Annotated in this window: 45 protein-coding genes and 2 pseudogenes; 23 read left to right on the forward strand and 24 right to left on the reverse strand. The window is 58.1% G+C overall.

The window, feature by feature from the left end; genetic code table 11:
• Positions 1-735 precede the first annotated feature (735 nt).
• Positions 736-4863, forward strand: a complete 4128-nt coding sequence (locus NHU87_RS08515; protein ID WP_253547398.1) for a T1SS-143 repeat domain-containing protein — start codon at positions 736-738, stop codon at positions 4861-4863.
• A 349-nt stretch (positions 4864-5212) separates the two neighbouring features.
• Entirely contained in the window at positions 5213-7924 is a 2712-nt protein-coding gene (locus NHU87_RS08520) for a beta strand repeat-containing protein (RefSeq protein ID WP_253547400.1), read from the forward strand.
• Between the two features lie 124 nt (positions 7925-8048).
• Here the strand turns inward: NHU87_RS08520 and NHU87_RS08525 are convergent, their stop codons facing one another.
• The 5 genes from NHU87_RS08525 to NHU87_RS08545 form a co-directional block, all read right to left on the reverse strand.
• Positions 8049-8792 (reverse strand): response regulator transcription factor, encoded by a 744-nt coding sequence (locus NHU87_RS08525; RefSeq protein ID WP_253547401.1) that lies wholly within the window; start codon positions 8790-8792, stop codon positions 8049-8051.
• The gene (locus NHU87_RS08530; protein WP_253547403.1) at positions 8792-9046 is read right to left on the reverse strand and encodes a hypothetical protein; all 255 of its coding nucleotides are present in this window, start codon (positions 9044-9046) and stop codon (positions 8792-8794) included. Before NHU87_RS08530 ends, NHU87_RS08525 begins: the two co-directional genes overlap by 1 nt.
• A 355-nt stretch (positions 9047-9401) precedes the next feature.
• Positions 9402-10781: a TolC family outer membrane protein gene (locus NHU87_RS08535; RefSeq protein ID WP_253547405.1), complete on the reverse strand. Its 1380-nt coding sequence runs from the start codon at positions 10779-10781 to the stop codon at positions 9402-9404.
• 2 nt (positions 10782-10783) lie between these two features.
• The gene (locus NHU87_RS08540; protein WP_253547407.1) at positions 10784-12097 is read right to left on the reverse strand and encodes an HlyD family type I secretion periplasmic adaptor subunit; all 1314 of its coding nucleotides are present in this window, start codon (positions 12095-12097) and stop codon (positions 10784-10786) included.
• Positions 12078-13862 carry a type I secretion system permease/ATPase gene (locus tag NHU87_RS08545; RefSeq protein ID WP_253547409.1) on the reverse strand — a complete coding sequence of 595 codons (1785 nt, stop codon included), beginning with the start codon at positions 13860-13862 and terminating at the stop codon, positions 12078-12080. The genes NHU87_RS08540 and NHU87_RS08545 overlap by 20 nt, the downstream gene beginning before the upstream one ends.
• Here NHU87_RS08545 and NHU87_RS08550 point away from each other — a divergent pair.
• Positions 13762-13980, forward strand: coding sequence for a hypothetical protein (locus NHU87_RS08550; protein WP_253548076.1), 219 nt, complete (start codon positions 13762-13764; stop codon positions 13978-13980). The genes NHU87_RS08545 and NHU87_RS08550 overlap by 101 nt on opposite strands.
• Positions 13981-14081: 101 nt before the next feature.
• On the opposite strand, the gene NHU87_RS08555 is transcribed toward NHU87_RS08550, so the two are convergent.
• Complete coding sequence (locus NHU87_RS08555) at positions 14082-15098, reverse strand: AraC family transcriptional regulator (protein WP_253547411.1); 1017 nt, start codon at positions 15096-15098, stop codon at positions 14082-14084.
• A 130-nt stretch (positions 15099-15228) separates the two neighbouring features.
• On the opposite strand from NHU87_RS08555, the gene NHU87_RS08560 reads away from it, so the two are divergent.
• From NHU87_RS08560 to NHU87_RS08570, 3 genes are read left to right on the forward strand one after another with little or no spacing between them, the layout of a single operon-like run.
• Positions 15229-16413: an acetyl-CoA C-acyltransferase family protein gene (locus NHU87_RS08560; protein WP_253547413.1), complete on the forward strand. Its 1185-nt coding sequence runs from the start codon at positions 15229-15231 to the stop codon at positions 16411-16413.
• A 13-nt stretch (positions 16414-16426) separates the two neighbouring features.
• The gene (locus NHU87_RS08565) at positions 16427-17278 is read left to right on the forward strand and encodes a 3-hydroxybutyryl-CoA dehydrogenase (RefSeq protein WP_253547415.1); all 852 of its coding nucleotides are present in this window, start codon (positions 16427-16429) and stop codon (positions 17276-17278) included.
• Positions 17265-17894: a TetR/AcrR family transcriptional regulator gene (locus NHU87_RS08570; RefSeq protein WP_253547417.1), complete on the forward strand. Its 630-nt coding sequence runs from the start codon at positions 17265-17267 to the stop codon at positions 17892-17894. Before NHU87_RS08565 ends, NHU87_RS08570 begins: the two co-directional genes overlap by 14 nt.
• Positions 17895-17954: 60 nt before the next feature.
• On the opposite strand, the gene gabP is transcribed toward NHU87_RS08570, so the two are convergent.
• Positions 17955-19361, reverse strand: a complete 1407-nt coding sequence (gene gabP / locus NHU87_RS08575) for a GABA permease (RefSeq protein WP_253547419.1) — start codon at positions 19359-19361, stop codon at positions 17955-17957.
• 376 nt (positions 19362-19737) lie between these two features.
• On the opposite strand from gabP, the gene NHU87_RS08580 reads away from it, so the two are divergent.
• The gene (locus NHU87_RS08580) at positions 19738-20418 is read left to right on the forward strand and encodes a class I SAM-dependent methyltransferase (protein ID WP_253547421.1); all 681 of its coding nucleotides are present in this window, start codon (positions 19738-19740) and stop codon (positions 20416-20418) included.
• A 384-nt stretch (positions 20419-20802) separates the two neighbouring features.
• Here NHU87_RS08580 and NHU87_RS08585 read toward each other — a convergent pair whose 3' ends face one another.
• Together NHU87_RS08585 and nspC are read right to left on the reverse strand one after the other, a co-directional pair.
• Positions 20803-22038, reverse strand: coding sequence for a saccharopine dehydrogenase family protein (locus NHU87_RS08585; protein ID WP_253547423.1), 1236 nt, complete (start codon positions 22036-22038; stop codon positions 20803-20805).
• 27 nt (positions 22039-22065) lie between these two features.
• A complete protein-coding gene (nspC, locus tag NHU87_RS08590; RefSeq protein WP_253547425.1) occupies positions 22066-23163 on the reverse strand; it encodes a carboxynorspermidine decarboxylase in 1098 nt (365 codons plus the stop codon).
• A 252-nt stretch (positions 23164-23415) separates the two neighbouring features.
• Between nspC and NHU87_RS08595 the strand changes: the two genes are divergently transcribed.
• The gene (locus tag NHU87_RS08595; protein WP_253547427.1) at positions 23416-24462 is read left to right on the forward strand and encodes an aromatic ring-hydroxylating oxygenase subunit alpha; all 1047 of its coding nucleotides are present in this window, start codon (positions 23416-23418) and stop codon (positions 24460-24462) included.
• Entirely contained in the window at positions 24459-25409 is a 951-nt protein-coding gene (locus tag NHU87_RS08600; RefSeq protein WP_253547429.1) for a PDR/VanB family oxidoreductase, read from the forward strand. Before NHU87_RS08595 ends, NHU87_RS08600 begins: the two co-directional genes overlap by 4 nt.
• 6 nt (positions 25410-25415) lie before the next feature.
• On the opposite strand, the gene NHU87_RS08605 is transcribed toward NHU87_RS08600, so the two are convergent.
• From NHU87_RS08605 to NHU87_RS08620, 4 genes are all read right to left on the reverse strand, one after another.
• Complete coding sequence (locus NHU87_RS08605) at positions 25416-26129, reverse strand: GntR family transcriptional regulator (protein WP_038983134.1); 714 nt, start codon at positions 26127-26129, stop codon at positions 25416-25418.
• A gap of 214 nt (positions 26130-26343) precedes the next feature.
• Positions 26344-28221: a feruloyl-CoA synthase gene (locus NHU87_RS08610; protein WP_253547431.1), complete on the reverse strand. Its 1878-nt coding sequence runs from the start codon at positions 28219-28221 to the stop codon at positions 26344-26346.
• 143 nt (positions 28222-28364) lie between these two features.
• A complete protein-coding gene (locus tag NHU87_RS08615) occupies positions 28365-29813 on the reverse strand; it encodes an aldehyde dehydrogenase (protein WP_253547433.1) in 1449 nt (482 codons plus the stop codon).
• A 127-nt stretch (positions 29814-29940) separates the two neighbouring features.
• Positions 29941-30771, reverse strand: a complete 831-nt coding sequence (locus NHU87_RS08620) for a p-hydroxycinnamoyl CoA hydratase/lyase (RefSeq protein WP_017847933.1) — start codon at positions 30769-30771, stop codon at positions 29941-29943.
• 425 nt (positions 30772-31196) lie between these two features.
• Between NHU87_RS08620 and NHU87_RS08625 the strand changes: the two genes are divergently transcribed.
• Positions 31197-31685, forward strand: coding sequence for a MarR family winged helix-turn-helix transcriptional regulator (locus tag NHU87_RS08625; RefSeq protein ID WP_253547435.1), 489 nt, complete (start codon positions 31197-31199; stop codon positions 31683-31685).
• Positions 31686-31864: 179 nt separating this feature from the next.
• Here NHU87_RS08625 and NHU87_RS08630 read toward each other — a convergent pair whose 3' ends face one another.
• Positions 31865-33157 (reverse strand): OprD family porin, encoded by a 1293-nt coding sequence (locus NHU87_RS08630; protein WP_253547437.1) that lies wholly within the window; start codon positions 33155-33157, stop codon positions 31865-31867.
• Positions 33158-33492: 335 nt separating this feature from the next.
• Between NHU87_RS08630 and mhpT the strand changes: the two genes are divergently transcribed.
• Positions 33493-34710, forward strand: a complete 1218-nt coding sequence (mhpT, locus tag NHU87_RS08635; protein WP_253547439.1) for a 3-(3-hydroxy-phenyl)propionate transporter MhpT — start codon at positions 33493-33495, stop codon at positions 34708-34710.
• 109 nt (positions 34711-34819) lie between these two features.
• On the opposite strand, the gene NHU87_RS08640 is transcribed toward mhpT, so the two are convergent.
• The 9 genes from NHU87_RS08640 to NHU87_RS08680 all read right to left on the reverse strand — a co-directional run bounded on the left by NHU87_RS08640 (position 34820) and on the right by NHU87_RS08680 (position 46813).
• The gene (locus tag NHU87_RS08640) at positions 34820-36721 is read right to left on the reverse strand and encodes a potassium transporter Kup (protein ID WP_437180828.1); all 1902 of its coding nucleotides are present in this window, start codon (positions 36719-36721) and stop codon (positions 34820-34822) included.
• 795 nt (positions 36722-37516) lie between these two features.
• A complete protein-coding gene (locus NHU87_RS08645; protein ID WP_253547441.1) occupies positions 37517-38755 on the reverse strand; it encodes a patatin-like phospholipase family protein in 1239 nt (412 codons plus the stop codon).
• Between the two features lie 209 nt (positions 38756-38964).
• Positions 38965-40356 (reverse strand): DHA2 family efflux MFS transporter permease subunit, encoded by a 1392-nt coding sequence (locus NHU87_RS08650; protein WP_253547443.1) that lies wholly within the window; start codon positions 40354-40356, stop codon positions 38965-38967.
• A 78-nt stretch (positions 40357-40434) separates the two neighbouring features.
• Positions 40435-41319: a shikimate dehydrogenase gene (locus NHU87_RS08655; protein ID WP_253547445.1), complete on the reverse strand. Its 885-nt coding sequence runs from the start codon at positions 41317-41319 to the stop codon at positions 40435-40437.
• 136 nt (positions 41320-41455) lie between these two features.
• On the reverse strand, positions 41456-42154 hold the full coding sequence (locus tag NHU87_RS08660) for a GntR family transcriptional regulator (protein WP_253547447.1): 699 nt from the start codon (positions 42152-42154) through the stop codon (positions 41456-41458).
• A gap of 199 nt (positions 42155-42353) precedes the next feature.
• The gene (locus NHU87_RS08665) at positions 42354-43661 is read right to left on the reverse strand and encodes an OprD family porin (protein WP_253547449.1); all 1308 of its coding nucleotides are present in this window, start codon (positions 43659-43661) and stop codon (positions 42354-42356) included.
• A 161-nt stretch (positions 43662-43822) separates the two neighbouring features.
• Positions 43823-45220 (reverse strand): MFS transporter, encoded by a 1398-nt coding sequence (locus NHU87_RS08670; protein WP_253547452.1) that lies wholly within the window; start codon positions 45218-45220, stop codon positions 43823-43825.
• A gap of 83 nt (positions 45221-45303) precedes the next feature.
• Complete coding sequence (gene aroQ, locus NHU87_RS08675; RefSeq protein WP_253547454.1) at positions 45304-45747, reverse strand: type II 3-dehydroquinate dehydratase; 444 nt, start codon at positions 45745-45747, stop codon at positions 45304-45306.
• A 13-nt stretch (positions 45748-45760) separates the two neighbouring features.
• Positions 45761-46813: a Gfo/Idh/MocA family protein gene (locus NHU87_RS08680; RefSeq protein ID WP_253547456.1), complete on the reverse strand. Its 1053-nt coding sequence runs from the start codon at positions 46811-46813 to the stop codon at positions 45761-45763.
• A 361-nt stretch (positions 46814-47174) separates the two neighbouring features.
• On the opposite strand from NHU87_RS08680, the gene NHU87_RS08685 reads away from it, so the two are divergent.
• The 12 genes and pseudogenes from NHU87_RS08685 to NHU87_RS08740 all read left to right on the forward strand — a co-directional run.
• Positions 47175-47627 carry a carboxymuconolactone decarboxylase family protein gene (locus NHU87_RS08685; RefSeq protein ID WP_253547458.1) on the forward strand — a complete coding sequence of 151 codons (453 nt, stop codon included), beginning with the start codon at positions 47175-47177 and terminating at the stop codon, positions 47625-47627.
• Positions 47628-47638: 11 nt separating this feature from the next.
• Positions 47639-48442, forward strand: a complete 804-nt coding sequence (locus NHU87_RS08690) for a 2-keto-4-pentenoate hydratase (protein WP_253547460.1) — start codon at positions 47639-47641, stop codon at positions 48440-48442.
• Positions 48439-49206 (forward strand): 2-keto-4-pentenoate hydratase, encoded by a 768-nt coding sequence (locus NHU87_RS08695; protein WP_253547462.1) that lies wholly within the window; start codon positions 48439-48441, stop codon positions 49204-49206. Before NHU87_RS08690 ends, NHU87_RS08695 begins: the two co-directional genes overlap by 4 nt.
• A gap of 3 nt (positions 49207-49209) precedes the next feature.
• Complete coding sequence (locus tag NHU87_RS08700) at positions 49210-49413, forward strand: 2-hydroxymuconate tautomerase family protein (protein ID WP_201189155.1); 204 nt, start codon at positions 49210-49212, stop codon at positions 49411-49413.
• Between the two features lie 45 nt (positions 49414-49458).
• Positions 49459-50400, forward strand: coding sequence for an acetaldehyde dehydrogenase (acetylating) (locus NHU87_RS08705; protein ID WP_253547464.1), 942 nt, complete (start codon positions 49459-49461; stop codon positions 50398-50400).
• Between the two features lie 3 nt (positions 50401-50403).
• A complete protein-coding gene (dmpG, locus tag NHU87_RS08710; RefSeq protein ID WP_253547466.1) occupies positions 50404-51417 on the forward strand; it encodes a 4-hydroxy-2-oxovalerate aldolase in 1014 nt (337 codons plus the stop codon).
• A gap of 30 nt (positions 51418-51447) precedes the next feature.
• Positions 51448-52476 carry a catechol 2,3-dioxygenase gene (locus NHU87_RS08715; RefSeq protein ID WP_253547468.1) on the forward strand — a complete coding sequence of 343 codons (1029 nt, stop codon included), beginning with the start codon at positions 51448-51450 and terminating at the stop codon, positions 52474-52476.
• A 128-nt stretch (positions 52477-52604) separates the two neighbouring features.
• Entirely contained in the window at positions 52605-53315 is a 711-nt protein-coding gene (locus tag NHU87_RS08720; RefSeq protein ID WP_253547470.1) for a GntR family transcriptional regulator, read from the forward strand.
• A 79-nt stretch (positions 53316-53394) separates the two neighbouring features.
• Positions 53395-54903 carry a sugar phosphate isomerase/epimerase and 4-hydroxyphenylpyruvate domain-containing protein gene (locus NHU87_RS08725; protein ID WP_253547472.1) on the forward strand — a complete coding sequence of 503 codons (1509 nt, stop codon included), beginning with the start codon at positions 53395-53397 and terminating at the stop codon, positions 54901-54903.
• Positions 54904-54990: 87 nt separating this feature from the next.
• Positions 54991-55272 (forward strand): Tar ligand binding domain-containing protein, encoded by a 282-nt coding sequence (locus tag NHU87_RS08730; RefSeq protein WP_301271394.1) that lies wholly within the window; start codon positions 54991-54993, stop codon positions 55270-55272.
• A 160-nt stretch (positions 55273-55432) separates the two neighbouring features.
• A complete protein-coding gene (locus tag NHU87_RS08735) occupies positions 55433-55696 on the forward strand; it encodes a hypothetical protein (RefSeq protein WP_253547476.1) in 264 nt (87 codons plus the stop codon).
• Between the two features lie 436 nt (positions 55697-56132).
• Positions 56133-56930 (forward strand): annotated as a pseudogene (locus tag NHU87_RS08740) (membrane-bound PQQ-dependent dehydrogenase, glucose/quinate/shikimate family); the annotation flags it as partial.
• Positions 56931-56986: 56 nt separating this feature from the next.
• Here the strand turns inward: NHU87_RS08740 and NHU87_RS08745 are convergent.
• Positions 56987-57449, reverse strand: a pseudogene (locus tag NHU87_RS08745) (LysR family transcriptional regulator); the annotation flags it as partial.
• Positions 57450-57671: the final 222 nt, after the last annotated feature.

A 57671-nucleotide genomic window follows, 5' to 3' on the forward strand; every position in this document is an offset into this window, starting at 1 on the left:
GCAAGCCAGCTCCCACAGTTGGAGTGGGTACATCCGGGGAAGATGGGTCGGCTGACAGGCCGCTTTCGCAGGCAAGCCAGCTCCCACAGTTGGAGTGGGTACATCCGGGGAAGATGGGTCGGCTGACAGGCCGCTTTCGCAGGCAAGCAAGCTCCCACAATTGAAGCGGGTACATCCGGGGAGGATGGGTCGGCTGACAGACCGCCATCGCAGCGATGCGGCGACCCGACAAGCCCACAAAAAATCAGCGCACATCCGCTCCGCTTTTCACCACTCAACAGGCCGAGCGTTAGCTCGCCTGCAGCTGTTGATTTTGATGCACCGCCCCCTCGAGAGGCCGAGCGGAGGTTCTGCGAAGTGGGCAACCCGGCATGGATGCCGGGTTAGCCGCGCACGGCCAGGGATGGCCGATCGCGGCGGGCCCACGGAGCAGGACCGGAGCGAGGGCATGCCGAGCCTAAGCGAGGCACCGAACGAAAGGGGCAGAAGCCTTTTGGTTACTTTGGGGCTTTTCCAAAGTGACTCGCTGTAAAAGCGAAACCAATAGAAGCCGTGACCGCAGAAACGGATATGTACACCATCAAAATCGGATAACCCATGCCCCCCACCAAGTAGTCTGAAACTCCCACCCCGCTTGGGAGTATCAGCCGATGCGCAATCACTGGCGCTTAGCCATAGTGGCGACCAAAGGTCAACGGTCAGACCTCGATGACCGCATCTGCCCAGGAAAAAGTCATGACCATTGACGAACAAAACTCATTGCTGACAACGTCGATTACCGCCGCCGCCCTGAGCGTCACGGCGACCGGCGAGGACGTTTCGCTGGACGAAACGACCGGGTTGCAGAACGCCACCGCCACGCCAACCCCTGCGAGTGACGCTGACGACAACGACATTCTGGTAACGGCTCTGCCCTCGGCCTTCGCTACCCGTTTGACCGCTCTTGGAGCAGGTACCGCAACGGGTGCGGCCTTGAGTGGCTATACCGGTGCCGCGGGCAACACGGGCAGCAATGCGTTCACCCTCACCGACGCCACAAGCGGTACCGATGTCAGCTTCGTCGGCAGCGATGGCGCACCACTCAATGGCCTGGACAGCGGACTGGATACCCTCGATGGCACCAACATCCTTCTCTATACGGATACGGTGAACAACAACATCGTCGTGGGCCGAGCCGGGAGCGCAACCGGCGCGATCGTGTTCGCAGCCTATATCGAAGAAACCGGATCGCCGGTCACGGGCGGCAAGATCTGGACCGTGGAATACCAACCGCTCAAGCATCCAGGAACGACGAACGCCGATGACTCGGTCGATCTGACGGGTAAGGTCTTCATCGGAGCCAGTCAGAACCTGGAATTCAGTCTGGCCGGTGCGCCCTCCGGTCAGAACCTCTTCCTGATGTTCACGAAAGCGGACCCGGCCACTGAAACGGTCAATGGTGTTGTGCGGATCACCGATCCTGCCGTCATTGCCACCGGCAAGGATCCGGCGAATCAGTCAACTGGCGTCAATATAACCACTGGCGACACGATCAATACCAGCCAGGCAGGTGGGCCGACCACCTTCGGCACCAACAACCAGATGATTACGGAACAGGAAGGCATCCGTTTTTCGTTCGTCACGGGTGCCAGGCAGAATGTGACCATTCCCAACCTGGATCAGAACGAAGCCGATGTTGAAGCCAACATCGACTACACCGGCGTGGTCAATGTGAAGACAGTCAGTTTCGACGTCGTGCAGTTGCAAAGCGGCAAGAGCGCTGTCGTAAAAATCAGCGCATTCAGCACCGCTGTTGAATCTGGCACGCAATTCATCGACGGATATACGAATGATACGAAGGTTGACATCGTCAGCGTTCGCGTCCTCAACAGCGCCGGGACGGTGCTCGAGAATTCAGCCGGACCGGAGAATGATCTGACCATTGGCATCACCTTTACTAATGGGGTTGCAACAATCACCGGTATTAAAGCCGGCTACCTGATCGAATACACCACAACGTTGGATCACAACCGCGTGCTCATCGAGAATGGGGCGGCCCTCAATGCCAAGGGCAATGAGCACGCCGATTTTGATATCGATGGCCTCCACCTGCACCAAGCCTCTATTACGAGCACCGAAATCGGCTCCAAGATGATCTTCGACGACGATGGACCGGCGGCGACCGGGACCGCCGTGACGGGAACCGTTGACGAGGATGGCCTGGCCAATGGCATTGCCGGCGGTACAGACGATGTGGCTGGCGAGGCGACCACGGCCAGCGGCAGCGTGACCGGCATCTTCCAGTCCGGTGTCGACACGCCGCTGAGCTTTGCCTTGTCGAGTGATACCAGCGGCTTGCCGGCGCTGAGCTCGGGCGGAGTGGCGCTGGTGTACAGCGTCGCGGGCAACACGCTCACCGCCAAGGCCGGCGCAACCGACGTATTCACCTTCAGCCTCACCGCAGCGGGGGCCTACACCTTCACCCTGCTCAAGCCGCTGGATCACCCGGCAGGCAACAACGAGAACGACATCACCCTCAACCTGGGCTCGCTGCTCCAGGCCACCGACAAGGACGGTGACACGGTGACGGCCGCTGCCGAAAAACTGGTCATCACCGTCGACGACGACACGCCGACGGCGACCGGCACCGCCGTGACGGGAACCGTCGACGAGGACGGCCTGGCCAATGGCATTGCCGGTGGTACGGGCGACGTGGCTGGCGAGGCGACCACGGCCGGCGGCAGCGTGACCGGCATCTTCCAGTCCGGCGCCGACACGCCGCTGAGCTATGCCTTGTCGAGCGACACCAGCGGCTTGCCGGCGCTGAGCTCGGGCGGGGTGGCGCTGGTGTACAGCGTCACGGGCGACACACTCACCGCCAAGGCCGGCGCTACCGACGTGTTCACCTTCAGCCTTACCGCAGCGGGTGTGTACAGCTTCACGCTGCTCAAGCCGCTGGATCACGCGGCAGGCAACGACGAGAACGACATCACCCTCAACCTGGGCACGCTGCTGCAAGCCACCGACAAGGACGGCGACACGGTGACGGCTGCGGCCGAAAAACTGGTCATCACCGTCGACGACGACACGCCGACGGCGACCGGGACCGCCGTGACGGGAACCGTCGACGAGGACGGCCTGGACAATGGCATTGCCGGTGGTGTGGGCGACGTGACTGGTGAGGCGACCACCGCTGGCGGCAGCGTGACCGGCATCTTCCAGTCCGGCGCTGACACGCCGCTGAGCTATGCCTTGTCGAGTAACACCAGCGGTTTGCCAGCGCTGAGCTCGGCCGGGGTGGCGCTGGTGTACAGCGTCGCAGGCAACACGCTCACCGCCAAGGCCGGCGCTACCGACGTGTTCACCTTCAGCCTCACCGCAGCGGGTGTGTACAGCTTCACGCTGCTCAAGCCGCTGGATCACGCGGCAGGCGACAACGAGAACGACATCACCCTCAACCTGGGCACGCTGCTGCAGGCCACCGACAAGGACGGCGACACGGTGACGGCCGCGGCCGATAAACTGGTCATCACCGTCGACGACGATACACCCGTTATAGGGACAGCCCCTGTGCAGGATGTCGATCCTACTTTGGGTGCGACGTTATGGACCTTCTCGGGTGACTTCGCCTACTCGATAGGTGCGGACAAGCGCGGGCCGACCTACTCTTCGGCAGCGGACAGTGATTTTGCCGAACTCGCCCTCTCTGGTTCGGCGAACGATGTTGCGATCGTTGATCCAACGGTCACCTGGGGTTCAGAGAATCTCGACGCTGCCACGTTTAACGTGTCGTTCAAATACGATCACGATCGGAGTGCTGCCACCACGCCTGAACTGGTGGAAGGCACGCTGGTGTTTGACAAAGTCAATGACACCTATACCTTCGAGATGGACGCGCTGCAAACGACGCAAGACGTCACGCTGGGCGAAGGCACTGGATACGAAACGTATGACGTGGGTGGTACGAGCCCTTCCAGTGGCCCATCACCTGTGGCCACTGGGAGGCTTGGGGAAGGTTTCTTCATCCAGATCACGGGCTTCGAGGCACCACTTAGTGCCGGCGGCAATACAGTTGTGATGGCGGGTGAGCTTGTGAGCGGCACGCAGGCTTCTGTAACCTTGTCCAGCACTGCTCTGGGCGTCTCCGGAAATACGATCCAGGCAGGTGAAGCGGCCAACATCAATTTCTTCCAGACTGATCCGAAAGGAAATCTGGGCGCGAACAATTTTAGTTACGCGACCGATTTCTTTATCAAGTTCGATGGATACGAGACTGAAAGCGATGATCTTTTGCTTATAGTCAGTCTTGCTGATGCAAATGATTCTTCCATCACTACAACACGTGCCATCTACGTCGACCAAGGCGATGTGTACGAGAACGATACGGTCAACACCGATCTTGTTGGAACCAAGTACGAGGCCCTTATCCTCAACGACCCAGCCGATCCGAACGACCCGTTCCTGGACAATAATGATGCTCTATTGATTGTTGAAAGCAATGATTTCAACATTCAGACCGGTGATAACTGGCTCATCAAGGGTATTCAGATTCTTTCGAATGATGCTGGCCTTACGGGCAGCGCGATAAATCTGAATCGCGATGTCGGTGCCGATGGCGCAAGCAGCACTTCCGCACAGCCGGTCAGTGGTCTCGTCGGGCCTGGAAACACGATTGCGGAGGATACGAGTACGAATCCGCTGAAGATCATCGATGCTGGTTTCTCCACCACCACGACTACACCAGCTACCCTTGATCTAGAGCTGGATTTCAAAGTCGTCGATAGAGATAGCGATTTCACCGATGTCCAGACGATTGATATCGAAAATCCTGTCGTGGTCGAACTGGTGGGATTAACTAACTTGGCACCGGTAGACCTCGTCTGATCCCTTGATGTGCATGACCTCTTCAGGAGGTTCTTATTGGAAAACCCCGCTGCCCACAAGGCAGCGGGGTTTTTCCATTTACGGTCTCCTTCCGGGTATTCAATGTCGGTGGCCAAACGGAATCGAGTCCTCAATACCCTCTGACCAGGGCTTATGGTTTATCCATGCCCATCCACCACTCATCGCGCCATGCCTTCGCGCCCTCATCCCCTTTCCCCTCCCAAGTAGGCTGAAACTCCCACCCCGCTTGGGAGTATCGGCCGATGCGCAATCCCCGGCGCTTATCCATAGTGACGGCCGAAGGTCAACGGTCAGGCCTCGATGACCGCAACTGTTCGGGAGAAAAATCATGGCTATTGAAATCACCGGCGAGGACGCTGTGCTGGACGAGACACCCGGCTTGCAGAACGCCACCGCCACGCCCACCCCTGCGGGAGACGCTGACGACAACGACATTCTGGTAGCATCCCTGCCCGCTTCCTTCGCTACCCGTTTGATCGCACTAGGGGCGGGTACCGCAACGGGTGCGGCGTTGAGTGGCTATACCGGTGCCGCGGGCAACACGGGCAGCAATGCGTTCACCCTCACCGACACGACCGGCATTACCGATATCAGCTTCGTCGACAGCGCTGGCGCACCGCTCAATGGCGTGGACAGCGGACTGGATACCCTCGATGGCACCAGCATCCTTCTGTATACAGACACGAACAACAACATCCTTGTGGGCCGAGCCGGGAGCGCTACCGGCGCGATCGTGTTCGCTGCCTATATCGAAGAAACCGGATCACCGGTCACGGGTGGCAAGATCTGGACCGTGGAGTACCAACCGCTCAAGCATCCAGATGCTACGAACGCCGATGATTCGCTCAATCTGCTGGATAAAGTATTCGTCGGAACCAGTCAGGACCTGGAGTTCAGTCTGGCCAATGCGCCCTCCGGTCAAAACCTCTTCCTGATGTTCACGACGGTGAACCCGGCCACTGAAACGGTCGATGGTGTCGTGCGGATCACGGATCCCGCCATCATCGCCACCGGCAAGAACCCCGCAGACCAGTCAACTGGCGTCAATATCAACACCGGCGACACGATCAATACCAGCCAGGCGGGTGGACCGACCACTTTTGGCACCAACAGCCAGATGATTACGGAACAGGAAGGCATTCGTTATTCGTTCGTCACCGGTGCCAGGCAGGATGTGACCATTCCCAACCTGGATCAGACCGAAGCAGATGTTGAGTCCAACATCGACTTTACCGGCGTCGTCAATGCGAAGACGGCCAATTTCGACGTCGTGCAGTTGCAAAGCGGCAAGAGCGCTGTGGTAAAAATCAGCGCATTCAGCACCACTGCTGAACCTGGCGTGAATTTCATCAACGGTTATACGAACGATACGCCGGTGGCCATCACCAATGTGCTCGTTACCAACATCAGCACCGGGCAGGTGATTGAGAACTCAAACGGATCGGTGAATGATCCGGCCATTACCATCACCATTACTGACGGGGTTGCAACCATCACCGGCGTTTTGGCTGGCTACCAGGTTCAATACACCACAACGGCGGATCACAACCGCGTACTCATTGAGAATGGAGCGGCCCTCGACGCCAGGGGCAATACTCACGCCGATTTTGACATCGGTGGTTTCACACTGCTCCAAACGGCTGTTACGACCGCCGAAATCGGTTCCAAGATCATCTTCGAAGATGACGGCCCGGCACTCGCCTTTGGCAACCTGATCGGGACCGGTAGTGTCCTGCCGCAAACGGGGTTCTGGACTCAGTCGGCCGGCGCCGACGGGTTGAATGCGGCCGGTCTGGATATCTCGGTGAATAGCCAGTTCACCCTCGTCAGGCCAAACAACACGACCACGACCGGGACCGCCACGCTCACCGAGCTGGCGCTCTCGCCAGACGGTAATGGCGCGTACCAATTCGTAGGGACCTTGACCGGCGATTTCGACAACAACGCCGACACGGCGGATACCACCGTCGACTACACGCTGACCGCCTTTGACGATGGCAGCTATGCACTAGATCTGGTGCAAGGCTTCAGTTCGACAGTCGTACTCAGCACTGCCGATGGTTCGCTCAATGCCGGCGGCCCGGACCCCGTGCGCACATTGTTGATTCCGAAGCAGGATCCGCCGACTATTCCTTCGCCATCCGAGGAGGTTGTGTTCTTTTCCGCGAAAACAACTGCGTCGACTTCGGACATCCTGGCCGGTATCGGGCTCGGGGCACCCGACCCCACCGAAGCCGAGCTACAGACCAACCCCCTGCCCTCGTACATCGACCCGAGGGCCATGAACGTCAGCACGTCCGGCATCGGCGTCGCCAATAACCTGCTTCAGGGAGACAACCTGGCGGCAATCGGCGCCACCGATGAGAGTTTCGTCGTCAACCCGGAGACCCTGCTGACGGCCATGAGGGTCTTCATCGACAACTCTGTAGCGGGTTACAACACAGCGACCGAGGACCTGTACTACAGGATCTACTACGAGGACGGCACGACTTCGAACCTGATCGAGGTGAATACCCTGACTCCAGAGCCCCGTGGACAGGTGTCCTTTCTCATTGAGCAGGAGGGCACGACACTGATCGACGCTGTTCAGCTCACGATGGGCCGAGGCGAGATCAAAATCCCGGTGATCCAGTTCATTCAGGAGACCGAAAGCCTGGCCAGCGACATCCAGTTGACGTTCAACGCGACGGTGACGGACAGAGATGGGGATTCGGCGACGAGTACGTTCGACGCCAACTTGTTCGCCAACGACTTGGCCGGCGACTTCGACTACACGCTGGTGGGCACGGGCGGTGAACGTGATGCCTTCAACGTCGATTTGTCATTCACCGAGAACCTGTACCAGGTCACCGGCTTCGATGCGGACGCAAATCTGCGAGACACCTTGGTACTCAACGGCGACCAGAGCGCTACTGTCCAGATCGACAACAGCGGCACAGACAGCATCGTGTCGGTTACCGAAACGGGCGGAGACGTGACGACTATCACCTTGGTCGGGGTCGATCTTCTGACCAGCGACATTGTTCTTGGCAGCGTCTGAGGAACGCGCATAAAAGGATGCGAGGGTGGTGTAAACCACCCTCGCATTGTTTGGTCAGTTCCAATATTAGATCCGCACGATCACATCAACCCCCGGCACCCAGCGGCAGACGCGCCAAAGGCTGTCAGAGCGTCTTGTTCCGACGTGAAACCAAATCCAGTTCCACCCACGTCGACTCGGGTGGTTTTTCGTTGTTGGTGAGCCCGTGCTTCAGCGCATACATCAGCAAGTCGATGCGGTTGATGAGATTAAGCTTTTGATAGATGTTGCTGAGATGGTTGTGCACGGTGTGCTCGCTGATCCCCAGGCGCCCGGCGATACTCATGTATTTGGCGGACGGGTCCCCCACAATGGCGCGAATCAGTTCCCTCTCGCGCAGCGTCAGCCGAGCCTGTTTTGCCTGCTCCAGATTGCATTTCAAATGTATATTCCCGGTCGCGGCATAGCCGGAAAGTCCGCCGGCCCAGGCTCTATCCAATCCGGTGTCACGGTGATGGACCGTGATGATGGCCTGGATGATCGATTCCGTCGGGTCTTCCGCCAGCACAATGCCGCGTGCGCCCGCCTCTATTGCCTGGGCAACGGGGACGGCTTCGTACAATCCCTTGAGCACCAGCACTTTCATCTCGGCGCTGCGAGTGAGTCCGGCAACGACCTCCAGCGGGTTCAACGCATCCGGAAAGAAACTGAAAAAAATCACATTGGGTCGCAACTGATCGGCTAGATCCAGCGCATTGGTATAAGTGGTGGCCTGGCCGCTCACTTCCATCTGAGGCTTTTTGGCATTGATCAAATCTTGAAGGCCCATGAGAACGAGGGGACGACAATCGATCAGCATCACGCGAATGGGTTTTCTATGGGTCGTCATTACTGTCCTGACTCCCTTGAAAAATGAACTCTGACCTCCCTCCCTTGGCCTTCCTGAATCAGCAGCTCGCTCACCTGCCCTCCGTGATCGAAGGACAGATGCGAACGCCGACAGGCCTGAACGGTGCCTGCCCGGAGATTCACCTTTGGGGACACTTCCACTGGCTTCACAGGCAGGGGTTGCGGACATTTCCAAAAGCCGGGCAATGCCATCGAGGAAACATAAATAGGAATAATCATCAATAACTTGCGCATGATGATGTGGCTCCCTCGAGCTGCTCAACTGAGTCTAGGCCAGCTCAGCGCGCCATCTGCCCGCCCATCCGCCAGTCGTCGATTCAAGCCTTATGCGGGTCGCCCGGCAGATGTCGCAATAACCCCTCTGCCCTCGAAAATCAAGGTCTTAGGCTCGTCGGGGTGATCTGCGAACAAGGTCTGATTGCGATCAAAATCGTCAATTAACCGACGAGTGGTTTGTGCACGGGCGTAATTTCAATACTGACGTCAATTTCTCGGCAAAACGTGCCTCGCCGGGCCATACGAATGCACCCAGTCTGCTCGGATTGGCGTCCAGTGGTAACGAGGATACATAGTCGGTATGCGAGCAGGATCAGGGGGATGTGAAGTTTTGGCTAGAGCTGCCGGGGCTCAACCAGCCATTAACGCTTTCGACACTTTCGGCGGGCAGCTTTCCCGCCCAGCGATTGAGCGTGAGGACATTAGTGACGAACTCGTATTGCGTCTTGAGCAGGTCACGACGAGCCCGAAATTCGTTGCGTACGCTGGTCAGGACATCGACGGCATTGACCATTCCGTAATCGAGCGCTTTTTCTGCCGCCACTCTGGACAGCTGTGCCGAGGTCAGGGCATTGCGGCTCGCACTGATCTTTTCTCCGCTGGAATTGGCGGTCAGGTAAGCGCTGGTGATCTCTTTGACCACCCGGCGCCGGATCGCTTCCAGTTCCTGCTCGGCGGTAATCTGATCCTGGTAAAGCCCACGGACCCGCGCCGAGGTCGAACCGCCGCTGTACAGCGGCACTTGCACGCCAATGCCGGCGACATAACTGTCGGTGCGCGGTGCCAGGGCATTGTTGTAGCCCTCGTTGGTCTGCTGCGCGCTCAGCGTAAGGCTCAGGGTCGGATAGTGCCCGCCCTTGCCGCTGCGCAACGCAGCGCCCGCTGCTTCGACACCGCTCTCGTTGGCCTTGAGCGCCGGGTTTAGCGCTATACCCTCGCGCACCCAAGTGTCCAGACTCTGCGCCGAAACCCGTAGTTGCACGTCATCGCGAATCCGGTTGAGCCTCTCCTTGACCGGACGGCCGACGATCTCTGCCAGTGCCTCGCGACTGATACTGGCCTGGTTGCGGGCATCCAGTTCCTGCGCCGCCAGCAAATCGACCCGGGCCTTGAGGTCGAGCTGATCAGTAATCAATGCCAGCTGCTTTTCGTACAACGCATTGACTCGGTCCAGACTCTTTTGCGTGGTTCGACGCTCTGCCTTCACCAACTCCAGTTCATCTTCGGCCGCCAACGCGGTGAAGTAACGCTCTGCCAAGTCCATTGTGGCCTCGGCCTGGGCATTTAGCGCTTGCGATTCGGACTGCCTGGCCAGGCTTTTGAATTTTTGGTAGTTATCCCAAGCGGCCTTGTTGTAGAGGTACTGACGCAGCACCAGGCTGTAGTTTTCGCTATCGTAACTGTGCTGTACCAGGTCGCTCTCCTGATGAATCCGATTCGTCCCGGCGTTCAGCGATACCTGCGGGAACAGCGCACCCATGGCCTCGCGCTGATGTTCCTTACCCGCCTGCGCTTGCGCATAGGAGGCCAAAACCCGCGGATCTTCCAGCCGTGACTCACGATACAACTGCATGAGGTCGGTGGAAAACGTCGAGGCATTGACCCCGGTCGGCGTTGTCGCAATGGCTTGCGCCAGGGCGGCACCCGCTGCCAGCATGAACACACCGCCCAGCAGAACTGCCGACCCGCTCATGGTTATTCCTCGATCATCGATTGAGCCATGGCATCGCGGGCCGGCTGCATCAAGTACTGCAACAGCGTGCGTTCCCCGGTGATGATCAATACGTCCGCCGGCATCCCCGGCAACAACTTGCGCTCACCCAAGGTGCGCGCACCCTCCTCGGTTACCCGCACCCGCGCCAGGTAATAGGCCGTCCCGGTCTTTTCGTTGGTCAGCCGGTCAGCCGATACACTGCTGACCTCGCCTTCGATCACCGGTGTGGTCGAGCTGTTGAACGCGCCGAAACGGATATCGGCGCGCTTGCCGATGGCGATACGATCGATATCCACCGGTGCCACCTGGGCCTCTATGACCAGTTCGGAAACCGATGGAACGATGTCCAGCAGCGGCGTCGCCGGGCTCACCACACCACCAATGGTGTGCACAGTCATGCCAATCACCATGCCCGCGTCGGGTGCGCGGATGACGATACGACTGAGCCGGTCTTCCAGGGAGGAGGTTTTTTCTTGCAGGTCGTACATCCTGGTCTGAACCTCGGCCAGTTGCTTGGCGACCTCGGTAGTGAAATCCTTGTCGACTTGCAGAATCTGCAGCTGTGTTTCGTTGATCTGCAGACGAGTCTTGTTAATCGCGGAACGGTGATCAGCCACCTCCGACCTGAGCATCCCCAGCTTGCGTTCCTGCTCGAGCAGACGTTGTTTATCAACGAACCCTTGCTTGAGCAGGTCGGTCAATTCATTGATTTCACCGCTGTAGGATTTCTCCAGATGAGCCTTGGCACCGATCATCGCCTCCAGTCCCTTGATCTGTTGACTCAACTGACCAATGCGCTCGCGCAGCACCGCTATCTGGCCCAGCCGTGATCCCCGTTGCGCGTTGAATACCTGGGTCTCGCCCTGACGCGCTTCGACACCTCGCAGACTGTCGGGGTCGGTTATATCGCCAAAGCTGATCGCCGACTGTGTGTCGCGCTCGGCTCTGAGTCTTGCCTCCATGGCTTGGGTCGCGACCAGTTGGCCTCGGGTCATTTCGTATTCGAAGCGCAACTGGGCATCATCAAGAATGATCAGCGGGTCATCACGCTTGACGATGTCGCCGTCATGGACCAGTACCGCTTTGACAATGCCCCCTTCAAGATGCTGGACCGTTTTGCGGTAAGCCTGCACGGTGACCACTCCCGGCGCATAAGCGGCACCGTCCAGGGGCGCAAGCGCCGCCCAAGTGCCGAACAGGCCGAAGATCACCCCTACAATGCACACGCCCAAGCGGCGTACTTTACGATCAGATGTCGGCAGGCCGGCGAAGCTTTCAATTTGACGATTGGGCATCGTAGGGTTCATCGGCATCGCCCCTGCTGGTTTTGACCGAAGCCATGCTGGCGCCTGCCGACATGGCGTGCTTTTGTGCCTGCTGTCTCTGCGCGTTGAGTTCGGCGAGCACCTGCTCGCGTGGCCCGTAGAGACTGATAACCCCTGCGTTCATCACCATGAGCCGGTCAAGTTGCGACACGATGTTGGTTCGGTGGGTTATGACAAACAGCGTCGCGCCGCTCTGCTTGATCTGCTGGATGGCTGCCACCAAGGCGCGATCACCAACTTCGTCAAGATTGGAATTGGGCTCGTCGAGAATAATCAGTCGCGGGCTGCCATACAGGGCACGGGCCAGTCCGATGCGCTGGCGCTGCCCTCCCGACAGCGTGAGGCCCTCGCTGCCAATGACAGTGTCGTAGCCATCGGGCAACTGCAAAATCATTTCGTGAACGCCAGCGGTCCTGGCAGCCAGAATGACCTTGGCCGAGTCGACCTCGGTGAAGCGGGCAATGTTCTCGCTGATGCTGCCTTCGAATAGCTCGATGTCCTGGGGCAAATAACCTATATACGGCCCAAGTTCATGTTTGTCCCACGCGCTGATGTCTGCGCCATCGAGCCGGACCACCCCATGCAGCGGCGCCCATACCCCCATCAGTGCCCTGGCCAGGGTCGACTTGCCCGCGGCACTGGGACCGATGATGCCGACAACGCAGCCGGCCGGTACGCTGAAACTTATGTTGTTGATGATCGGGGTTCTCGAACCAGGTGCCGCGACGATCAAATTCTCCACCTGCACGTGCCCCTGAGGCGCAGGCAATGACATACGCTCGGGCTGAGCCTGTTGTTTGTCGAGGATGTCGTTCAGACGGCCATACTGCGAGCGAGCTGCAATGAAGCCCCTCCAACTGCCGATGATCAGATCGATAGGGGCCAATGCGCGCCCGAGCAGCACAGCCCCGGCAAACACCAGGCCTGCCCCCACCTGATGGTCCACGGCCAGGTACGCCCCCAGGCCAAGGATCAGTGATTGCACCAGAATCCGAAAGGTCCTGGAAAGCGTGCTGACGATGGCACCTCTGTCGCTGGCCTGGGCCTGTAGCAGCAGAACGTTTCGTTGACGAAGCCCCCAACGGTCCATCAGGGTTTCAAGCATGCCCATGGATTCGATGACTTCGGCGTTGCGCAGGTTCTTCGTGGTGTAGAGCGTCGCGCCGATATGTTCCTTGTTGGCCTGGGCCAGCGCCGGCCCTGTCAGCTTCTCATTGATAAATGCGAGCAATAACAACAACAGCGCACTGCCCGTCGCCACCCAGCCAAACCAGGGATGAAACATGAACATCACAGCGATATAGATAGGCAACCAGGGCGCATCGAAAAAGGCGAACAAACCGTTACCGGAGAGAAACTGTCTCAATCCCGTCAAGTCGTTGAGCGACTGGGCCGAAGCATCCATGCCACCACTGTCCAGAGCCCGTTTGAAACTGGCCTTATAGACCTGGCGACTGAGCAACACATCCAGTCGGGTACTGACGCGAACCATGATGCGCGAACGGATCCATTCCAGGGAGCCGAGCGTGATGATCAGCCCGGTCATGATCAGCGTCAGCATGGCCAGGGTTGTCAGGCTTCCGCTGGCCATCACTCGCCCATACACCTGAAGCATATAAAAGGTAGGCACGAGCATGAGCGCATTGATGAAAAAGCTGAAAAAACCAACAGAAATAAAGCTGTCTTTACAGGCTTTCAATGCATTTTTCAGGCTGTTTTCAGGTGTACTTCGCATTGAAACCCCTGCTCGCAAAAACATCTTCTGGAGCTTAGATCATGCCGAACGCGTGTGGGGAACCATTGGCCGGATTGCTTCAGGCAATGGGTATTATCCGACAGCGACCCGGTGGTGAAGAGCGCAAGATACCGGCGATTTCGAGGCCAAGAGGCTCTACGACGTGCTCACATATCCATCCGCGACGCCAACGAGCTTCTACCAGTCAAGGGACAGGGCTCATTCAGAACCCTCCTGAAACCGCGCCCGATACCGCCCCGGGCTCTCCCCCGTCCACTTCTTGAACGCCCGATGGAACGCACTCGGCTCCTGAAACCCCAACTGTTCGGCAATATCGCTGATGCTCGCCTTGCTCTGGCGCAGCCGTTCAAACGCCACCGCGCGCCGCACTTCATCCTTGATTTCCTGATACGAACAGCCTTCACGTCCCAGTTTGCGGCGAAAGGTGCTGGGGCTCAGGTGCTGTTCCAGGGCAAAGGCCTGCAAGGTCGGCCATTCGCTGTAATGGCTGTGGCGCAGGCGCTGATGAACCTGCGACGCCAGCCCATGCTGGTTGCGAAAGCGGATCACCAGCCATTGCGGCGCGGTGCGCAAAAACACTTTCAGCGAGGCAAGGTCTTGAATCACCGGCAGCCGCAGGTAGTCACTGGCGAACTCGATTTCGGTGCGTTCGGTGCCGAAGGTCAGGTTGGGTCCCCAGAGCAAGGCATCATCACGCAGCGACAAACGCTGATGACGAAAGTCTGCACGATCGATCGGAATGCGCCGCCCGCCCAGCCAGCACAGCAGACTGATCATCAGCACCAGAAACGTTTCTTCACCCAACCGGCTGACCTCGTTGTTCTGCGCACAGGTCTGCAAGCTGATGACCGCACGCTTGCCACGCACACTCAACGTGCCGCGAAAATCACGCAGGAACAGGGCGAAATTGGCCAGGCACTGCCGCATGGCTTTTTCCAGCGTCGGCTCCTGAATCAATGCCCGACAGATCAAGGCAAAACTGCCCGGTGGCATTCCATGGGAGTCCAACCGGAAAAATTCGTCGTTCAACTCACGAATCTGCACCAGCCACAACGCGGCGAACGCCGTGGCCGGCACCCGTGCCGTCGGCTGATCGATCAGTGCCGGATCAATTCCCACTTGTTCGAGTACTGCCCGCAGACGCTGCGGTTCCTCACGTAACGCATGGATCATGGGGTACATGAAGTAAACCGCCACCGAATCCGTTTCCCGCATTGAATGCCTCTCTCGTCACATCTGAACATGGCAAAAAACGCCATCACCCTTGAACAGTTTTGGCATAGGCCCGTAGCGCTGCTGATTCTAGACTCGTGCCCAACAAAAAAGACCTATTCAGAGAGCCAACATGAACCATTCCGATATTTTTGTAGTGAGCGCCGTCCGTTCTGCCATCGGCAGCTTTGGCGGTTCACTCAAGGATGTGCCGCCTATTCAGTTGGCAACCGACGTTTGCCGCGCCGCTATCGAACGATCAGGCCTGGCCCCCGAGCACATCGGTCATGCGGTGATGGGCCATGTGATCCCGACCGAGGCACGTGATGCCTACATCTCCCGGGTCGTAGCGATCAATGCCGGCCTGACGAAAGAGACTCCTGCCTTCAACGTCAACCGTCTTTGTGGTTCGGGTTTGCAGGCGATTGTCAGTGCCGCGCAAAGTTTGATGCTGGGGGATGCGGGCGCTGCGCTGGCAGGCGGCGTCGAGTCCATGAGCCGTGGCGCATACTTGTTGCCGCAGGCGCGCTGGGGCGCACGCATGGGCGACATGCAGGCCATCGACTACATGCTCGGGGTACTGCAAGACCCATTTGCCGGTTTCCACATGGGTATCACCGCTGAAAATATCGCCGAGCACTATGGCATCACGCGTCAGACCCAGGATGAATTGGCGCTGCTCAGCCAGCAGCGTGCTGCGCGGGCGATTGCCGAAGGGCGTTTTGCCGGGCAAATCGTGCCGATCGAAATTGCGACCCGCAAAGGGACGGTTTCGTTTGCCACGGATGAGCATGTACGGGCTGAGGTCAATGCCGAGCAATTGAGCCGCATGAAACCCGCCTTCAAAAAGGACGGTAGTGTCACCGCCGGCAACGCATCCGGCCTCAATGATGGTGCCGGCGCACTGATCATGGCCACGGGTCAAACTGTTCAGGAACAAAACCTCAAGCCTATGGCCCGACTGGTGGGTTATGCCCACGCTGGCGTTGAACCTTCGATGATGGGGCTGGGGCCGATTCCCGCCACTCGCCTGGTGCTCAAGCGCGCCGGTCTGACCGTTGCCGACCTTGATGTGATCGAGTCCAACGAAGCCTTTGCCGCCCAGGCCTGTGCCGTCGCGCAAGAACTGGGTTTCGATCCGCAGAAGGTCAACCCCAACGGTTCGGGTATCTCGCTGGGCCACCCGGTGGGCGCCACTGGCGCGATCATCGCCACCAAAGCCATTCACGAACTGCATCGCTGCCAAGGCCGTTATGCCCTGGCGACCATGTGCATCGGCGGCGGCCAAGGCATCGCCGTGTTATTCGAGCGGGTTTGATAAGGACGTGCGCATGAATCTTCAGAACATTGGCGTCATCGGCGCCGGCACCATGGGCAATGGCATCGCGCAAGTCTGCGCACTGGCCGGCCTCAACGTGACCTTGATCGACATCAGCGAAAGTGCCTTGCAAAAGGCAATCGCGACCGTCGATAAAAACCTCGATCGGCAGGTCGCCAAAAACACGCTGACGCACGAGCAAAAGCTTGCTGCCCTCGACAAGATTCGCACCAGTACCGATTACAGCAGCCTGCAAAACGTGCAAATGGTGATCGAAGCCGCCACCGAAAACCTCGACCTGAAATTGCGCGTATTGCAACAAATCGCCGCGCAGGTCAGCGCCGACTGTGTGATCGCCTCGAACACGTCATCGCTGTCCATTACTCAACTCGCTGCCAGCGTCAGCCAGCCTGAGCGCTTCATCGGTCTGCACTTTTTCAACCCGGTGCCGGTGATGGGCCTGATCGAAGTGATTCGTGGCCTGCAAACCAGCGATGCCACCCACGCCCTGGCGCTGGACATGGCGACCACACTCGGCAAAACCGCAATCACCGCGGGCAACCGTCCGGGGTTCGTGGTGAACCGGATTCTGGTGCCGATGATCAATGAAGCGATCCTGGTGTTCCAGGAAGGCCTGGCCAGCGCCGAAGACATCGACGCCGGCATGCGCCTGGGCTGCAACCAGCCGATTGGCCCGCTGGCGTTGGCGGACCTGATCGGCCTGGACACCGTGCTGGCCATCCTTGAAGCCTTCTACGACGGCTTCAACGACAGCAAATACCGCCCCGCTCCACTGCTCAAGGAAATGGTCGCCGCCGGCTACCTGGGACGCAAAACGGGGCGCGGCTTCCATGCCTATGCCTGAGCGTTGCTCACGCTTCGCCGAATACCGGGACAAGGTACTGGAGCTCTTTGCCAGCAAGGGTTTCGGTCAAGTTGGCATGCGTGAGCTCGCGACGTGCCTGGGGCTCGCCCCGGGCTCGTTGTATCACCATTTCCCCAGCAAGCAGCACTTGCTGCTCGACCTGATCGAGGAGTTCTACGAAGAGCTGCTGGCCACTCTGGGGCGCATCGAAAAAACGGCCCCGACAAAACGCGACAGACTTAACCAATTGATCCGCGCGCACCTGAATCTGCATCAGGAAATGCCCTGGCATTTCCGTCTGGTGGAGCGCGACAGTGGCTGCCTGAATGAAGAGCAGCAGGAACGCGTTCGGCAACTGCGCGAGCAGTACGAACGCAAGTTGCTGCTGATACTCGGCGTCCGCCTCCGACTCAGTGAACAGGGCCTGTTGGCCGCCGGTCATGCCATTGCCGCCTTGCTCAACAGCGCGCCCAGTTGGCTGACGCACTATCCGCTGGATGAACAAGAGCGCGATAACCTGATGGAAAACATGCTGAGTGGCGCCATCGAGCGATTGCTGGCGCCAAGACGCACACAGGAGGCGATAAGCCTCGCACCGCCTCTAGAAAGGCGTTAACCGCCGCGCCACGGCTGGCGCACTGATACGATCGCAAGCAGCTTTACGCTGATAGGGCTGCTATGCACTTTCCGCCGACACCGCACGCTGCGGCTGCCCATGCTGGCGCGCGGTCACAAGGCCGATAAAGGAAATCACCAGCGCCAGGCCGATGGTCGAAGACACTTCCATACGGTGCTCGGGCGTCACCATCATCAACGCCAACGCTGCGCAGATGAAGGCAATAACCAACCAGGTGAGCCAGGGAAACAACCACATCTTGAAGGTCAGCGGGACGTTCTGCCGACGCAGAATCTTGCGCATGCGCAGTTGCGACACTGCGATAACCAGGTACACCACCAAGGCAATGGCGCCGGAGCTGGCGAGCAGAAACTGGAACAGTCCGGCGGGCATGAAGTAGCTGAACAAGGTCACACCGGCACCCAGTACGGTGCTGGCGATCACCGCAGCCCTCGGCACGCCAGCCGACGACGTTACCTTCAGCGGCTTCGGTGCATCACCTCGCTTGCCCAGCGAGAACAACATGCGCGAGGAAATATAGATCGACGAGTTCATGCAGCTGGCCACGGCAATCAACACCACCATATCGACCAGCAACTTGGCATGGGGAATGTTCATCAGCTCCAGTGCCCGCTGGTAAGAGCCCACAGACGCCAGCAACGGATCATTCCAGGGCACCACGGAAATGACCACGAAAATGGACAGCAGGTAGAACACCCCGATACGCCAGATCACCGAGCGTGTGGCTTTGGCGATGTTCTGCGCAGGGTTGCTGGATTCGGCCGCAGCAATGGTCACGGCTTCTGTACCGATGAAGCTGAACATGATGGTGATGAATGCCCCTACAACCGCTGACAAGCCGTTGGGCGCAAAACCGCCATGTTCCTCCATGAGTCGACTCAACCCGCTGGCTTCGCGCTCTGGAATCCACCCCATCAACACCGCAAAACCAAGGCCGATAAAACCGATGATCGCCACGACCTTGGCCATCGCGAACCAGAATTCGAACTCACCGTATTTGGACACACTGAACAGGTTAGTCACGACCAACAGAATGATCGACACCAATGCAAACAACCAGGTATCGATCTGCGGGAACCATTGATTCAATACATGCCCGGCCGCGAGCGCTTCGATGGGTATCACCAGCACCCAGAACCACCAATAGAGCCAGCCGATGGTGAAGCCTGCCCAACGCCCGATTGCCTGGTCGGCATAGGTAGAGAAAGATCCGGTGTCCGGGTTGGCAACAGCCATTTCGCCCAGCATGCGCATGACCAGAACGACCAGCAGGCCGGAAAACAGATAAGCCAGCAATACCGCCGGACCCGCCGCAGCGATGGCATGTCCGGAGCCGACAAACAAACCGGCGCCGATAATCCCCGCGATAGAAAGCATTGTGACGTGACGCGGCTTGAAACCCTGCGCCAACTGACCGTTCGACTCTTTGGAGTTCAGGCTATTCATTGTTTTTTTGTTCTCTGGTGATCGACGTTAGTGCGTACTGACTGAGGGTCAGGCGATCATCATTTCTCCCTGTTGCCGCGTCCGAACGCGGCGCACCTCAAACGCTCCCGGGTTTCTAAATCAGGCATCACGGCTGCACACGCCATGAAGTGACGCGCCACCTTACGCGTCTTGTCTTGAAAGCCAGTAGCCCGAATGCGCCACTGACGAGTCTGATTTCGACACGCGTTGCGCGTATCGCCTCTGGTGAAATATCGTCCGATAACTAGCGCAAACTTGCCGCTACGTGACGACGTCACTCACGCCCGGCTCTCCATTCGCGCGCCAACAGCACTTGTCCTATCCTTTCATCCACCCAACAACTCGGGACATCGAAATGCCTGCCCCCGAATCCACGCTCCTCCAGAGCTGGCACTACAACGCCCAATCCTGGATCAAGGCTATCCGCACCGGCGCCATCGAAAGCCGCCTCAAGGTCACCGACCAGGCAATCCTGCTGGCGGTACTGGGCCGCCAACCCGAGCGTGTGCTCGACCTGGGCTGCGGCGAGGGTTGGCTGTTGCGGGCGCTGGCTGAGCGGGCCATAGAGGCGGTCGGTGTGGATGGCGATGCGACGCTGGTCGAAGCGGCGCGGGCGGAGGGCTCTTCGCGGGTGCATTTGGCGAGCTATGAAGAGTTGGTGGAGGCGAAGATGGACATCGGCAGCAACTACGACCTGATCTGCGCCAACTTCGCCCTGTTGCACCAGAACATCATCCCTCTGCTCGCCGCCATGAACGCCCTGCTCGCCCCTGACGGCGCGCTGGTGATCCAGACGCTGCATCCATGGACCGCGGCGGCTGGCGACTATCAGGATGGTTGGCGGGAAGAGACCTTCATTGGGTTCCAGGGGCAGTGGCAGCCCATGCCGTGGTACTTCCGAACGTTGTCCAGTTGGCTCAATGCACTGGACATGGCCGGGTTTCGGCTGGCCAGCCTGCAGGAGCCACAACACCCGCAAAGTCCTGTACCGCAGTCGTTGCTGTTGGTGGCTGAGCAACAGGATGATTGTGATTAACCCGGGGCAAGCCCTAATGCCAGTCAGTTAAGGGCACATCGGACCTGTAGGAGCCAGGCTTGCCGGAATGCCAGTCAGTTAAGGCGGAATCTGTAGGAGCGAGGCTTGCCGTAATGCCTGTCAGTTAAGGCGGAATCTGTAGGAGCGAGGCTTGCCCGCGAAGAACGATGACGCGTAATACCTGAAAAACCGCGGTGCATTCTTCGCGGGCAAGCCTCGCTCCTACAGAAATTTCGCTTAACTGACCGGCAAGCCTGGCTCCTACAGAAAGGCAAGGGCAAGCCCAGCAAATAACGCACAAACAAAAACGCCGCTCAAAGAGCGGCGTTTTTGCGTTTGGAGCGAAATACAAGTTTCACCTGTATTCTGCGCGCCTCAGGCGTTTCAGCTCCAGGGACGGTCTCCATTCTCGTCCTTGATGCGGGTCGGCAGGCCCATCACATCCAGTGCCTTGAGGAACGGCTCGGCTGGCAGCTCCTCGACGTTGGCCATGCGCTGCACATCCCATTCGCCACGGGCGACCAGCAGGGCTGCCGCCACCGGTGGCACGCCAGCAGTATAGGAAATACCCTGGCTGTCGGTTTCTGCGTAAGCCTCTTCGTGGTCGGCCACGTTGTAGATGAACACTTCGCGCGGCTGGCCATCCTTGGTGCCTTTGACCAGGTCGCCGATGCAGGTCTTGCCCGTGTAGCCAGGCGCCAGCGAGCTCGGATCAGGGAGCACGGCCTTGACCACTTTCAGTGGCACGACTTCCAGGCCTTCAGCGGTTTTGACCGGTTGCTCGGAGAGCAGGCCGAGGTTCTTGAGTACGGTGAACACATTGATGTAGTGCTCGCCAAAGCTCATCCAGAAACGCACGTTGGGCACGCCGAGGTTCTTCGACAGGGAGTGCACTTCATCGTGGCCGGTCAGGTACAGGTTCTGGGCCCCTACGACCGGCAGGTCGTCGGTGCGTTTGACTTCGAACATGGTGTTGCTGGTCCACTGACTGTTCTGCCAGCTCCACACCTGCCCGGTGAATTCGCGGAAGTTGATTTCCGGATCGAAATTGGTGGCGAAATATTTGCCGTGGGAACCGGCATTGACGTCGAGTATATCGATCGAATCAATGTGGTCGAAATACTGTTGTTGCGCCAACGCTGCATAGGCGTTGACCACACCCGGGTCGAAGCCCACACCGAGGATCGCGGTGATGTTCTTCTCTTTGCATTCCTCGAGGTGCTTCCACTCGTAGTTGCCATACCAGGGCGGCGTCTCGCAGATTTTGCCCGGTTCTTCGTGAATGGCGGTGTCCAGGTAGGCCACGCCGGTATCGATGCAGGCACGCAGCACCGACATGTTGAGGAAGGCAGAACCGACGTTGATGACGATCTGCGATCCGGTCTCGCGGATCAGCGCCTTGGTCGCCTCGACATCCAGAGCGTTGAGCGAGAAGGCTTTGATGTCAGCGGGCTCTTTGAGGCTGCCCTTGGCCTTGACGCTGTCGATGATGGCCTGGCATTTGGAGATGTTGCGCGACGCGATAGCAATACGACCGAGTTCATCGTTGTGCTGCGCGCACTTGTGGGCCACCACCTTGGCGACACCTCCTGCACCAATGATAAGTACGTTCTTCTTCAATTTTTCTCTCTCTCCTTCTCTGCCAGCTTACGAAAGGCTGGACATGTAGTCGTTGTAACCAAACTCACGAACCACCTCGACACTACCATCGAGTTGTTTCACTACGATGGACGGCATCTTCAGGCCGTTGAACCAGTTCTTCTTGACCATGGTGTAACCCGCTGCGTCGATGAACGACAGCCGATCGCCGATGGCCAGAGGACGATCAAATTGATACTCACCGAAAATGTCGCCGGCCAGGCAGGATTTGCCACAAACCATGTAGGTGTGTTCGCCTTCGCTGGGCGCCAGCTTGGCATTCAGGCGATAGATCAGCAGATCGAGCATGTGCGCCTCGATGGAGCTGTCCACTACGGCCAGGTGTTTGCCGTTGTAGAGGGTGTCGAGCACGGTGACTTCCAGCGACGCGCTCTGAGTGATGGCGGCTTCGCCCGGCTCCAGGTAGACCTGCACGCCGTATTTCTGCGAAAAGGCCTTGAGCCGCGCGCAGAATTCGTCGATCGCATAGCCTTCACCGGTGAAGTGAATGCCGCCGCCCAGGCTGACCCACTCGACCTTGTGCAGCAGATGGCCGAAGCGCTCTTCGATGGTGCACAGCATCTGGTCGAACAGGCCGAAGTCGGCGTTCTCGCAGTTGTTGTGGAACATGAAGCCCGAGATCTGCTTGATGACCTGCTCGATCTTCACCGGATCCCACTCGCCCAGACGGCTGAACGGCCGCGCCGGATCGGCTAGCAGGTAATCCGAGCTGCTCACCTGCGGATTGACCCGCAGACCGCGCACCTTGCCTGCTGAAGCTTCAGTGTAGCGCTGCAACTGGCCGATGGAGTTGAAGATGATCTTGTCGCAGTTGTCGAGCATCTCCTCGATCTCGTCGTCGGCCCAGGCCACGCTGTAGGCGTGGGTCTCGCCAGCGAACTTCTGTCGACCGAGCTTGAGCTCGTAGAGCGACGACGAGGTAGTGCCGTCCATGTATTGCTGCATCAGATCGAACACCGACCAGGTGGCGAAGCACTTGAGTGCCAGCAGGGCTTTCGCCCCGGACTGTTCGCGCACATAAGCGATCTTCTGCATGTTCGCCAGCAGCTTTTGTTTGTCGATGAGGTAGTACGGCGTCTTGATCATTTCGAGGCCTCCGGCAAGGCCAGCCAAAAAAAGGATGCGCATTGTGCCTTCACTGGCCACATATCGAAAGAGCAGAGAGCGCAGTTCGCTGAGACGTCCTTAATTGGATCCAGAAGCCGGCGACAGTGCGGCGGCGCCCGTTCAAACCCGCTAATGGATCCATTGAAAAGTGACACAAGGATTAAATTTGACATTTATGGCGACAATCTACATTAATGGATCCATAACAACAAACAGCCTTGGAGAATCTCCATGTACCCCAAGAACACCTGGTATGTCGCCTGCACGCCCGATGAAATCGCCGACAAGCCGCTAGGCCGTCAGATCTGTGGTGAAAAGATGGTTTTTTACCGCGGGCACGAAGGCAAGGTGGTAGCTGTCGAGGACTTCTGCCCCCATCGCGGCGCACCGCTGTCTTTGGGCTATGTGGAAAACGGCAATCTGGTGTGCGGCTATCACGGCCTGGTGATGGGCTGCGACGGCAAGACTGTGGAAATGCCCGGGCAGCGGGTTCGCGGCTTTCCGTGCAACAAGGCATTCGCCGTGGTCGAGCGTTACGGATTTATCTGGGTCTGGCCCGGCGATCAGGCGTTAACCGACCCGGCGCTGATCCATCACCTGGAATGGGCGGTCAGCGATGAATGGGCCTACGGCGGTGGCCTGTTCCACATCCAGTGCGACTATCGCCTGATGATCGACAACCTGATGGACCTGACTCACGAAACCTACGTTCACGCGTCCAGCATCGGCCAGAAGGAAATCGACGAAGCTCCGCCGGTGACCACGGTCGACGGCGACGAGGTAGTCACCGCCCGCCACATGGAAAACATCATGGCCCCGCCCTTCTGGCGCATGGCTCTGCGCGGCAATAACCTGGCCGACGATGTGCCCGTGGATCGCTGGCAGATCTGCCGCTTCACCCCGCCCAGTCATGTGCTGATCGAAGTCGGTGTGGCCCATGCCGGCAAAGGCGGTTATCACGCCCCCCAACAGTTCAAGGCCTCGAGCATCGTCGTCGATTTCATCACGCCGCAAACCGACACCTCGATCTGGTACTTCTGGGGCATGGCGCGCAATTTCAACCCGCAGGATGAAGCCTTGACCGCGAGTATTCGCGAGGGTCAGGGCAAGATTTTCAGCGAAGACCTGGAGATGCTCGAACGCCAGCAACAGAATCTGCTCAGCCATCCCCAACGCAACTTGCTCAAGCTCAATATCGACGCTGGCGGCGTGCAGTCGCGCCGTGTTCTGGAGCGCCTTATCGCCCGGGAACAAACGCCGCAGGAGTCAATGGCATGATCGAAGTGCTGGTGGTATCGCGCAACAACGAAGCCCAGGACATCTGCAGCTACGAGCTGGCCAGTGTCGATGATCGACCGCTACCGACCTTCAGCGCCGGCGCCCATATCGATGTGCACCTGCCCGGCGGCTTGATCCGGCAATACTCCCTGTGCAACCACCCCGAGGAACGCCATCGCTACCTGATCGGCGTGCTCAACGACCCGACCTCTCGCGGCGGTTCGCTGGCCATGCACGAGCAGATCCACCCCGGCACGCGGCTGTCTATCGGTGAGCCGCGCAACCTGTTTCCGTTGGCCCATGAAGCCAGGCGCAGCCTGCTCTTTGCCGGCGGTATCGGCATTACCCCAATCCTCTGCATGGCCGAGCGCCTGGCCCACAGTGGCGCGGATTTCGAGCTGCACTACTGCGCCCGTTCTCGAGAGCGCGCGGCCTTTGTCGAACGCCTGCAACACTCGCCATTTGCCGACCGGGTATTCCTGCATTTCGATCAGGAACCCGAGACTGCGCTGGACGCGGCCAAGGTCCTGGCCACGCCACTCAATGACGTTCATTTATATGTGTGTGGCCCCGGCGGTTTTATGCAGCATGTGCTGGACACGGCCAAGGCCGAGGGTTGGCAGGAAGACTGCCTGCATCGCGAGTACTTCGCCGCGGCACCGGTCGACAGCAGCAACGATGGCAGTTTTTCAGTCAAGGTCGGCAGCACCGGCCAAGTCTTCGAGATCCCGGCAGACAGGTCCGTGGTGCAGGTTCTGGAAAGCCATGGCATCGAGATTGCCATGTCTTGCGAGCAAGGGATTTGCGGCACCTGCCTGACGCGGGTGCTGGAGGGTGTGCCGGAACATCGCGACCTGTTCCTCACCGAGGATGAACAAGCCCTCAACGACCAGTTCACCCCCTGCTGCTCGCGTTCGAAAACGCCGCTGCTGGTGCTGGATATCTGAAGGGCATCACTCCGAGCGGAGAATCACCTTCATCCGCTCTTCGGCCGTCGCCGAGCCGAATATCTCGGCATAACGCAACGTGGCGTTGGCGTGCTCGCGCATGATCGCTTCGGCACGTGCGCCCTGGCGGTTGACCAAAGCATCGAACACCGAATGGTGTTGCATATGGGCATAGTTGAAACGCCGATATTCCCGGACCATGTCGTTGCGGTCCACTGCCAGGGCTGTCACCGACGCAAACGGCAGGTGGTCATTGCGCGCCAGGGCGTCGGCGATGGCCGGGTTGTGGCTGCCTTCGACAATCACTTCGTGAAAACGCATGTTGAGGTCGTGGTAGACCTCCAGGTCCTCGATGGTCACAAACCCCTTGTCGAACAGCTGATCACCTTGCATCAGGCACTGTTCAAGGGTCGCCCGGGCCTCGTCCGATAGCCCGCGCTCGGCGGTCTGGCGCGCCGCCAGGCCTTCGAGTACACCCCGCACTTCAACCGCACCGGCAATGTCATCGGGGCTGACCGAACGCACCTGAAACCCGCGCCCGCCAAAGCGCACCAGCAAGCCTTCCTGCTCCAGCGTGCGGAACGCCATGCGCACCGGCATTCGCGAAACACCGAACAATTGCGCCGTGGGAATTTCCATCAAGCGCTCGCCAGCCGCCAGCTCGCCCGAGGCGATCATCTTGCGCAACGCGACCAGCACCGTTTGACCGGGCTTACTCATCCAGGCAACTTCCAGAAAAGGTGGGTCACCATAGTAACGCAAGGTTTGAGCTAACTGCAGGGCGCTCTTTGCGGATTTGTCAGGTCGCTCAAACAGCAAAAGATCGCAGCCTTCGGCAGCTCCTACATGGAGCGTGTTCACCCCGATTATCGGGATTCACCACGCACCCCGTAGGAGCTGCCGAAGGCTGCGATCTTTTGACCTTAGCTGTGTTTTATCGCCCGGCACGCAAGATAGAAGGTTCTTCGCCGCGATACAGCGCCTCGACTTTGTCGGCGCGCCACTGCAGCACCGCGCGCTGGTTGATCGAGCCCTTGTCGGTGATTTCACCGCGGTCGATGGAGGCGGGTTCGTCGAGCAGCGCGATCCATTCCAGGCGGCTGGCATTCCCGGTGGCGTCGCGGTTGAGCCGTTGCAGCCAATCGCCGAACCACTGACGCACCGGCGCGCTGGCCAGAACCTCGGCGTCGCTGGCGTGTGGGCTCAAGCCGGCCAGGCGTCGGCATTCATATAGCCGGGGAAAGACCAGCGCACCCAGGCACTCGCGATCCGGCGCCGCCACCACCAAGTCCTGAACATAGGGCGAACCTTCGATCACCGCGCGATTGCGCAACGGGCCGACGCTGACAAACACGCCGGAGCTCAGTTTGAAGTCTTCGGCGATGCGCCCGTCGAACATCAGCCCCAGTTGTGGATCGCGGGCGTCGGCCAGTTTCAATGCGTCGCCGGAACAGTAGAAGCCCTGCTCGTCGAACACTTCGGCGGTCTGCTGTGGCGCACGCCAGTAACCCGGCATGATGTGCGGCCCGCGAAAACGTCCCTCCAGCTTGCCGTCCACCGGCACTAGCCGCACTTCGCAACCGGGTGCCGGCAGGCCAATGTAACCGGCCATGGACAGTGGCCCGGTGGTGAACGTGCAGGACGGTGCCGCCTCGGTCATGCCGAGCCCGGCCATCATGCGAATGCGTTCGCCACAATGCTGTTCGGCGATACGATCCAGGCGATCCCAAACGCGTTGGGACAAACCGGCGGCCGCGAAGAAGAACAGCTTCATGCGCGAGAAGAAACATTCGCGCAACTCTTCGTCCTGCTCCAGCGCGTTGACCAGCTCTTCCCAGCCCTTGGGCACAGTGAGGTACGCCGTGGGCGATATTTCCTTGAGGTTGCGCAGAGTCTCAGCAAACCCCTGGACGGTCGGCTTGCCGTCGTCCAGGTAAAAAGTGCCGCCGTTGTACAGCACGATGCCGACGTTGTGACTGCCGCCGAAGGTGTGATTCCACGGCAGCCAATCCACCAGCACCGGTGGTTCTTCGCCGAACACCGGGAAGGTCTGCAACAGCATCTGCTGGTTGGCGCAGAGCATGCGCTGGGTGGTGATCACGGCCTTCGGCAGCTTGGTGGAGCCTGAGGTAAACAGGAACTTGGCAATGCTGTCCGGCCCGGTAGCCGTGAAAGCACAATCGGCCTCGGCACCGCCGGGCTGCTCCAACAGGCTGGCAAAACTCGCCTGATTGCGGCCGGGGATTTGACCGTGCACGGTGATCAGCGGCGTTTCGGCCGGCAGCACCGCATCGATCGCCCGCTGATAGGCCGCGGCGTCGCTGACGAACACCAGGCCCGGTTGCAGCAGATTGCAGACATGCTTCAGCTTGGCGAAATCCTGGGACAACAACGAATAGGCAGGAGAAACCGGGCTGTAAGGAATCCCGGCATACATCGCGCCCAAGGCAATCTGCAAATGCTCGATGTCGTTGCCCGAGAGGATCGCCAGCGGTCGCTCGGCCGAAAGCCCATAATTGAGCAGGCGTTGGGCAATGGCACGGACGCTGGTCAGCATCTCGGCGTAACTCACCCGGCGCCAGTCGCCGCCGTTCTGGCGAGCCGCGATAAAGGTCTGTTGCGGGCGCACATGGGCCCAATGCACCAGGCGATCGAGCAAGCGATTGGGCAACTTGGCCAAGGGTTCCAGAGAGCGCATCTGCAGAATGCCCTGCTCTTCGCTGACCTCGACCGCAGGATGACCGATGGACACTTGGCGATAGCGCGGCGCATTAGCGTCGGTCTGGGTTGGCGATCTGAATTCGGAACTCACGTGCTTGCTCTCCATCAAGGCATGCCACCGGTCCGCCGGGAAGCGATCAACCGGGGCATGGCAGCCTTGTTATTGTTATGTCTGGCCCGCACGCGGGCGGCAATCACTCTCAAGCGTTCGTCGCCCGGCGCTGCGAAGGCTACTCAGATCGGGTAGTGCCGCGGTCCGTTCTGCAAGGTCACCCAGCGTAACTGGGTGAAGTGCTCGATAGACGCCTTGCCGCCAAAACTGCCATAGCCGCTGGACTTGACTCCGCCGAAGGGCATCTGCGCCTCGTCGTGCACGGTCGGGCCGTTGATATGGCAGATGCCTGACTCGACTCGCTGGGCCAGGGCCAGAGCACGGCCGGTGTCACGGCTGAAGATCGCCGCCGACAGACCGAACTCGGAATCGTTGGCCAGGTGCAGCAGTGCTTCATCGCCCTCGCCGCGCAACACCACCGCCACCGGGCCGAAGGACTCTTCGCGGTACAGGCGCATGGCATCGGTGACGCCGTCGAGCAAGGTCGGCTGCAAAATGCTGCCCTCCAGCTGACCGCCCGCGACCAGGGTGGCGCCCTTGTCGAGGGCATCGTCGATCAACAGCTTGATGCGTTCACCGGCGCTGCTGTCCACCAGAGAACCGAGGACCGAACCTTCGGCGTTGGGGTTGCCGGCAGGCAAGGTGGCGATCTTCGCCGCGAGTTTGGCGACAAAGGCATCGGCCACTTTGGCATCGACGATCAGGCGCTCGGTGGACATGCAGATCTGCCCCTGATTGAAGAAGGCGCCGAAGGCCGCAGCCTCCACCGCCGCATCCAGGTCTGCATCCTCCAACACCAGGAACGGCGCCTTGCCGCCCAGTTCCAGCAACGCCGGTTTGAGATGACGCGCCGACAATTCACCGACGATGCGCCCGACATGAGTCGAGCCGGTGAAGTTGACCCGTCGCACCGCCGGGTTGGCGATCAGCCGCTCGACAATCGCCGCGGCATCCTGAGGCGCGTTGCTGATGACATTGACCACGCCATCACCGAGGCCGGAGTCTTGCAACACCTGGCCGATCAGCCGGTGCACCGCCGGGCTCAGCTCCGAGGCCTTGAGCACCACGGTATTGCCGCAGGCCAACGGCATGGCGATGGCGCGGGTGGCGAGGATCGCCGGGGCGTTCCAAGGCGCGATACCCAGCACCACGCCGCAGGGTTGACGCAAGGCCATGGCGAAGCTGCTGGGCACATCGGAGGGAATGATTTCGCCGGTGATCTGGGTGGTCATGCACGCGGCTTCGCGCAGCATGTTGGACGCCAGATGCACATTGAAGCCGTACCAGTTGGCCATGGCGCCGGTCTCGCCCGCCGCCGCGATGAATTCCGCGCTGCGGGCCTGCAACTGCTCGGCCGCACGCAGCAGCCGGGTGCGTCGTTCATTGGGAGTCAGGGCCGCCCAGGCGGGGAATGCCGCTTTGGCCGCGGCCACGGCGGCGTCGGCATCTTCCAGGGTGGCGGCGGCAACCCGCGACACGACTTCGCCGGTCACCGGATTACGCCGTTCGAAGGTTCGACCGTCTCGGGCGGGGCACGACTGGCCGCCGATCAGCAGGGGCACGTCCAGCATGGTGATTCCTCTTTATTGTCTTTATCGGGAATACGTTCGAGGGGCTCACAGTAGCGCCGGGGCGCCGGGGCGAACAGCTGGCGGACGCTCGATCGCCCGGCCAGCTCGCCTTGATGCAACGCCAGCTTCAGCGTTTGTATGTCTGCAAACCAGGCTTGATGCTCTTGTCGTCGAGGAACTGCTTCATGCCCTGCTCGCGGCCACCTTCGGTGTCCAGCAGGCGCGACTGATCGAGTTTGGCGTAGAGGTAATCTTCGTTCTGCTCCCAGGTCAGTTCGCGGCAACGCTTGAAGCCGTGCTTGGCCGCCCGCAGCACCACCGGGTTTTTCTCCAGCAGGTTACGCGCCAGCTCGATCGTCACTTCACGCAGTTGCGCAAGAGGTACGCTCTCGTTGACCAGGCCCATCTCGGCGGCTTTCTGCCCGCCAAAGGTCTTGCCGGTCATGATGTAGTACAGCGACTGGCGATGGCCCACGGTGTCGGCCATGGCTTTGCTCACGAGATTGCCTGGCGGGATGCCCCAGTTGATTTCCGACAGGCCGAAGGTCGCTTCATCGGCGCAGATCGCCAGGTCACAGGCCACCAGCGGGCTGAAACCACCACCGAAGCACCAACCGTTGACCATGGCGATGGTCGGCTTGGCGTACATGCGCAGCAGTTTCCATTGCCATTGAGAGGCTTCGCGGCGGATTTTTTCCTGAAGGATTTCCGGGCCAGCGTCCACTTCGCGGAAGTATTCCTTGAGGTCCATGCCGGCGGTCCAGGCTTCGCCCGCACCGGTCAGCACCAGCACACCGGCGTCCGGATCCTGCTCCAGGGTTTCCAGAACGTCGATCATCTCGCGGTTCAGCGTCGGGCTCATGGCGTTGCGTTTTTCCGGGCGGTTGAGGATGACCCAGGCAATGCCTTCCTCGATTTCCACTTTGACCGTTGTCCAGCGACCCTCGTAATTGCTCATGGCGATGCTCTCTTGTTCTTGGCTTGAAGATGAGCAAAAACTAAACCCCAACATTAGTTATGTCAATTAACTATTAATGAAATTAACCAAATTTTTTCGCCCTGATAACAGGTGCAACACCCAATGCGATTCAGTTAAGCCGTATTGCGATCTGTAGCAGCTGGCGAAGCCTGCGTTCGGCTGCGTAGCAGTCGTAAAATCAGAACCCGCGGTGCGTCAGGCCGGCCGCGTCAACAGAACATACGACTGCTTCGCAGCCGAACGCAGCCTCGCGGGCTCGGCAGCTGCTACAAAGAGTGCGTCGCGGCTGAACTGACTGGCATTAGACGCAACGCCCAGAGATCTGAAAGAGGCCATGGCTATCCCCGGCCAATCTCGGCAAACTAGATAGTCTTCTTAACCGCCAGCTGAGGATTCACCCTGCAATGGCCAAGTCTTCCAAGATTGCCGCCGCCCCCGAGGCCACTGCCGACAGCGCCGAAACCCAGGCGCCGCTGGATTCAGCCCTGGACGATCTGATCGGTTACGCCCTGCGCCGGGCGCAGCTGAAACTGTTTCAGAACCTGATCGGCCGGCTCTCGGCCCACGACTTGCGACCAGCCCAGTTCTCGGCCCTGGCGATCATCGACCAAAACCCCGGGCTGATGCAGGCCGACCTGGCCAAGGCCTTGACCATCGAGCCACCGCAGGTGGTGCCGCTGCTGAACAAACTGGAAAGCCGGGCATTGGCGGTGCGGGTCCGCTGCAAACCGGACAAGCGCTCCTACGGGATTTTTCTCAGCAAGACCGGCGAGACGCTGCTCAAGGAATTGAAGCAGATCGCTGCCGAGAGCGACATGGATGCAACGTCCAACCTCGACAGCCAGGAACGCGAAGAACTGCTCAGGTTGCTGAAGAAGGTCTATCAGGCCTGAAACGCCAACGCCGGCGCGTTCCTGGGGAACGGCCGGCCTTAGCCTTGCCGGCTTACCGTAGGAGCTGCCGAAGGCTGCGATCTTTTGTTCTTCAGCGGTCCCTCGGCCATCAAAATCAAAAGATCGCAGGCTTCGCCAGCTCCTACGGGAGATTGTGTAGAGACCTGCTCATGACAGGCTTACCAGATCGGCAAGGTGTAAAGCACCAGAAAGCGGGTCTGGTTTTCATCGCGAAACGCCGCGCCGGCGGGAAAGTCATTGCGATAAATCGACTTGCGCGCCATCAGCCCGACGTTCTTCAGCGGGCCACTCTGGATCACATACCCCAGCTCCATCTGGAATTCCCGTTCCTTGCGGTCCTCGGCATTCAGCGCCGTCAGCTCGATATGGTCACCGCGCACATAACGCAACCGACTCTTCAGCCCGGGCACCCCGACGGCGGTGAAGTCATAGTCGTACATCGCTTGCCACGTCCGCTCCTTGGCATTGAGAAAGTCCGAACTCATGGTCAGCTCGCTCATGCCCATCAACTCGGTGCCTGACACATAAGGCGTCGCCGTATCGCCACTGGCGTGCATATAACCCAAGCTCAGACGATGACCGCCAAAACGATAGCCGAACAGCGCCGACAGGTTGCGGTTGTCCACCTTGCCAGCCTTGGCGCTACCCTCTTCGTCGCTGAAAAAACTGCGCAGGTCAGTGGTAAACACGCCCTCGCCCACCGGCAGATTGTGCAGCAAGGCCAGGGTGTTTTGTTGGTACAGGTCCGCCACTTCGGCGTGATAGGCACGCAGGCTAAGGTCCTTGTTCACCTGATAATCGCCGCCGACATAGGCCATATGCGATGAGGTGGCCGCGCCGTTGAAACGCCGGTTCGGCGAGGCGATGCTCATTGGCTGGTAGTCGGTGGAATCACGCTTGTTGATGCGATCGATGTAGCCGGTATTGAGGGTCAGTCCATCGATGTCCTTTGAGCTGAGGGTGGTGCCGCGAAAAGTCTGCGGCAAGAGCCGCGACGGGCTGGCGAAAGCGAACGGCAGGAAGATCGACACATCGCCGGTCTTCACCGTGGTCTGGGCAAAACGCATCTTGGCGGTCATGGCCAAGCGCGAATACTCGTCCGCCGCGCGCTTGTCGCTGCTGGATACCGGCAGCAATTCGGTGCCGCTGCGGTCCGGCGACGAGTCCAGCTTCACCCCCATCAGTCCGCGGGCATCCAGTCCGAAGCCGACAGTCCCCGGGGTAAAGCCCGACTCCACATTCATGATGAAACCCTGAGCCCATTCCCTGGCCGCGGTTTTCGCCCCGTCATCCTTGTAGTCGCGATCCAGGTAGTAATTGCGCAAGGTCAAGGTGCCATGGCTGTCGTCGATAAAACCTTCAGCCAGCGCCGGGGAGGCAATCACACTCAAGCCCGACAGGGCCAGTAAGGCTGAGGTCGCCGCAAGGGCGTCCCGAGGGAGCTTTGGCATGTTCGATGTCCACTTATTGTTGTTGTTTTTTTGAACGAGATTGCCGGGTGGCCCCAGTGATCTACAGCCAGAGAATGGAAACAGCCAAGGGGTGGCGTCAATCCATAATGACCGATAAACGAACATTAATATTCTTATCTATTTTTCCAATCGAACCTCCAGTACCCCTTATGACATTGATTTTAATGCGATTAACGCCGTTTATTGACCATAAACCTTGACCGTTCATTTTTTAGTTATCTTTGTTAATCTTAATTCCAGCCTGTCATCGCTTGATGCGGGCAGGCTCGCGTTCACCCGTCAGCACACCAACAAAAACAATAATGAGGTTCGCCATGGACACCCCATCACGTCGTACGACGCTGACCATTGCCCTGTGTTTTATCGTTGCATTGATCGAAGGCTTCGACCTGCAAGCTGCCGGCACTGCCGCCGCGGGCCTGCGCCAGACCTTTGCCCTGGACCCGAAAATGATGGGCTGGGTGTTCAGTACCGGCATCATCGGCTTGCTCCCGGGCGCCTTCTTTGGCGGCTGGATTGCCGATCGCATCGGTCGCAAGAAAATCCTCATCGGCGCCGTGCTGCTGTTCGGCGTGTTCTCGCTCAGCACCGCCTACGTCAGCACTTTCTCCGGCCTGCTGCTGGCGCGTTTCATGACCGGCCTGGGCCTGGGCGCCGCCCTGCCCAACCTGATCGCCCTGTGCGCCGAAGCCGTGGGTGAACAACGCCGTGGTACCGCCATCAGCATCATGTATGCCGGCGTGCCATTGGGTGGAGCACTGGCGGCGGTGGTCGCCATGCTGTTCACCGATCATTGGCAGACGACCTTTATCATCGGCGGTCTCGCACCCTTGCTGGTGGTACCGCTGATGATTCTGCTGCTGCCTGAGTCCAGCGCCTTTCGCCAGCAACAAGGCATCGCCAGCGTAGTGCGCGCTTCGACCGGCCGTGCACTGTTCGGCGAAGGCCGGGCTCGCGTCACCCTGGCGTTGTGGCTGAGTTACTTCTTCACCCTGACCGTGATGTACATGCTGCTCAACTGGCTGCCATCACTGCTGCTGGAACAGGGTTTCAGCAAACCCCAGGCTGGCCTGGTGCAGATGCTGTTCAATATCGGCGGCGCCCTCGGTTCTCTGCTCGGCGGAGTGCTGCTGGATCGCTGTAACGGCATCAAGGTCGTGTTGTTTGTCTATGCCGGATTGCTGGTGGCGCTGGCCGGGGTCGGATTGTCGGTGGGCATTGTCCCTATGGGCATCGCCGGGTTTGCCGCAGGGTTGTTTGTGATGGCTGCGCAACTGGTGCTTTACGCGCTGGCACCACCGTCGTACCCGACTTCAGTGCGTGCCACCGGCGTCGGCGCGGCGGTGGCCATCGGCCGCCTGGGATCGGTGGCCGGGCCGTTGGCCGCGGGGCAGATTCTGGCGGCTGGCGCCGGCACCACCGGGGTATTGCTGGCGACCTCCCCCGGGTTGGTGATTGCAGCACTGACCATCATCAGCGTGATTTCCCGTTCGGCTCCGCTGACTGTATCGATGGATAAGGCCAAGGCCTGATGCCTAAGTGCCCATGGCAGGACCGAATACAACAACAGGCATCACAACCATTCGCAAACGAACGATGGACTGATAGCGCCTGTGGCATTGCGTCAGCCCGTGATAATTCTTACATCTCAACCTGTGTGCCCAGTTCTATCACCCGATTCAACGGCAACTTGAAGTATTTCAGGTTGCTATTGGCGTTCTTGAGCAAAAACGCGAACAGCGTTTCTCGCCAGCGCGCCATACCCATGCGTTTGGTTGGGACAACTGTCTCTCGGCTCAGGAAATAGGTCGTGCGCATCGGACTGAAATCCAGCTCAGCCAAGTGACAGAGACTCAATGCCAGGGGCACATCGGGCTCCTCGATAAAGCCAAAGTGCAGACTGACCCGGAAGAAGCCTTCACCATAGGCTTCAACCTCAAACCGTCGGTCAGCACTCACCCGAGGGCTGTCTTCAGACACCACGGTGAGTAATACCACCTGTTCGTGCAGCACCTGGTTATGCAACAGGTTGTGCAGCAACGCATGCGGAACAGCATCAGTCCTGGCCGTCAGAAATACTGCGGTACCCTGCACGCGATGGGGTGGTTGCGAGCCTATGCTGCTGATGAATAACGGCAGAGGCAGCGCAGTTTCGTCCAACCGTTCAACAATGATCTTCCGACCCCGTTTCCAGGTGGTCATCAAAATGAACAGGCCAATACCCGCAATCACCGGGAACGCACCGCCCTGGAAGATCTTCGGTGCATTGGCCGCAAAGTACAGACTGTCTACCAGCAGAAAACCGAGCAGCATCGGAATCGCCAGCCAGCGCGGCGTTTTCCATAGCAGCAGGACGACCGCCGAGGACAGGATGGTTGTGATGAACATGGTCCCCGTCACAGCGACGCCATAGGCTGCGGCCAAAGCACTGGACGATTCGAAGCCAATCACCAGTAGAACAACACCGACCATCAACGCCCAGTTAACGGTACCGATGTAAATCTGCCCCTGCTCCTGGCTGGAGGTGTGCTGGATAAACATGCGAGGAACATAGCCAAGCTGGATGGCCTGGTGGGTCAGGGAGAACGCGCCGGAGATCACGGCTTGGGAAGCGATGATGGTGGCCAGTGTGGAGAGCGCGACCATCGGCAGCAGTGCCCAGCCAGGCGCGAGCAGATAAAACGGATTGCGCACCGCCTCCGGGTTCTCGAGGATCAAGGCACCTTGGCCAAAATAATTAAGTACCAGTCCCGGCAATACCAAAATGAACCAGGCGCGGGCAATGGGCTTGCGACCGAAGTGGCCCATGTCGGCATACAGCGCTTCGGCGCCCGTTAATGCCAACACCACGGCGCCTAGAATGGCCACGCCAATGCCCGGATGAACGACGAAGAAATTTACTGCCCATGAAGGATTGAGTGCTTGCAGTACTTCCGGACGCTGCAAGATGCCATAGATCCCCAGCGCACCTAACACGACAAACCACAACACCATCACGGGGCCGAACAGGATACCGATGCGAGCCGTGCCGTGTTTCTGTATCAAGAACAGCGCCACCAGCACGATCACGGACAACGGCACAACCCAGTGCTCGATTCCGTCAAACGCCAACTGCAGTCCCTCAACCGCAGAGAGCACCGAAATGGCCGGTGTGATCATGCTGTCCCCGTAAAAAAGTGCCGCACCAAAGAGACCCAGCAGAACGAGTACTTTACTCATGTACGGATAGGGAGCGGCCGCCCGACGAGCCAATGCCGTCAGCGCCATGATGCCGCCTTCGCCCTGGTTGTTGGCGCGAAGAATAAACAGCACGTACTTGATCGAAACCACCCAGATCAATGACCAAAATATCATCGACAGAATGCCCAACACGCCATCGTGGTTGGCCTGAACACCGTAATGACCGGCAAACACTTCTTTGAGGGTGTATAGAGGACTAGTGCCAATGTCCCCGTAAACCACTCCGACAGCCGCGATGAGCAACCCCACTCCTGATGTTTTGGAATGGGAGTCTTCGTGTGCACCGGTCATTGTTTCACTCAAGGGTCGGATCTCTGAAATTGCCAGGGGAAGTGCATGCCGTCCTTGGGCGATACGATTTGCCAGTGCCATGGGAACTGCAAGGCATATAGAGGATCTGGAAAATCGCAGCCAGTATCGGTGCAGGTAAAAACACCTACCGTAAAAAAATCGTAAAAATTCAGGTGAGTAACATCGTATCTAAAACGACGCCCAGAACTCACCTCCCGCGTAGCTCCTCGAAATCTGGTGCTGTCTGCGTCAGGCGACCTCGCCCGCTGCCGAGCACCGGATTGATGTACTGGAAAATGTGCCCATGGGGCTGGATCGGAGTGTTTTCAGGGGGGGGCGCGGCAAAAGTCAAAGAAAGACTTTTCTCTGGACGAAAAAAAATGGACCTCTTTTCAGAGATCCATTTTTAAATACTTGGAGCGGGAAACGAGACTCGCATCTGGTGTCCGACCCATTGAAATTTAAGGGTTTATTAATGTTCCCTCAGCGGGAATGGACTTATTTTTGGACTTGTTCGGAGGGCATGTCAAGAACAGGAAGAATATAAATCCAAGCCGCGCTACCGAATGTTTTCTACATCCAGCCGGAGAAGCAACCATCAGGCTGTCAGTATCAATTCCCGCGTAAGCCCCGTCGCCAGCGGCGAAATCATCAGCGTTCAACTGACATTGCCCATCAATGAAGAGAAGCCGCCAAGCGCGCCATTGTGCTTGAGCACGACACCGAACAGAGCTTCTTACCCTGACCTTGTTTTATAGAAGAGCGCGGGCCGTTTCAGCCACTGAAGATCCTTGAGGCCAGCGCACGTCACTCATCTCGCACAAGTCGTGGCGCCAGAGGACCTGGCCTTTCTCGCGTACTCTCGCTCGGCGGCGATTTATGCCACGGATAGCCCATCGCGCTGAGTTGAAAGGCGTAATCGAATAAACGCTTCATGTACTCGCCATCGAATTTCTGATTGTGAGGAAAGTAAAAGTCGGAGCCGATGTATGCAAGATTGAAGTCTGCCCCATCCTGCTGCGCGATACGGTAAATTCGATCCAGGTCGCTGATCCCCTGAATTTGAATCAATGTACTGATGGCTCGACCGCCGATGCTCAACGTACGGCGCTTCGTTCCAGACCACTGCGGCTCCAGTTTCCCATTGCGAATGACATAGAAACGACGTTCGCGGCGCAAAAGTGCTCCGGGGACTCTGCTCAGCGCCATCACGGTCCCAGGCGGGTAAAGGAACACCTGAGTGATTACCCCTCCGTCCACGTGCATTTCCTGAAACTGTTTGCCGTCAACCTCCACATCGATCATGACGGGTGAGACTGCGCCGGGAATACTCATCGACGCGATCATGATGTTGCGAAAGAGGTCGAGCGCTCCCGCTGCATCGCTTGCGGCAATCGCGCCCATGTTCCAAGTGACTGGCCGCCCTGAATCAAGGTCGGTCGTGCCGATCAGCAGGATTCGTCCTTTGGCGTATTCCGACGCGATCGCCGCAAGAATCTCGGCAGTGACGTATTTTGTAATGAGCCGCGACAGTGGCTTGCTGTCCGCTATACCGTCGCTGGCAAGACGGGTTAGCACGTTTCGCGAATGGAAAAAATCTTTTGGACCGATTGCGTTGGCGATATACCGAATGACGCCGTCGTACTCAGATCCCAGGTAAGCGAACGGGGCGACCAGGGCGCCAGCGCTAATGCCCGTCACGACCTTGAACAGGGGGCGAGTCCCATGCGCGGTCCATCCCGCAATGAGTCCTGCTGCGAATGTGCCTGCGTCGCCGCCCCCCGAAACTGCCAGCATATTTGCCAGCGGCAGGATGTTGTTCAACTTCCCAGCCTTGGCGAGAACCTCGCTCTCGCGTTTGTTGGACTCAATTGCATCCTGAATGTACGGAGTCAGGTCGTCGTCCAACCTGTAGCGAGCATTGGGAATGCCTGGGATGACAGCTTTTTCCGTTAAGGTTGGCGGAACAGCGTCACGGCGTTGCAGGCACCCTTGAAGCAACATGTTCAGCGTTGAGGCACCGGATCTGAGCAGGAATGGTTTCAAAACGCCTCCTCCGACAGCGAGCGCGCTCATCGCACTCGAGAAATGTCCTTACCCATGGTGCCCGAGATGGCTACACGCTAGCCGACTGCGACACGTCATTCGAACGTCCGGTAGCTCATTTTGCGCTCCTTTACGTGATAAACAAATTCTTTGGCCGCGTGCCCCCAAGTTCTGTACGAAAGCCCTTGAAGCCTCCAGCATGACAACATTCACTTTCGCTGCAACACCACCTCCCCGGCCGACGGCAGCAAACGTAGGTTGTCCAGCAACGCAACGCCCGCAATCACTGCGACCCAAAGAAACGTCAGCTGAAAGTCAGCGGTAAGCGCTTGTTCGGTGTTGTCATGGACGTTCATTGCAAGGCGCAGCAGTAACGCGCCAACGGCCACGCCTAACCCCATGCTTAGCTGGAAGAACATGCTGAACAGAGTCGAGGCTTCGCTCATTTGCTCCTTGGGCACGTCGGCGAAACCCAGGGTATTGAAGGCAGTGAACTGCATGGATCGTGACAAACCACCAACGAACAGAATGAACAGAATCAGCGCCCAACTCATGCGCTCATCCAGCAACGCACATGCCGCAATCGCCAGTACGCCGAGGATGCCATTGATCATCAGCACCAGACGAAATCCCCAACGCCGCATCACCCTCGTGGTGAACGGTTTCATTGCCAGATTACCGGCAAATATGGCCAGCACCAGTAGCCCCGCATCGAATGCAGAAAGACCGAAGGCCAGTTGAAACATCAGCGGCAGGAGAAACGGTAAGGTGCTGATGGCGATTCGAAAAATCGAACCGCCACAGAGGCAAACACTGAAGGTGCGGACGCCCATAACACCCAGCGCCAGCAACGGTTGCGCATGCCGGTGCATATGTCGCCAGGCAAAAACACCGAGAATCACACCGGTACCGCTTAGTGACAGGCCCTGCAATAAATTGGCACGACTTTGCCCCAGCATCTCTACGCCGTACAACAGCGCAGCGCTGGCAACGCCGACCAGCAGAAAGCCACTGAAATCGAATGTCCGGGAACTGACGTCATCCTGTTTCGGAATCAGGACCAGCGCGGCAATCAAGGCCAGCACGCCCAACGGTAGATTGAGGTAGAAAATCCACGGCCAAGAAGCGTGGGTGACGATGAAGCCGCCCACGGGAGGTCCAAGTACCGGCGCGACCAGACCGGGCCAGGTGATGAAGGAGATCGCCCGCACCAGGTCTTTCTTCTCGGTGGTGCGAAGCACCGCCAGGCGCCCCACCGGTACCATCATCGCTCCGCTGATACCCTGCAGCACGCGCGCGGCGACAAAGGTTTCCAGGCTGTCACTCAACCCGCACATCAACGAAGACAGACTAAACAGCACGATCGCAGAACTGAATATATGGCGCGATCCGAAGCGATCGGCCAACCATCCGCTGATGGGAATGAACACTGCAACGGCGAGCATGTAGGCGCTCATACCAATGTTCACGTCCACCGCCGCGACGCCAAACGTCCTGGCCATGTCTGGCAGCGCGGTAGCGATCACTGTGGCGTCGAGGTTCTCCATAAAGAACGTGACGGCCACCAACAGAGCAATCAATGTTGAGCGGCGTTGAGACATTGGTCATCCCTGTTCAGCTACGACATTGCTCGACACTTTACAGTCGACGAGTGGGTAAATCGCGCTATGCCATGAAAGTTAAAGCTGACCCACAGTGTCGAGGAAATGCTTTTCCATACGTGCAGCGTCAGGCGTAATACCGGTAAACAATTCAAAACACTTCACCGCCTGAAACACGTTCATTGCGCCGCCACCCAGCGTGCGGCAACCCAAGGCTCGGGCGGTTCTCAACAGTTCGGTTTCAATGGGAAAGTACACCACGTCGGCAACCCACAAATCCGCGCGCAAGAACTCGAGTGGCACAGGCATGCCCGGAAGTTTTGCCATACCGATAGGTGTGGTGTTGACGAGGCCGTCGGCGCAGTTCAGCGATCCTTCAAGATCGCGACCAAACACGGCACGCCCATCGCCGAAGCTCGCATTCAGATTGTTGACCAGCGCCATGCCCCGCTCTTCTTCAATATCAAAAATGCTCAACTGCTGAACGCCCTGTTGCAGCAATCCATAAGCCACCGCCGAGCCCGCACCGCCCGCGCCCATTTGCACGACGCGCTCACGCTTGGCCCCTTCCAATCCGCGTTTGAAACCTTCGGCGAAGCCTAAACAATCGGTGTTGTAACCGATGGTTTTTCCATCCTTGATGACTACCGTGTTCACTGCGCCAATACTGCGTGCTTCGTCGGACAGCTCATCGAGCAGCGGCAGTACTGTCTGTTTGCAAGGGAACGTAATATTCAGTCCGTTGAAACCCATGCGCTTGGCAGAATCCATCAGCGCCGGCAATGCGCTGGCATCCAGACCCAATTGGTCCAGATCAATCAATTTGTATAAGTAGACCAGGTTCTGTGCAGCGCCTTCGCGCATATGCAAAGTCGGGCTCATGGACGACTGAAGCGCCGCACCGATCAAACCGATCAACACGTTCGGCGCTACTGGATGCTGGGCTGATGAGGAGGTGGTCATTGTTATTATCCTTGGGTATCAGTGGTGTTGCTTCTTTTGCAAGCAGCCGAGTACCGCGCCGCTAACTGCTGCAGGGCGATTAATGTTTTTGTTTAAGGACGCCCGGACCGCACAGGGTCGAAACGTCAGTGTTTGATCACGCTTCCAGCCCGGTTTCCTGGCGATGAAGAGTGATACAAATATTTTGCGTGGTGCGTTGAATATGCTGAGCAAGCAGCGCACACGCCAGATCGGCATTGCGTTCCAGAGTGGCTGCAACAATAGCTCCGTGCTCGGAATTAACGTCCCGGTCAAAAGGGTTTTTCGCCAGAAACAGTCGACGGTAGCGATCGTTCAGATCATGCAAGGTGTTGCAGTAATTAAGCAGCAACGGCATGGCGCTGGCTTCAAGCAGTTTGAGATGAAAATCTCGGTGCGCCAGCTCCCATAGCTCCTGCTGAGCAGAGGACATGCAATCGGTACGTTTGATGTTGCGCAGTTTTTCTTCCGCCGCCCGGACCGAATCTGCCCAAGCCTGATCGCCTTTGGTGATCGACTCTCGCAATGCGAGACCTTCGAAATGCACCCGCAGCTTTGCAATCTCCTGAAGGTTTTTCTCAGACACAGGAATAACCCGGTATCCTCGCTTGTCCTCGATCAGTACCAAGCCTTCGGCGCCCAGTCGGGAAAGCGCCTCCCGAAGAGGACTTCGACTGATGGTGAGGCCGAGCTTTTCACGCAATGCATCCAGACGCAGCTTGCTGCCCGGGGCTAATTCACCGGTCATGATCGCCAAACGCAGGCGCTTCACCAAAGAAGTTGCGTGAGTCGTGGTGCTGTCTTCCTGAGCAGACAAGCTTTCGTCCGCTAACATATTGTTCACTGCACAGGCCTCCCACCCAAAACACTCTCTACTGGTGACATACGTCACCTCTTATCGACAATACTAGCGTTTTCGCTTACTAAAACCACGCCAGAAGCAAAAAAATCTTATTTATGCATGCAAAATCAAAAAAAAGCCTGCCGGAGCAGGCAAAGATTTGCTGGAGGAGCAATTACAGAATCGAAAGCGGATATTGAATGATCAGACGGTTCTCATCGAAGCTGTTGGTATTGCCGTAATTTCGACGCAGGGTCGAGTTACGCCAGCGCACGCTGAGGTTTTTCAACGCACCGCTCTGCAGGACGTAAGCCACTTCGGTCTCACGACCACGGTCCTCACCATCGGTGACAGCTCCGGAATGGACATTGGTACCTTTGATAAACCGGTTCATCAAGGTCAATCCCGGAACGCCCAAAGCCGCGAAGTTATAGTCGTGGCGCACCTGCCAGGAACGCTCCTTGGCGCCGTCATAACTCCAGCCATAACTGTCGTTAGCCAAGGTCCCACCGCTTGTTCCTGCAACGCGCTGCCAACCCGTGTCACCCGTGAGGCGCTGCAAACCTACGTAGAAAGTACTGCCGCCCGTCTTGAGCGAAAACAGGCCCGAGAGCGTGCGGTTGTCCTGGTCGCCGGCCAGCGCTGAACCATCCTCCTCTCCAATGAAGTAGCCAATGTTGGCGCCCAAGGTGAGGTTGTCGTTGATTGGTTGCGAGTGCAAAAGCTGGAAATATTTCTGTTGGTACACATCTTCGAGTTGAGCGTACCAAGCCCCGACCATTGTTCGGTTGTCATTGAAGCTGTACTCGCCACCGGCAAAATTGAAATGATCAGATTCGATCGTATTTTTGCCATGCACCACGGTACCAACGCCGTTTTGCGAGAGTTTCTCCATGCTTGCATCGTTGCGCTGGCTGTTCCCACGGAACTGGCCGCCATACAGAGTGACATTGGTGAATTCCTTGGAGGTGATTTGCGCGCCCTCCAGGGTTTGAGGCAATGAGCGACCATCATCGGCGCGCAAAATAGGCAACACCGGCATCCACTCACCAACTTTCAGTTCGGTCTTTGAGAACTTCATTTTCCCGGCTACAGCCAGTCGCCCAAAATCATCGGCAGGCCGATTGCCATCGTGTACCGGCAGCAGTTGTGTGCCATAGGTACCTCTTCCCCCGTCCAGTTTGACGGAAAGCATACCCAGTGCATCTACACCAAAACCGACTACGCCTGCGGTGTAGCCAGACTTCGCATCAAGGATGAAGCTCTGCGTCCACTCCGCTGCTTCGCCACGCTTGGTGGGCCCCGGAACAGCTTTGGAAGGACCGTTATCGACAAAATTACGGTTCATGTAGAAATTGCGTAAGTTAAGGGTGACCTTGGCATCTTCGACGAAGCCCTCCGCCTGGACAAAGGGCACCAAACTTGCGGCGCCAATGGCAATGGCCAACGTATTGCGAGTCACCCGGGTCAGTTTGAGGTTCATTATTATTGTTCCCAAGGAAGATCAATCGACAAAAAGAGAGTGTCGCGAGGACTTGTATAAAGATCCCCACGTTGTGTTCTTCAGATCTCTAATGCGCGACGCTAATTTATGGCCAACTTAGCGTGGCCATAAATGACCACACTAAATTGCGCTAGTGGATATCAGGCGGCTTCAACTCCACTTAACGCCTTTGAGCGAGCCTCTTCATAGCTTTGCCTGGATACTGGCCGAGCATCCGCAGCTCCCAAGTCCTGCATCGGGACCCGGTAAGTTTCCGGCGCACAGTAGGCAGCAAAAGCCGCGATACAGGTCACACCTAAAGTGATGGAACCGATAATCAGGGGGATATTCTCAGTGCCTGGCGGGGCCGCCAGTGTGAAAACAGCGGGCAGCATGGCGGTAAACAAGGTACCAACGTTCTGCGAGATCGCCATGGCCGAGCACCGATAACGGGACGGGAACTGCTCCGGGTAAAAGCTTGGGAAGATGGCGTTGTAGCCTTGATAGACGATGCCCCACATCAGTACGGACATGATGAATGCCATGGGCAAATTATGAACGCTGATTGCATACAGGTAAGCAAACGAGAGCAACCCGGAACCCAACGCCCCACCGATAATCATTGGTCGCCGGCCGATTTTGTCGGACAGATTACCCACGAAAGGAATAATCAAGACCGCCACGATGTTGCCAATAACCGGGATCCACAAGTACACACTTTTATCAAACCCGACTCCGTAAACCGGCTGCACCGCATAGACCGCGCCGAACACCGTAGTCACAACTGGAATAACGTTCATCAGTGCAACACAGACCACGATCAGCATACTTTTCCAGCTGTAACGGAAGGCTTCTGAGATCGGTGAACTGGTAATCTTGTTTTTCGCTTCAACCTCAGTAAATACAGGGGTTTCACTCACACCTCTGCGGATGAAATACCCGGCGATCAGCACACCGGCACTCATCAGGAACGGTATACGCCAGCCCCATGAGTTGAAGTCCTCAGCCGGCATGAAATAGGCCAGTGGCAGGAAGACCGCGGCGGCAAGCACCTGCCCGAATTGGACGCCTTGCAAGGTGAAGCTTGCAAAGTACCCTCGTCGTCCGAATGGCGCATGCTCGAGAATCATCGAACTGGCACCCGAGATCTCCCCCGCCACTGCGAAGCCCTGCACCAGGCGGAGCAGCACTAGCGCAATCGGCGCCCAAATGCCGACCTGATTATAGGTGGGCAGTAAGCCAACACCCATGGTCGCAATGCCCATCAGGAACATGCACAGCAACAGTACGTTTTTTCGACCGCGAGTATCGCCCCAATGCCCAAGGAAAAATGCACCGACTGGTCGCGCCAGGTAACCCACGCCATAGGTCGCCAGTGAGAGTGCGATGGCGACTTTCGGATCGGTCGCGGGGAAAAAAAGTGCCGGAAAAATCAACGCTGCCGCTTGGGCATAGATGAAAAAATCGTAGTACTCCAATGCAGACCCAATCCAACCGCTGGCGGCCGCTTTCTTGGACTGGTGTGTGCTATTGGTTTCTTGAATCGTGGAATTACTCATTGTAATCACCGTTATTATTGTTATCGGATACAGAGTGTTGGCGGCCCTTTCAAAGCAGTCGCCAGCAAACTATTTCTTTGATTTCAAGCCCTGGCTTTTGCTGCGCTTACACCCGCCCGTAAACCGAGCAAGTAGCTGTCTGCACCGAACCCACAGATTTGTCCTGTCACGATCTGGCCAAATACCGAATGATGACGGAACTCCTCGCGGGCATGGATGTTGGACATATGGATCTCGACCACTGGCACCGTAAGGATCGCCAATGCGTCACGGATGCCGTAACTGTAATGAGTCCAGGCACCTGCGTTGATGAGTACTGCATCCACGCCGTCGAAATAGCCCTGATGGATGCGCTCGCACATTTCGCGTTCGCTATTGGTCTGAAAACTTTCAATCGTTACGCCCAACTCTTCACCCAACGAGCGCAAGCTGGCGTCAATTTCGTTCAAGGTGATTGTTCCGTATTGCTTCGGATCACGCTTACCGAACATGTTGTGATTTACACCATGGAGCATCAGGACTTTCATGCTTGTTCCTCAATCAACTCAGATTGACTTCGATGACGCGCCCGGTCTTTGCAGCCCGGACAATGGCGTCGGTGATTTCCAGGTTAAGCAGTCCATCGCGGGCGCTGACCAATGGCTGAGTCTCGCCCCTGACTACAGCGCCGAAATGCTCCATCTGATGCATGATCGGGTCTTGCCGGATCATGCCGACAACGCCGACTTCAAATGGCTTCCACCACGAGCGATCCTCGGACCGCGGATAGGTTTTCAAACGCATGGTAGGAATTGAGAGACTGCCGTCGGTCCCGGAGACCACGTAGCAGTCCTCATCTTCGTAGGTGGGATAGGCCATGTTTTCCTGGGAGGTTTGCTCCCAGCTACGCGGTGAGGCGGCGGTGTCAGACAACATGAATGTGCCCAACGCACCATTCGCGAATCGCAGATTGATCGCGACGGTGTCTTCGACCGGGAACTCTCGAACTGCATGGGAGGAGAAAGCCTGAACGGCGACGATTTCCCCACAGAGCATGCGCAGGTTATGCACCTCGTGAATCATGTTGAGGAGGATGGGCCCCGCCCCAACTTCTCGACGCCAAGGTGCATCCACGTAGTAGTGATCAGGTTTGACGAATTGCGCACTGCCCATCACTGAGACAAGCCGCCCCAGCACACCGCTTTTAATCACCTCGCGTGCTTTAGCCATGATCGGACTGTGTGCACGGTGATGACCGATGAGAATGCGAGCGCCCTTCTCATCAGCCATCTGCACCAGCGCACGCCCTTCTTCTACCGTCGGAGCAATTGGCTTTTCCAGCAGCATGGCCAAGCCGGCGTTCATGCACAGCTCAGCATGAGCGACGTGCAGTTGATTAGGCGTAGCGAGTACCACTGCGTCAGGACGATCTTTTTCAATCATCTCTTCCAGTGAGGCATACAGCGCAACACCAGCCTGCGCGGCAAGCACGTGGGCGGCCGGTGATGGGTCGATGACAGCGGCAAGTTGGCATGTAGGGCTTTGCAGTAATGCCGCCATATGCGCCTGACCGATGTAGCCAGCGCCGGCTACCGCAATTCGAGTCGTGATCATGATGGCGAGCACTCAATGCAGAGGGCCCGAGGAAGGATGTTCATAGCGCTACCCGTAGTAATTGTATTTGTCGGGATTCATCAATCGCTGCTTTGCATACAGCGCCGTGAGACAAAAGGTAAGCAGGACCAAGAAGCCTGTCAACGAACATTTGATTTTTTGCATGCACAAAATAAACGACAGAATCAAAAACATCGATAAACCCCAATAAAATCAGCAATAAACTCAGAAGATGTATGCGATTATTTTTTCAATATGCGATTTTGCATGCATTTTCTTGACGCTACCGAAGAGAAAGCTTAGGGTTTGATCAGTCGATTTGCATGCAAAACAAACAAGAAGCCAAACAGGAACGCTCAACATGTCTAAAGCTCCAGTCGATCTCAGCGCGATTACCCGGTCGGCAGGCCTGGATCCCGCCATTCAGAAACATTCATTGGAAACCTTCGGGCCGGCCTACCGCGATCTGCTGGGTTACGTTCCGCCTCGCATTCAGGCGCGTTTCGGTACAACCGGTGTGCTCGACCCCGAGCTGGTCAAGCTGCAAGAAGCCATGCGCAGTCACGCAATGAATACGCCGCATCTGGATCCGAAAATGGTCCAGATCATCCTGTTCGGGATGTTGCTGATGGATGGCAACGATGCCGCCGAAACCCATTGCCTCGCTGCTCGCCGTTGCGGCGCCAGCTGGGAAGAATTGCAAGCCACTATCAGCCTCTGTTTCCTGTTCCGGGGGCTGCCAGCGGCAAACCGTGGCGCTGACCTTCTGGTCCGTGTTGCTGCTCGTGAAGAGCCAGTCGTCTACCCAACCTGAGGAGCGTCGCCATGAACAATTCGAATGTGCAGGATGCGGCCGACTTGCTTGACCAGGCCGCTCAAAGCGGTGAATGGATAACGCCTCTGCGTGATATCCAACCCGCATTCAGCATCGACGATGCTTATGCGATTCAACAGATCAACACTGATCGTCAGTTGGCCAAGGGGCGACGCATCGTCGGCCGAAAAATCGGCCTTACGTCGAAAGTGGTACAGAAGCAACTGGGCGTGGATCAGCCTGATTTCGGCGCCCTGTTCGATGACATGGGTTATGGCAGTGGTGAAGTGATTGCCTGGGGTTCTTTGCATCAACCCAAGGTCGAAGCAGAAATCGCCTTTGTCCTCAAAAACAATCTGGACATGCCAAATCCTGGCTTGGTGGATGTGCTCGACGCCATCGACTACGCCTTGCCTGCGATTGAAATAGTCGGCAGTCGCATCGACAAGTGGAACATTCGCATCGTCGACACCGTCGCCGACAACGCCTCTTCGGGCGCCTACGTATTGGGCACCACTCCCCGGAACGTCAAGGACATCAACCTCGACCTGTGCGGCATGGTCATGGAACGTCGTGGCGAGCCGGTCTCTACCGGGGTCGGTAAAGCCTGCCTCGGCAACCCACTCAACGCAGTGGTATGGCTGGCACGCAAGATGGTCGAAGTGGGCCAACCACTGCGCGCGGGTGACTTGGTGCTGTCTGGCGCCCTTGGGCCGATGGTCGAAGTACAACCAGGCGATATCGTCGAGGCACGCATCAACGGTCTGGGCTCGGTCACCGCCGTGTTTGGCACTGCACAAGAGGTATCAGCATGAGCAACATCGCAGAATTCGCCGCGCGCCTGGACGAGGCCGCCCGCACAGCAACCGCCACCCAACAGATCGATCCCGAGTCGGTGATGAGCCTGGAACAGGCCTACCAAATCCAGGCCGCCAACATTGCTCATCGGGTCGAACGCGGGGAGAAACTGGTCGGCGTGAAGATGGGTTTTACCAGCCGCGCCAAGATGATTCAGATGGGTATCGACGACGTGATCTGGGGCCGTCTGACCAGTGATATGCGAGTCGAGGAAGGCACAGCGCTGAAATTGTCCGATTACGTCCACCCGCGGGTCGAGCCTGAAATTGCGTTCCTGCTCAAAGCCCCCTTGGCTGGCGACGTGAGTGCCAGCGAAGCGCTGGCAGCGGTCGAGGCCGTGGCCCCGGCACTGGAGATCATCGATTCGCGCTACAAGGACTTCAAGTTCTCACTGCCTGACGTCATTGCCGACAACGCCTCATCTTCAGGATTCGTGATCGGCAACTGGCATGCTCCGGACACTGACCTGAGCAACTTGGGCATGGTCATGAGTTTCGACGGCAAGGTACAACACGTTGGCTCCAGTGCGGCGATTCTCGGCAATCCGGTGCGCGCACTGGTGGCTGCTGCACGCCTGGCGGCTGAAGCAGGCATCCCGCTGCAGGCTGGCTCCATCGTCATGGCTGGCGCAGCGACCGCGGCCGAATGGCTGTTACCGGGGACTTATGTTCGCCTGGAAATGCAGAACCTGGGCTCTATCGGTTTCCACGTTCAGGAGTAAGTCATGCCTATCGCCATCATCAATATCATCGAAGGCCGCAGCGACGAGAAGAAGCAGGCGTTGATCGCCAGCGTCTCCCAAGCCATCGCGCAAAGCCTGGATGCTCCGCTGGAAAGCGTTCGGGTCCTGGTCCAGGAATACCCAGACAACCTGTGGGCCGCCGGCGGCGAAACTATCCGCGAGCGACGCAGCAAGGCCAGCCAATAGCTCCGATCCCGACGCGGCAACGCACAGCACAAGAAGGACAATAAGATGAGCAAGCCTGTAAAAGTCGCCATCATCGGTTCCGGTAACATTGGCACCGATTTGATGATCAAAATCCTGCGTCATGGCAAGTACCTGGTAATGGGTGCCATGGTGGGTATCGACCCGGCCTCCGATGGCTTGGCCCGTGCCGAGCGCATGGGTGTCGCAACTACCGCGGGGGGCATTGAAGGCTTGCTGGCGATGGAAGGCTTCAAGGACATCAAGATCGTGTTCGACGCCACTTCCGCCGGCGCCCATGCTCACCACAATGCCTTGCTTCAACCTCACGGCATCAAGGTCATAGACCTTACGCCAGCAGCCATTGGCCCCTACGTGATTCCAGCGATCAACCTGGATTCGGAACTCGATGCCAGCAACCTGAATATGGTCACCTGCGGCGGCCAAGCCACGATTCCGATCGTCGCTGCGGTATCCCGCGTGGCCAAGGTTCACTATGGCGAAATTGTTGCCTCGATCTCCAGCAAGTCAGCAGGTCCGGGGACTCGAGCCAATATCGACGAGTTCACCGAAACCACCACCGCCGCCATCGAGAAACTCGGTGGTGCTACCCGTGGCAAGGCGATGATTGTACTTAACCCGGCCGAGCCGCCGCTGATCATGCGCGACACTGTCTTTGTGCTGTCCGAATTGGCTGACCAGGATGAAATCGAACGCTCGATTCTCGACATGGTGTCGAGCATGCAGAGCTACGTGCCGGGTTATCGCCTCAAACAAAGCGTGCAGTTCGAAGTGATCCCGCCTGAAGTACCGGTCAATGTCCCGGGCCTGGGCTACCTGAGTGGCCTGAAAACTTCGGTGTTCCTTGAGGTGGAAGGCGCAGCGCATTACCTGCCCGCCTACGCCGGCAACCTGGACATCATGACTTCGGCCGCCATGGCGTGTGCCGAACGCATTGCCGCCACCCGCCTGAACGCAGTCGAGGCCTGACGCATGGACATCAAGAAAAAGCTCTACATCTCAGACGTCACCCTGCGCGACGGCAGCCATGCCATTCGCCACCAGTATTCGATCAAGAATGCTCAGGACATCGCTCGCGCACTGGACAAGGCAAAAGTCGACGCCATCGAAGTCGCACACGGCGACGGCTTGCAAGGTTCGAGCTTCAACTATGGTTTTTCAGCGCACTCGGATCTGGAATACATCGAGGCGGTGGCGGATGTCATCAGCCACGCCAAAATCACCACGTTGCTGTTGCCCGGTATCGGTACGGTTCACGACCTCAAGGCGGCTTACAACGCCGGCGCTCGCGTCGTTCGAATCGCCACTCACTGCACGGAAGCAGACGTGTCACGCCAGCATATCGAGTACGCTCGTGAACTGGGCATGGATACCGTCGGCTTCCTGATGATGAGCCATATGCTCGCACCGCAAGACCTGGCTAAACAGGCGAAGCTGATGGAGAGCTATGGCGCCACCTGCGTGTACATGGCCGACTCTGGCGGCGCGATGAACATGCAGGACATTCGCGAGCGCTTCCGCGCGTTCAAGGCTGTGCTCAAGGCTGAAACTGAAACCGGCATGCACGCTCACCACAACCTGTCGCTGGGTGTCGCCAACTCGATCACTGCGGTGGAAGAAGGTTGTGACCGCATTGATGCCAGCCTTGCCGGCATGGGTGCCGGTGCGGGCAACGCGCCACTGGAAGTCTTTATCGCTGCTGCCGAGCGCCTGGGCTGGAACCACGGTACGGACCTCTACACCCTGATGGACGCCGCCGATGACATCGTCCGTCCCTTGCAGGATCGCCCGGTACGGGTTGATCGCGAAAGCCTGGCCCTGGGATATGCCGGGGTCTATTCAAGCTTCCTGCGACACGCTGAAGTCGCGGCAACCAAATACGGCCTCAAGACTGTCGATATCCTCGTTGAACTGGGCAAGCGCCGCATGGTTGGGGGGCAGGAAGACATGATCGTCGACGTGGCTCTGGACCTGCTTCGTCGTTGAACCTGAACAATAAAAAGGTGAGTTGAATCCATGAACAAAACCAGCAAGTTTCATCCTGAACCTCTTTATGACGTTTCGAACCTCGGTCATGTCGAGCTTAATACTCCTGACCTGGCCGCCAGCGTGCGCTTCTTCACTGAAGTTTACGGCCTGGATCTGGTCACTACCCAAGGCGACTCGGCTTACCTGAGAGCGTGGGGCGACCACGATCTCACCTCGCTGAAACTGACTCAGGCTCGGCAAGCAGGCGCCGCGCACATCGGCTGGCGCGTCATGAGTCCGCAGGCACTGGAACGTCGTGTCGCGGCACTGAAAGCCTATGGTGTTGAAGGAAAATGGATCGATGGCGACGTCGGTCATGGCGCTGCCTACAGCTTTATCGCACCGAGCGGGCACCGTATGGAGGTCTACTATGAGGCCGAAAAGTATGTGCCGACCGCGGACAAGAAGCCGTACCTGCCCAACCAGCCGCAAAAATTCAGCGGCCGCGGCGTGGCGGCTGCACGCATCGACCACATCAACATTCTGACTCAGGATGTGGTCAAGACTCGCGAATTCGCAGACCAGACCATGGGCTTCAAATTGCGCGAGCATTTGATCCCGGGCGGCCAAGGCGAAGAAGTCGGTGCCTGGATGAGCCTGATGAACAAGGCCCATGACTTGGCTATCACCAAGGAGCCGAGTCCGACTGCCAGCGGTCGACTCCATCACTTGGCCTATGCCGTTGAAAATCGGGAAGACGTATTGCGCGCTGCAGATATCTTCATGGAGAACGACGTCCACATCGAATTCGGCCCGGCCAAGCATTCGCGTACGCAAGGTTTCTTTCTGTACGTGTACGAACCGGGCGGCAACCGCATTGAAGTCTTCTCCGGCGGCATTCACATCTTCACTCCCGATTGGGAACCTGTGACCTGGGGCACCGAAGTCAAAGGCCGTTCCACCGCGTGGGGCCTTGGCGTACCGGAGAGCTTCCACAAGTACGCGACACCCGATGTACAGGTGCCAGAGGCAACCCCCGCGGCCAAAGCTGCTGCGATGGCTGCGTTAAGCGAGTGAGGTCTGAGCCTGTCGGCGAATAGCTGACAGGCCGCCAGACATCGCGGATGATAGGGCGTATCGAGACGGCAATGTTTGCCGTCTCTCGAGTGATTGGGTCAGAGGCCTTTGCAGTGAACGAGATGTTGATGGAAGAGAGCCTGCACGCGCAGGAAGACAGCACGACTACCCATGCCACCTCCTTGGTCAAGCGTCTGCGTATGGCGATCATGACCGGTGAGTTGGCCCCGGGTAGCAAGCTGCGCCTGGATGCACTGCGCGAAAAGCTGGGTCTGACCATCAGTCGAAGTCCACTGCGCGAGGCCCTTTCCCGGCTGGGCGCTGAAGGCCTTGTCCTCATCGAGGACAACCGCGGCTATCGGGTTATCCCGGTTTCGGAAGAAAACCTTCAGGAAATTGCGAAACTGCGGGTGCACTCCGAAAGCCTGGCGTTACGCGAAGCGATTGCCAAGGGTGATCAAGCTTGGCTCGACGGTGTATGCCAGGCCGAAGCCGCCCTTCGCGAAATCAAGCGCAGCGACCAGGCGGTCGCTGGGCGCCAAGAAGCCTGGGAGCACGCTCATCGTGACTTTCACCTGAAGTTGCTCGAGGCCTGCGCCATGCCGTTGCTGCTTAACTACTGCAACACCTTGCACGACCTGAACGATCGTTACCGTCGCATGTTCCTGGCCAAGAACCCTTTTGACCGGGATGTGAACGGCGAACATGCGGCCATCGTTGCTGCCACCAAGGAACGTAACGCCGACCTGGCATGCGCCCTTCTGGCCCAGCATATCCAGCGCACCACGCAGAACATCTGCCGGAGCCTGGTCGCTCAAAATCTCCAGACACCCGGTTGATTCGCTCCAGAACGACCCTGCGGTAGATTCAAACACAATAAATAATACGACGCCGTCATGGCCGTCGTAGGGAGACTCTATGCGCCATTCAATCGCAACAATGGTTCTGTCCGGTAGCCTGCCAGAAAAAATGAAAGCCGCAGCCCATGCCGGTTTCGACGCCATTGAGTTATTCGAAAACGACCTGATTCAATGCGACCTCAGCCTTGCCGAAATACGCGAACTTGCGTTGCAATTGAACCTGAGGCTGGACATCTATCAGCCTTTACGGGATTTCGAGGGCGTATCGGCCGCGCAGCTGGCACGTAACCTCGACCGGGCGGAATACAAATTCGACATCATGCAAGAGTTGGGCATCGACTTGATGGGGGTTTGCTCCAACGCGCAAGCCGATGCACTGGGTGATCGCCAATTGATCGCTGATCAGCTGGCTGAACTTGCACAACGTGCAGCTCGGCGGCAACTGCGAATCGGTTTCGAATCGTTGTCGTGGGGCACTCACTGCAATCGCTGGAGCCATGCCTGGGAGGCGGTGCAACGCGCCGATCAGCACAACCTCGGGCTGATTCTGGACAGCTACCATACGCTGGCACTGCACGATGACTACAGCGCCATTGTTGAAATCCCCGGTGAGCGGATCTTCTACTTTCAGCTGTCCGATGCCCCCTTCGAGATCGGTTCACCTCCCCTCTATACACGGCCATTGCGAACCCTTCCTGGACTCGGTCAATTCGACATGGTCGGCTTCACCGATACCGTTTTACAAACCGGCTACCAAGGTCCTTTATCGCTGGAAATATTCAGCGACGAATACCGCGGCGCTCCAGCAGAGTCGACTGCACGTGGCGCCAAAGCCTCACTTTTATGGCTAGAGGAACGTGTGCAAGAGCGGCGCCTGGCTCGCGGTGAACCCTCCTCGCCAATTCTCAAAGCACCGGAGCCTTCGCGTGAATTGTCTCCTTACTCGTTAATCAGCGAATCCCCTGAGGCAAACGAGTTGCAGCATCTCCTGGGTTTGATTGGACCATGGAGCACAGAGGCAGTAGCTCAGGCCGTTCCGGCCGGCGAAATGGAAACCTTCAGTGCCGAGTACCGCAGACGCTTCGCCATGCAGCGCCAGATACCGATCCTCAAGCACGATCCCAAGGGTGTGATACGTGGCAGGACTCTCTTCACTGATGTCTGCGCCATCGAGCTGGAAACCTCCATTCACAGTGCCACGCTGGTAGCAAACGCCAGCAAGGACCGCCGCTTTACCCGCCTGACCATTGCCGTCCCAGACCTACAGAAAGCGCTAATGGCCATTGGCGGCGACAGTCAGCCGCCACTGGTTCTGTCGGCTCATTACTACGACGACCTGCGTGCCCGCTTCTCCCTGAGCGAGGATAAGACCAACAGCTTGCGCAAACTAAACGCTGCCTATGACCGGCAAGGTGATGGCGAGCTCTTACAAGCCTTCGTTCCGGTCGGTACCGATGGATTTTGCCTGCACGTGGTTGAGCGTCGACCTGGCTATCCATCCCAGTCATGGGACATGGCCAACGCTTACGTGGTGAACGCGGCGCTGAAGGCCCGCCTGTCTAAATAAATGCACCGCAGCCGTGAAATCTGCATCCGCAGGTCTGTTTAAGCGACATCCCGAACAATTAAAACAACTGTGCAGGAGCACGGGACAATGTTGACTCATTTGAAAGTCCGGACTGGCATGATCGGCGTACTGATCGCTTTTGTGTTCGCTTTGCTGCTTGCCAGTCTCAACGGGTTTTACGGAGCTCAAACAAGCGATGAACAAATTAGGGACCTTAACCTGCTGACGGCGGTTCAGCTGGACAAGCTCGACAATGCTGCGATTTGGGTGACGCGAGCCAGCGCTACCAGCCACAGCTCATTGCTTGATCGACTGGCGGGCGCACCGAATCGGCCGATCAAGGCGCCGCTGCCGCCAAGGAGCGTCTGAACAACGCCCAAAAGCTGATCAGCGAAATCATCCCCACACTGACCGCCCCGCAATTGATTGCCGCCGGGCGCGAGCTGGAACAAGTGTCTCTGAATACGCCAAGGTCGTGCAGCAACAAATCAATAGCACCCGACTAGGAGACTTGGTCGAATACTCAAGGATGAATGACAGCGCCAAGACGCTCGGTCAACGTTATGGGCAAGTTCGTGATGCGTTTACGGCGCTCATCACATCTCATATCGCGCAGACCATGGCTGATTCCCGCCAGCGCATCCATCAGGCACAACTCGCCACCGGCGCTCTGTTAGTCCTGACGCTTTTGCTCGCGATCGCTTGTAGGGTGTTCATTTCAAATCGAGTACTGCTGCCTTTACGCCAAGCCGGTGAGCGCTTCAATGAAATGGCACGCGGGGACCTCAGCTAGCCGATAACAGCTGTCAGTCGCAACGAGATTGGTCAACTGTTTGCCTCGTTGGCGAACATGCAAAAAAACCAGCGCAACACACTTTCCCAGCTCAGCAATACAGCAGCGCTCGTCTCTGACGCTGCGCACAACCTCAACGGTATCACTCGGGAGAGTTCACGCGATTTGCAACAACAGCATGCCGAGCTTGAGATGGCCGTAACCGCAGTCACCGAAATGACATCGGCGGTTGAGGAGGTATCACGTAACGCGGTGTCCACTTCCGAGGCTGCAACGGCATCAAATCGTCTAGCCAATGAAAGCCGTGAACAGGTTCGGCGAGTAAGGACCGAGATCGATTCAATGAACACCGACGTGCAAAGCACGGGCGAAATTATCCAGCGACTGGCGAGCCAGACCAGGGACATTGGCAAGGTGCTGGATGTCATTCGGTCTGTCTCTGAACAAACCAAAATCGGTGGGCATGCCAGAGATCGGCGCGCAAACGCTGACCGAGTCGGACATGTGGGGGGCGACGCCGTTCGATCAACTGCTCTGCCGTATCTCGTTCAAGAAAATGCGTTACGACGGGCTGTACACCGCACCAGGCACCGATATCTCGCTGAGCTTCCCGGGTTCGCCGGGCGGCATGAACTGGGGCGGTATCTCGACTGATCCGGTACACGGTTTCATCTTCGTCAACGACATGCGTCTGGGCCTGTGGATCCAGATGGTGCCGCAGCAGAAAGATGCCAAGACCTCTTCCGGCGGCGAAGCGCTAAACACCGGCATAGGCGCGGTACCGCTCAAAGGCACCCCGTATGCCGTGAACAAGAATCGATTTCTGTCTGTCGCCGGTATCCCTTGCCAGGCACCGCCCTTTGGCACACTGACCGCGATCGACATGAAAACCCGGAAAGTCGCGTGGCAAGTGCCGGTTGGCACCGTCCAGGACAGTATCAAGATGCATTTGGCCTTGCCGATCGGCATGCCGACGCTGGGCGGTACACTCTCCACTCAAGGCGGTTTGGTATTCATCGCCGGTACACAGGACTACTACCTGCGCGCTTTCAACTCCGCCAACGGAGAAGAGGCCTGGAAAGCCCGGCTGCCCGTGGGCAGCCAAGGTGGCCCGATGACGTTTGTGTCGCCGAAAACAGGCAAGCAGTACATTGTCATCACCGCGGGTGGTGCGCGCCAGTCAGCCGATCGCGGCGATTATGTGATCGCTTACGCGCTGCCTGAGAGCAAGTAAACCAGTAACACCTGAAAGCCGCTGCCGCCATGTGAGAGTGGCAGCGGTTTTTTGTTGGCTCATACGACCGACCACCAGATCGACATCGCCCACCCGCAACTGCGACAACAAATACGCGCTCGGCCCGGTCACCACACTCACCATCAGCGCTGAATGGCGCTCGTGCAAACGCCGCGCAACCTCAGGTACCAGCAAGCTTTCCACCGTCGACAACACCCCGAGTCGCACCCTGCCCGACGCATATTCGCCACCACGCAAGGTATTCACCCCATCACGCAGCGCCTGCACCGAAGGCCCGGCATAACGCAAAAAGGCGACCCCGGCCTCGGTCAGGCTCACGCCACTTTTACTGCGCATAAAAAGGCTTGTCGCCAGCAGTGCCTCCAGTTCCTTGAGCGTCTTCGACATCGCTGGCTGACTCACTGCCAAGATATCCGCCGCCTGCGCCAGGCTGCCCTGACGAGCCATTTCAAGAAAGCATACGAGGTGACGGAATTTGATGCGGGTGTCGATGTTCACTGCAGAGCCCCGTGAAGTTGCCTCGACGGCGTCGAAACGTTTGCAGGCGATCTTAGCGTGCGCTCAATTTGCTGGCGACCGGACTGGCGCATCGGCCAGGAGCCTTTTGCGAAGCACATGTGGACTGCTGCGGCAGATGCGCGCAGTAAGGGCGGAATCAAGTTTATAACCGACCTCGCTTTCTGAGAATGAACCAATACTAGACGATATGGTCTAGTAATC

It is taken from the genome of Pseudomonas mandelii, assembly GCF_024138395.1.
Taxonomy (GTDB): domain Bacteria; phylum Pseudomonadota; class Gammaproteobacteria; order Pseudomonadales; family Pseudomonadaceae; genus Aquipseudomonas; species Aquipseudomonas mandelii_E.

Bases quoted from the DNA above. Each gene is read 5' to 3' on its own strand.
- NHU87_RS08515 (WP_253547398.1), top strand. From the start codon at position 736: ATGACCATTGACGAACAAAACTCATTGCTGACAACGTCGATTACCGCC.
- NHU87_RS08520 (WP_253547400.1), top strand. From the start codon at position 5,213: ATGGCTATTGAAATCACCGGCGAGGACGCTGTGCTGGACGAGACACCC.
- NHU87_RS08525 (WP_253547401.1), bottom strand. From the start codon at position 8,792: ATGACGACCCATAGAAAACCCATTCGCGTGATGCTGATCGATTGTCGT.
- NHU87_RS08530 (WP_253547403.1), bottom strand. From the start codon at position 9,046: ATGCGCAAGTTATTGATGATTATTCCTATTTATGTTTCCTCGATGGCA.
- NHU87_RS08535 (WP_253547405.1), bottom strand. From the start codon at position 10,781: ATGAGCGGGTCGGCAGTTCTGCTGGGCGGTGTGTTCATGCTGGCAGCG.
- NHU87_RS08540 (WP_253547407.1), bottom strand. From the start codon at position 12,097: ATGCCCAATCGTCAAATTGAAAGCTTCGCCGGCCTGCCGACATCTGAT.
- NHU87_RS08550 (WP_253548076.1), top strand. From the start codon at position 13,762: ATGAGCGCATTGATGAAAAAGCTGAAAAAACCAACAGAAATAAAGCTG.
- NHU87_RS08545 (WP_253547409.1), bottom strand. From the start codon at position 13,862: ATGCGAAGTACACCTGAAAACAGCCTGAAAAATGCATTGAAAGCCTGT.
- NHU87_RS08555 (WP_253547411.1), bottom strand. From the start codon at position 15,098: ATGCGGGAAACGGATTCGGTGGCGGTTTACTTCATGTACCCCATGATC.
- NHU87_RS08560 (WP_253547413.1), top strand. From the start codon at position 15,229: ATGAACCATTCCGATATTTTTGTAGTGAGCGCCGTCCGTTCTGCCATC.
- NHU87_RS08565 (WP_253547415.1), top strand. From the start codon at position 16,427: ATGAATCTTCAGAACATTGGCGTCATCGGCGCCGGCACCATGGGCAAT.
- NHU87_RS08570 (WP_253547417.1), top strand. From the start codon at position 17,265: ATGCCTATGCCTGAGCGTTGCTCACGCTTCGCCGAATACCGGGACAAG.
- gabP (WP_253547419.1), bottom strand. From the start codon at position 19,361: ATGAATAGCCTGAACTCCAAAGAGTCGAACGGTCAGTTGGCGCAGGGT.
- NHU87_RS08580 (WP_253547421.1), top strand. From the start codon at position 19,738: ATGCCTGCCCCCGAATCCACGCTCCTCCAGAGCTGGCACTACAACGCC.
- nspC (WP_253547425.1), bottom strand. From the start codon at position 23,163: ATGATCAAGACGCCGTACTACCTCATCGACAAACAAAAGCTGCTGGCG.
- NHU87_RS08595 (WP_253547427.1), top strand. From the start codon at position 23,416: ATGTACCCCAAGAACACCTGGTATGTCGCCTGCACGCCCGATGAAATC.
- NHU87_RS08600 (WP_253547429.1), top strand. From the start codon at position 24,459: ATGATCGAAGTGCTGGTGGTATCGCGCAACAACGAAGCCCAGGACATC.
- NHU87_RS08605 (WP_038983134.1), bottom strand. From the start codon at position 26,129: ATGAGTAAGCCCGGTCAAACGGTGCTGGTCGCGTTGCGCAAGATGATC.
- NHU87_RS08615 (WP_253547433.1), bottom strand. From the start codon at position 29,813: ATGCTGGACGTGCCCCTGCTGATCGGCGGCCAGTCGTGCCCCGCCCGA.
- NHU87_RS08620 (WP_017847933.1), bottom strand. From the start codon at position 30,771: ATGAGCAATTACGAGGGTCGCTGGACAACGGTCAAAGTGGAAATCGAG.
- NHU87_RS08625 (WP_253547435.1), top strand. From the start codon at position 31,197: ATGGCCAAGTCTTCCAAGATTGCCGCCGCCCCCGAGGCCACTGCCGAC.
- NHU87_RS08630 (WP_253547437.1), bottom strand. From the start codon at position 33,157: ATGCCAAAGCTCCCTCGGGACGCCCTTGCGGCGACCTCAGCCTTACTG.
- mhpT (WP_253547439.1), top strand. From the start codon at position 33,493: ATGGACACCCCATCACGTCGTACGACGCTGACCATTGCCCTGTGTTTT.
- NHU87_RS08650 (WP_253547443.1), bottom strand. From the start codon at position 40,356: ATGTCTCAACGCCGCTCAACATTGATTGCTCTGTTGGTGGCCGTCACG.
- NHU87_RS08655 (WP_253547445.1), bottom strand. From the start codon at position 41,319: ATGACCACCTCCTCATCAGCCCAGCATCCAGTAGCGCCGAACGTGTTG.
- NHU87_RS08665 (WP_253547449.1), bottom strand. From the start codon at position 43,661: ATGAACCTCAAACTGACCCGGGTGACTCGCAATACGTTGGCCATTGCC.
- NHU87_RS08670 (WP_253547452.1), bottom strand. From the start codon at position 45,220: ATGAGTAATTCCACGATTCAAGAAACCAATAGCACACACCAGTCCAAG.
- aroQ (WP_253547454.1), bottom strand. From the start codon at position 45,747: ATGAAAGTCCTGATGCTCCATGGTGTAAATCACAACATGTTCGGTAAG.
- NHU87_RS08680 (WP_253547456.1), bottom strand. From the start codon at position 46,813: ATGATCACGACTCGAATTGCGGTAGCCGGCGCTGGCTACATCGGTCAG.
- NHU87_RS08685 (WP_253547458.1), top strand. From the start codon at position 47,175: ATGTCTAAAGCTCCAGTCGATCTCAGCGCGATTACCCGGTCGGCAGGC.
- NHU87_RS08690 (WP_253547460.1), top strand. From the start codon at position 47,639: ATGAACAATTCGAATGTGCAGGATGCGGCCGACTTGCTTGACCAGGCC.
- NHU87_RS08695 (WP_253547462.1), top strand. From the start codon at position 48,439: ATGAGCAACATCGCAGAATTCGCCGCGCGCCTGGACGAGGCCGCCCGC.
- NHU87_RS08700 (WP_201189155.1), top strand. From the start codon at position 49,210: ATGCCTATCGCCATCATCAATATCATCGAAGGCCGCAGCGACGAGAAG.
- NHU87_RS08705 (WP_253547464.1), top strand. From the start codon at position 49,459: ATGAGCAAGCCTGTAAAAGTCGCCATCATCGGTTCCGGTAACATTGGC.
- dmpG (WP_253547466.1), top strand. From the start codon at position 50,404: ATGGACATCAAGAAAAAGCTCTACATCTCAGACGTCACCCTGCGCGAC.
- NHU87_RS08715 (WP_253547468.1), top strand. From the start codon at position 51,448: ATGAACAAAACCAGCAAGTTTCATCCTGAACCTCTTTATGACGTTTCG.
- NHU87_RS08720 (WP_253547470.1), top strand. From the start codon at position 52,605: ATGGAAGAGAGCCTGCACGCGCAGGAAGACAGCACGACTACCCATGCC.
- NHU87_RS08725 (WP_253547472.1), top strand. From the start codon at position 53,395: ATGCGCCATTCAATCGCAACAATGGTTCTGTCCGGTAGCCTGCCAGAA.
- NHU87_RS08730 (WP_301271394.1), top strand. From the start codon at position 54,991: ATGTTGACTCATTTGAAAGTCCGGACTGGCATGATCGGCGTACTGATC.
- NHU87_RS08735 (WP_253547476.1), top strand. From the start codon at position 55,433: ATGAATGACAGCGCCAAGACGCTCGGTCAACGTTATGGGCAAGTTCGT.